The sequence below is a fragment of the Bradyrhizobium sp. Kon56 genome, from assembly GCF_055807635.1.
The window spans coordinates 1-57,671 of record NZ_JBVVOU010000006.1 but is presented as its reverse complement, the minus strand read 5'-3'; the positions used below and the strand labels follow the sequence as shown (position 1 = coordinate 57,671).

The following is a 57,671-nucleotide window of genomic DNA, read 5'->3' as shown; positions in this document are numbered from 1 at the left end:
ACGATTTGCCGCTGGCCAGCCGGCTGCTCGCGATCCATGAGGGGCTGGCCGCCGTCCTGTCCAGTCACAAGCCGATGGAAGCCGCGGTCGAGCAGACTTTCGTCAATAAGGACGGCGTCGCGACGCTGAAGCTCGGCCAGGCCCGCGGCGTCGCCATGCTCGCGCCTGCGATGTTCGGCATCAGTGTTGCCGAATACGCGCCGAACCAGGTGAAGAAGACGGTGGTCGGCGCCGGCCACGCCGACAAGCAGCAGATCGCGATGATGCTCAAGATTTTGCTGCCGAAGGCCGATCCGCCGTCCGCGGACGCCGCCGACGCGCTCGCCATCGCCATCACCCATGCCCATCATCGCCAGAGCACCGCGCTGCGGCTGAAGGTGGCAGGCTTATGATCGGCAAGCTCAAGGGCCTGATCGATTCCTACGGCGAGGATTTCGTCATCCTCGACGTCGGCGGGGTCGGTTATCAGGTGCATTGCTCGACGCGCACGCTGCAGCATCTGCCCTCGCCGGGCGAGGCCGCCGTGCTGTCGATCGAGACCTATGTTCGCGAGGATCAGATCAAGCTGTTCGGCTTCCGCAGCGACCAGGAGCGCGAATGGTTTCGCCTGCTTCAGACCGTGCAGGGCGTCGGCGCCAAGGTCGCGCTCGCTGTGCTCGGCACGCTTGGGCCGTCCGACCTCGCCAACGCGATCGCGTTGCGCGACAAGGCTGCAGTGGCGCGCACGCCGGGTGTCGGCCCCAAAGTCGCAGAGCGCATCGTCACCGAGTTGAAGGACAAGGCGCCGGCCTTTGCCAATGTCGATCCGGCGGTCGTGCACCTCGCCGGCGCCGTCGACGACCAGCGCGCGCCACGGCCCGTGGCGGACGCGATCTCCGCGCTGGTCAATCTCGGCTACGGCCAGCCGCAAGCTGCCGCGGCCATTGCATCTGCATCGCGCAGCGCGGGTGAGAATGCGGAGACCGCGCAGCTCATTCGCCTTGGCCTGAAGGAGCTCGCGAAGTGAGCGATCCTAAGGCCAACCGCATGGTCACGCCCGAGCGCCGCAGCGACGATGTCGGCGACACTGCGCTGCGTCCGCAATCGCTGTCCGACTTCGTCGGCCAGCAGCAGGCGCGCAAGAATCTGTCCATCTTCATCGAGGCGGCGCGCAAGCGCGGCGAGGCGCTGGATCACGTGCTGTTCGTCGGTCCCCCCGGCCTCGGCAAGACCACGCTGGCGCAGATCGTGGCCAAGGAACTCGGCGTCGGCTTTCGCGCGACATCAGGCCCGGTGATCGCCAAGGCCGGCGATCTCGCCGCGCTGCTCACCAATCTCGAAGAGCGCGATGTGCTGTTCATCGACGAGATCCATCGCCTGAGCCCGGCGGTGGAAGAAGTGCTCTATCCCGCGATGGAGGATTTCCAGCTCGACCTCATCATCGGCGAGGGTCCGGCGGCGCGCTCGGTGAAGATCGAGCTGTCGAAATTCACCCTCGTCGGCGCCACTACCCGCGCCGGCCTGCTCACCAATCCCTTGCGCGACCGCTTCGGCATTCCGGTCCGGTTGAATTTCTACACCATCGAGGAGCTGGAAAGCATTGTCACCCGTGGTGCCCGCGTGCTCAACGTCGGCATGAGCGCGGATGGCGCCAACGAGATCGCGCGACGCGCGCGTGGCACGCCGCGTATCGCCGGCCGGCTGCTGCGCCGCGTGCGCGATTTTGCTTCGGCGGCCGATGCCGACAGGATCGATCGCAAGATTGCCGACCACGCGCTGAGCGCGCTCGAGGTCGATGCCGCCGGCCTCGACGCGATGGACCGCCGTTACCTCACGACCATCGCGCAGAACTATGGCGGCGGCCCGGTCGGCGTCGAGACGATGGCCGCCGCTCTGTCGGAGCCGCGCGATGCGATCGAAGACATCATCGAGCCCTATCTGATCCAGTGCGGCTATCTGCAGCGCACTCCGCGCGGCCGCCTGCTCACCTCGCACGCCTTTCGCCATCTCGGCATCAGCGAGCCATCGCGCGATGCGGCGGCACAGTTCGGCCTGTTCGGCACCGACGAGAGCGACGACTGATCTGCGCAAGTACGGACGGTCGGGCCGTCATGAATTTCCGGTGATTTCGTGCAGAGGGTCTGCACAAAAGCACCCCATTTCCGCTTCAATAGGGTCGCATCAACAAGCTGCATCACGATCAGGCTGCCATGATCACGCGCCGTCACCTCATCCGTTCCATCGGCGGACTGTCCGCCCTCGGCGCATCGACCGCGGCCTATGGCGTCGGCGTCGAGCCGGTGCTGCGGCTTCGCGTCACCCGCTATCATCCAACCCCGCGGCAATGGCCGGCGGTTTCCCCGCTGAAGATCGCCGGGATCGCCGACATCCATGCCTGCGATCCCTGGATGTCGCTGGAGCGGATCGAAGCCATCGTCGATCGCACCAATGCGCTGAATGCGGATATCATCGTGCTGCTCGGCGACTATGTTGCCGGTCTGCACCAGGTCACGCGCATCATTCCGGCGAGCGAATGGGCCAAGGTGCTGGCCGGCCTGAAAGCGCCGCTCGGCGTCCATGCCGTCATGGGCAACCATGACTATTGGGCGGACAGGATCGTCCAGCAGGCTGGACACGGGCCGACGGTCGCGCATCGCGCGCTGGAGACGGCCGGCATTCCCGTCTACGAGAACGACGTCGTGCGGCTCGCCAAGGATGGCCGTGCATTCTGGCTCGCCGGCCTTGGCGATCAACTCGCCTTTCTGCCGGCGCGACGCTTCCGGAGCACGGGACGCTTCGGCGCCGACGATCTCGACGCGACGCTTGCCAAGGTCACCGACGACGCGCCGATCATCCTGCTCGCGCATGAGCCCAATATCGCGCCGCGCGTGCCCGCCCGCATCGCGCTGCAACTGTCCGGCCACACTCATGGCGGCCAGGTCCGCCTGCTCGGTTGGTCGCCGGCGGTTCCGCCACAGCACGGCCTCCGGCTCGCCTATGGCCATGTCCGGCTCAAATGCGACGTCATCATCTCCGGCGGCCTCGGTTGCAGCATCATGCCGCTCCGCGTCGGCGTGCCGCCGGAGATCGTCGAGGTGACGCTGGGGCGTGGGCCGGCGGTGGTCTAGCCGCGCTTGCGCAGCCGGCCGTTTTTGCGCAAAACGGGCTGGTTACCGAAAAGCGAAGAGGCTCGCGACGTGACAGCTCATCTCGACGGCGAGATCCGCGACGGCCGCCACCATATGCAGGTCCGCGTCTATTACGAGGACACGGATTTCCCTGACTTGCCATTGTCGTAGTATGCAAACGTGCTGATCTCTCGCTCCTTGCTGCGGTTTTCGCGAAAAAGGTTCCTTCCGTAAAGCGCGGAGCTGTTCAGGTAGGGCGTATATTCGTAGGGCATCCGCTTGCGAACCGGATGCACTACTATGCATTCAATCAAGTTGCGGAAGGCAATGCGAGTTTCGATCGCCTTCGGATTGGTTTTGAGCGCGGTGATAAGCCTTCTAACCTCCGAGGAGTATCGGTCACTGAATTTCGGGCGATCGAAGCCAACTATATTTTCGCCGCCACCGCCCAGCAGCCGCAAGCGCTCTTCAACGCTTTCCCGCTCCAGGTCGCACTCATCGATCCGCTTGAGCAATTCGTCCGGCTTGCGGCGGCTATTTGCGATGGCATAAGAGAGGCGTTCGATCTCGGTAGTCAATACGCGGCGTCGACGCTCTAGCTTATTGTGTTCGCTGCCATTGTTCCGATCGTTTTTGCGCTCCTCCTTCCAAGTACGCATCGCCTCTTCAATGGCTTTCGGCGAAAGCAATTTCACCTGGATTTTTTCGGAGGCATCCTCGAGCAGAACGTCCATATCAAAGCTACGGGTGTGCTCGCAGGTGCCCCGCTGATGCGCGCTCGCGCATGCCGCGCGCGGCGCACCGTTACGCGAGGATTGAGCGATTCGCATATGGCCATTGCAGACGCCACACCGGAGCACACCGGCAAGCGGGTGCTCATTGTTGCGCGGACTCACGGCGCGACGCCGCGGCTGGCCAGTCGGTCCGAACATAGATACCGCGCGCACCCTACGAACCTTCTGCGCCAGATCCCAGAGCCCTTGCGGAACGATCCGCAGCTCTGGCTTTTTGACGATAATGTGGCGTTCTGCTGGATTGCGGCGCTTCTGTTTCTTCTGCGTCTCTGGGTTAAGAATTGTCGAGCGAACGTTCCAATGTATCTCGCCGATGTATAGTTCGTTGCCGATAATGCCGCGACCATGCCGACCGCCTGTGATGCACTGATGGTTCCAGGTGGTGCGACCCGCCTTGTTCTTGTGACGAGTTGCCCCTGGTGAGGGCACGCCTTCGCGGGTGAGGTCAGCGGCGATAGTTCGGGTCGAGCGGCCCGCTGCATATTCTTTGAAGATGCGGAGCACAATCTTTGCTTCGTTCTCATCGATTACGCGCTCGCCGGGCGCGCCCGGCCTCGGCCGATAACCATAGGCGTATGAGCCCGGAATTCTTCCGTTCGCAACAGCGTTGTCATGGCCGCGCCGAACCTTTTCGGCGAGCTGCGGCTTGTAAATCGTGTTGTACAGACTTGCGATGCTAATGTCAGTGGCGGTCGCGTAGACTCCTTTCTGATCCATCAACTCAACGCCGTTGAACTCGAAAACCTGCTTGAGACGCTGGATGGTTGCGGGATCGCGCGACAAGCGGTCGAAATGCTCAACGACGACTACGTCAAACTGCTGGCTTCGCACACCGTTGAGCAAGCGCTGATAGCCGTCCCGCGCACCTTCGGTAAGACCAGATTTTGCGGCATCCACAAACTCGCCGACGACATCGAGGTTGTTGCGCAATGCGACCTTGCGGCAGAGTAACAGCTGACCGTCAATCGAGCTCGCCTTTTGCATGTCGCTCGAATAGCGCGCGTATATTACGGCCGTTTTCTTCGATGACGGTGTCGTCATGCCGGTCCTCTATCGGCTGCCCCGAGCCATGATTTTCATCCCGTGCGATCTGACGTCCGATGGCGCGCGCCAACTCAAACCAGATTTCCTCATTGTCCGGATTATCCCAGCTCTGAGGATGGGAGGGGGCAAGCGGTCGAATGGTCGCTCGTTGTCTTCGGAAAGATCGGATGCGGGTAGGCATTTGCAAACTCGCGAGCGGAAGCTAGCGTAAATTTCCGCGCTGCGCTACGGCCAAGCCGCAGCGATTACTCGCAACGCGTCCCTCATGCTGGCTTCGGCAGCGTCGAATGAAAATGAAATTCGTCAAGTGCCGCAGCGTGCGTGAGGGCATTCCTGGCGATGAGGCGCGTAGTCCAGAGCAGAAATGCTAAGCAAAGCAGAGTAAAAATACTTGCGGGTGGCGGCGGCGTAAGTTTGTTATCGGGTGCGGGTGCGGGTGCGGGTGCGGGTGCGGGTGCGGGTGCGGGTGCGGGTGCGGGTGCGGGTGCGGGTGCCCGGTGCGTAGGAGCCGTCCTCGGTTCCCCACAGATTGTAGTGGCTGCCGCAGAGCCCCGGCGAACTGTAACGTTCAGCCCAGACGCGGTGGTCCGAGCCCAAGGAGCCTTCGATGATTGGGTCTTTTCTTATTCCGCTTGTTCGATCGCTCTTGCGTCGAGGCTCCAAGAGCTAGCAATCGCGTCTTCGTGAGCTCCGCAGTAAGGCGCGAAAAGCACTGTCAGAAATACTCGTGTTCCTCAGCATGCTGTAACTGGCGCTCGGGCAACCGGTTCGCCGGCAAGAGGGCCGGGCCGCTCAGCTGGCGGCCGGAAGGCTGACGCTCGAATCATCGCTCAAAGGCGCGATGGTTTTCAGCGTCATGTAACGGGCGCGCTGGACGGCCCATTGTCGTTCTGTTCGAGCAGGACCGCTCCAATGAGGCGAACCATGGCCTTCTCCTTGGGGAACATGCCGACATATGTCCAAACCGGTTCACAGCCCTGCTGCACCACATCGAGAAAGACGCTCTGCTTCGGGCGTTTGGACGACAAAAGCCCGCAGGCCGGCGCGGAGGTCGATGGGATAAGGGAGGCAAAGTACGAAGAGGGGCTCACGGACCAATCCGCGATCTCTGCGCACGGGTCCACACTGTCCCTACCGGCTACAGCCGGTGCGGCGCGTCTACATCCCCAAGCCGACGGGGTAGGCGGCCTCTCGGTGTGCCGGCCGCTAGAGGACAAGATCGTCCAAAGCGCGGTGGCCGAGGTGTTGAGCGCCGCCTATGAGGTCGAATTCCTCGGGTTCTCCTACGGCTTCCGGCCGGGGCGGAATCCTCAGATGGAGCTTGATGCCCTGCATCCGGCTATCATGACATATCCAGTGTCTTCGATTCGGTCGACCACGAGTGGCTGCTGCGGATGGTGGCGCACAGGATTGCCGATCCTCGTATCCTGCAGCTCATCGAGCTGCGGCTGCGAGCTGGCGTTCTTGAGAGCGGCGAGAAGCAAGACACACACCGCAAAGGGCAGGATCAGTGCGCTCCTTTCCAACATCTTCCTGCATTACCTCCTCGATCGCTGGGTCGACCACTGGAGCGGTCGCCATGCACGCGGTCGCGTTGTGACCGTGCGCTTTGCGCACGACTTCGTCATCGGCTTCGAGAGCAAGGCAGATGCCCAGGAAATGCTCTTGGCCCTCAAGGCGCGACTGGCCGGCGCTCCATGCGGACAAAACCCGGTTGATCGAGTTTGGCGCGGTTCGCGGCCCTCCCGCGTCAGCCGCGCAGCGAGCGGTGGCCGAGACCTTCGCCTTCCTGGGGTTCACTTACTTTGCGGGCGGACCCGAGATGGCCGGTTCATCGTGAAGCACAAGACCGAAGGAAAACGCCTGTGCTCTCGAACAACATCACAAGTCTCGCGCGGCTCATGCGGGCGCCGCTCGTCGACAAACGTTGGTATAGGTTATGCAACCCGTTCTATATCCCCCGCTTACCTCTGTAGAGTTGAGCTGCCCGTCGGCTTGTCTGTAGTTTCAGCGTCGAAGCTGGATCGTCCGAAGGGTGGGGCGGCGCGAAATCCTAAGCTGAGTTGATAAGTGTTGGAGGTCCATCAGCACATTGTGTGCTTCCTCCAGAAGCAAGACCCAGTGATCTTGGACATCGGCTGCTACGACGGAGCTGACTCTTTACATTGTCTGCGGCTTTGCCCAGAGGCTCAGCTCTACTGGTTCGAGCCGGACCCCCCGGGGCGGTTGCTAGCTTAAGAGAAACATGGGGCTCTACCCTGAGAAGGTGCCCCCTAGCCACAGTCGCCGCGTTGATGACTGTTGCTGTAGCCTGGCTTACTGGCGAATTTCCGTCAGTCTATTGAATGCGAGCATCGCGATGGCATTTACCGAGCTCTTCATCAAACGTCCGATATTGTCTATCGTCGTCAGTCTCCTGATCCTGCTGACCGGCATTGGTGCGGCCACCGTTTTGCCAATCCGGCAGTATCCTAAGCTGACCAACACGGTCGTCAATATCACAACCTCTTATCCTGGCGCCTCCGCCGACATGATCCAGGGGTTCATCACCACGCCCCTTGAGCAAGCGCTCGCTTCGGCCGAAGGCGTTGATTACATTACGTCCTCCTCGGTGCTCGGTGCCTCGACGATCCAGGTCTATATCAAGCTCAATTTCGAGCCCAACGAGGCGCTCACTGAAGTGCTCTCCAAGGTCAACTCGGTCAAATATTTAATCCCTAAGGAATCGAACGATCCGGTCGTCACCAAATCTGCCGGTCAGACTACAGCTGTCATGTATATCGCCTTCTCCAGCGAAGAACTGACGGCCAGCGCGATCTCCGACTATCTCTCGCGCGTGGTGCAACCGATTATGTCAACTGTAGACGGCGTCGCAGCGGCAGACATCCTCGGCGGCCAGAGTTTTGCGATGCGGTTATGGCTCGATCCCGCGAGAATGGCGGGCCACGGCGTGTCGCCAGCTGATGTTTCGGCTGCAATCGCGGCCAACAACTTCCAGGCTGCGGCCGGCCAGACTAAGGGCTATTTCACTCTCTCCGACGTCACGGTCAACACTGATCTGCGGAGTGTTGATGACTTCAAGCGCATGATCGTCAAAGCCAACGACGGCGGCTTTGTGCGCATGGAGGACATCGCGACAGTCGAGCTTGCGGCGCAGAGCACAAACGCCAGCGTCGCGATGAACGGCGAACACGCGATCTTCGTCGCCGTGCAGGCGAGCCCAGAAGGTAATCCACTGAACATAGCGCGAGGCGTTCGGGCACTGCTTCCAGAAATGAAGCGCAGCCTGCCGCCATCGCTGAAGATGGAAGTGGCCTACGACTCCACCAAGTTCATCCAATCATCGGTAGACGAGGTGGAGAAGACGCTCCTTGAGGCGGTCGCGATCGTGGTGTTGGTGATCTTCCTGTTCCTGGCCTCCCTGCGGTCTGTCATCATTCCGGTCGTCACCATTCCGCTGTCCATTATTGGCGTCTGCGGTATGATGCTGGCGCTGGGGTTCTCATTCAATCTGCTGACCCTCCTTGCGATGGTGCTTGCGATCGGTCTTGTGGTTGATGACGCAATTGTCGTGGTGGAGAACGTTCATCGCCATATGGAAGAAGGTGCGTCGCCCGCGCAGGCCGCTACGAACGGCGCGGGCGAGATCGTCGGCCCCGTCCTCTCCATGACGATTACGTTGGCCGCCGTGTACGCGCCCATCGGCTTTCTCGGCGGCCTCACCGGCGCGCTGTTCCGCGAATTCGCGTTTACACTGGCGGGTTCGGTGATCGTGTCGGGCGTGATCGCGTTGACGCTGTCGCCCATGATGTGCGCGGTCTTCCTGAAGAGCGCTGAAGAGGGGCGGTTTGCAAAGTTTGTGAATCGTGTGTTCAGCGCTATGACGCGCTGGTACGGCCGCAAGCTCGACCGCTCGCTCGACTATCGCCCGATTACCGGGCTGTTTGCGCTGACCATGCTGGGCCTCGTCGCCTTTCTGTATATGCACACTTCCAAGGAACTCGCACCCGAGGAGGATCAGGGCATCGTATTCGCACTGACAAAAGCGCCGAAATACGCCAATATTGATTACCTGGATTATTACGGCGCCAAGCTCGACAAGGCACTCCAGAAGTTTCCCGAGACGGATTTTCGCTTCGTGCTCAACGGCATCAGCGGTCCGCAGGGCGGCATGGCCGGGATGTTGCTTAAGCCCTGGGCCGAGCGCAAGCGCTCATCGATCGCGCTGAAATCGCTGGTCCAGGCCGAGCTGTCCAAACTGGAAGGCATCAACGCATTTGCCTTTAGCTTGCCGCCGCTTCCGGGCGGTTCCGGCGGCTTACCAGTGCAGATGGTGATCAAGTCGACGCTCGGTTTCCAGTACATCTACGAGCAGATGTCGGAGCTGAAGGATGCCGCGCGCAAGAGCGGTCTGTTCATGGTCAGCGACTCTGACCTTGAGTTCAACCAGCCGGGGGTGCGAATCAAGGTCGATCGATCCAAGGCGAGCGACCTTGGCATCACCATGCAGAACGTCGGTAGCGCGCTCGCGACCCTCCTTGGCGGAAACTACGTCAATCGCTTCAACCTGCAGGGCCGCTCCTACGAAGTGATCCCGCAGGTGCCGCGCGAGAAACGCCTGACGCCGGAATCACTTGGGAGCTATTATGTCAAGACAGCGGCGGGCTCGATGCTGCCGCTATCGACCGTGGTCTCCATCGAGACTGCGACCAATCCGAACGCACTCACCCACTACAACCAGCTCAACTCCGCGACCTTCCAAGCCGTACCGATGCCCGGAGTCACGATCGGTCAGGCTGTGGACTTCCTCGACGTCGAGGCAATGAAACTGCCCGCAGAGTTCAGCCACGACTTCCTCGGGGACGCCCGTCAATATGTGCAGGAGGGTAACAAACTAGTCATCACCTTTGCGTTTGCACTCATCGTCATTTTCTTGGTGCTCGCGGCGCAGTTCGAAAGTCTGCGCGATCCCCTCATCATCATGTTCAGCGTTCCCATGGCAATCGCCGGCGCCTTAATCCCGCTATTCTTTGGCTTGGCGACGATGAACATCTACACCCAAATCGGACTGTTGACATTGGCTGGGCTGATATCCAAGCACGGTATTCTGATGGTCCAGTTCGCCAATCAGCTGCAGCTCAAGGAGAGACTCGATTCCCGCTCGGCCATCGAGATGGCGGCGCGCGTCCGCCTCCGCCCAATCTTGATGACCACCGCGGCGATGGTCACGGGCCTCTTACCTTTGTTGACCGCAACGGGTGCTGGCGCCGCGAGCCGCTTCTCGATCGGGCTCGTGGTCGTCGCGGGCATGTCCATCGGCACGCTGTTCACGCTTTTCGTGCTGCCGGCGCTCTATGTCGCGATCGCGTCGGATCACCGCGCCGACGCGAGTTCCGATCACGTCCAGAACGCCGCCGAGCTCACCTTCATCGGAGCATCCGATGCCCACCTGGCCAAGCGATGATCCTAACGATCAACTCGGGTTTGCTCGATCGCGCCGCTAGCGTAGCGGCGCTGCTCGCCGACCGCGGTAACTTGATCGCACTGGGTGCCTGCAATTCATGGCGGCGGACAGGAAGGATGATCCGCGGCTGCTGCGCTTCGTCTCGATCTACTGCTTGCCCGAGGTGAAGGACTACATCGCGACCAAATACGGCCGCTTCATTGTGCAGATGTGGTGAGCGACGGATGCCTGGGAGGGTTTCACGGTCCCTTGCGCGTCCGGAGCTTCAAGCCGGTGGTGCGAAGCTTGGGGGGAATCATGTGTTCGGCGAAGAGCGCGTCACGGATCCGTTTCTGCTCCGACAGGCGGATGCTGTTGTTACCTGACCGAGCAGGCCACCGCCACGTGATTTGCCGGACATCACGGCAGCATAACTCGCAAGATTGACGTCGCCCGGGACAGGGACAGAATCCATGTTCCCCGAATGGGTGGTGTACCCATTTTTCAATTGGTTCTTGGTGGAGAATTATTCACTTCCTGACCGCGCTGCAATTGCTGTCTGAAAAGAGACCGCTGATGTGCTGCAGGCTTAGATAGTTGCCAAGAAATTCAGTCCCCGCCAATTTTGGGCGCGAAACGAGCCGGCCAAGACGCGATAGTCCGGCGATTACGCGAGCGCGGCCGCCATTTCGGCTAAGGTTTGGGGATCGGAGGTTCCCGGGATGAACCCCCGGTCGGTGCGGGCCTGACTGCACTCTATCGGATGCGGCGGGGCGAGGCATCGGTTCCTGTGGACAGCTGTTCGCCCGGTTTACGTCCGCAGCTATTGGTTGGGTGGAAATAACCAGTCGGCCAAGGGATGCATCCGTGACCAGTCAGCGCGGACGCTCGAGTCCGGCACCTCGCCAGCGTCAATTGAGGCTTCGCCCGTCGAAGCGTCGAACGGGGGGTATTGACGGCGATGTCTATGGCACGCTCGCGCACATGCGGGCTTGCGCGATCTTGCATCCACCCGTGCTCCTCGCATTGGCGGCTAGCGCCGACCTGCTGCAGCACCAAGTCGCCCAGCCGCAGCGTCCTGGATGGCGGGTCGTCTCGCCGGTACAATCAGCATCGAATTCGCTCCTGAGGACGAATCCCTCAGATCGTTCCGCGGTTAGCACAACGCGGGATTCCGAATCGTTTGGCCGGAAGCCTTTCGAATGCGGTCACGTGATGGGTGTCCTCATAGCCAAACCGGGCGCTCCGGTCGGATCCAAGGGCTCTTCTGTGAGCGCGGAAATCTGGCCGCGGGCGTGGCGGATGAAGAGCCGAATCGCAGATCGAGCAAGTCCGCTTCTGAGCCGAAGAACGACAGGCGCGCCGCATCGACACAGTCCCAAATGAGCGCCGAATTCAGCGATCGGGCCCGTCATATTCCGCCCAACTATCCGTCGTCTCGTACACCCTCACGCTCGAGAGTTGGGCGAGGCGCGGTTTCGCGTGCTCCCAGATCCAGATGGCGATATTTTCCGCCGTCGGATTTCCAGTCCCGGGACGTCGTTCAGGCAATGGTGATCGAGCTTCTTTATAAGAAGGCCAAACGCTTCCTCCAAGTTCAAGAAATCCATTACGAATCCGGTGTGCGGATCGACGGCCCCGTTCAGCACGACCTCGACGCGATAGGAATGACCATGCACCCGATGACAGCGATGTGTCTGCGGGACGTTTGGAAGTCGGTGCGCTGCCTCGAACTTAAATGCTTGGGATATCTTCATGTGATGCCGAGTGTTTGTGGGACTGCACGCTAAGCCGCCATTTCGGCTGAGCCAGACAGTACGCGATAGCCCGCCGCTCGACGGCGTCAGGGTGGTCTTTCGATCGAAGCAGAAATTGTCCAAGCCACGCTCATCGAACCGGTCTGGCAGGCTGCCGGTTGCGGCCATACGAATTTTCAGTTCGTGTCCGCGAGTGACGGCCAGCGCGGCGCGATTTACTGACGCAAATCAAGTCACCACGCTGGCCGGGGCCGGCAGCCTGCCGTTCGTCTCGATCGCGCTGAGGAACCCGATATCGTGTACAGATTGCAGGACATCATCGAACCACCACAGTGGTTCTGAGCACGTTCATTGCTTGTGCCATGCAGATGATGGAGCGTCTACTACAAGATCCGGTAGATGCCAAAACCAACTTGAGGCTCTAGGGTCTGGCCGCGTTTCCCCGCCGATCATCATCCCGAGAAGTGAACGCAACCGGCACGATGCTCAACCAAAGGGCGGAACGGCACAATATGACTAGCAGAACCTGGGGGCGACCCTTGAACACCTCAGTCAGTATTCGCTACAACTGACGGGAGGCGTATGCCCAGGCAAAAATCAGCTTTGAAAACGTCAACCTATCCAGGCGATCACGGCTTGCCAGAGCAGATCCGGAGAGGATTGCGCTGAGTACGCCATCGTCGAATTTGGAAAAGTTCACTTGTCCGTGAATGGACCGAATACAGAATTCGCCCTCGACAGCAAGCGCAATGTGATGCCAAAGAAAAAACAGCACGTCGATCTATCGGACCAGAATCTCTTGAGTCTTATCCTGCGGCTCGCCATTCCGTCTGTTGTTGGATTATCGATCCATGCGCTGCAGCAGGTCGTCAATGCGATCTTTGTTGGCGCCCTAGGCGCGCAGGCGATCGCAGCTGTTAGCATGACCTTGCCGATCGTGGTCCTGCTCGCCGCAGCCGGACAGGGGATCGGTGTTGGAGCAGCGTCGTTCATATCTCGTCATCTGGGCGCTCGTGAGTACCTAGAAGCGAGTCGAGGCGCAAGCACGGCACTCGCGCTGGCCGCTCCGATCGGTATCATAGTCACCCTCACTCTGCTTCCAAATCTGCCAGGGATATTTGCAACGCTCGGAGCAACCCCAACCATCATGCCCGTGGCGCTCGACTACGCGGGAACGGTTTTGTTGGGGTACACCCCGATGCTACTAAATACCGTCAGCGGGTTCATTGTAAGAGCCGAAGGCTATACACGATTTAGCATGTGGGTGATGATGACCGCGTTTATCCTGAACGCTGTGCTTGATCCCGTCTTCATATTTTCACTTGACCTTGGCGTGCGAGGCGCAGCCCTCGCAACGCTGGTGTCTCAGATCTCTGCTGTCGGACTGTATATCGTGTATTTTACGAAGCTTGGCGGGACGGTTCTCGTCAGGATATCTCACATATCATTGCGAGCAGATCGCATCAGACAGCTCGCGTTGGTAGGCGCGCCGGCGACAATGACGAGTATCTTATCTGCTCTTGCCGTTATGCTCTTGTACGGAGCTGCTGCGCCGTTCGGCGACGATTCCATCGCCGCGGTTGGAATAGCTGTGCGCATCTTGATAGTCGGCGCACTGCCTATCACCGGGTTCTGTATTGGCGCTCAAGCTATCCTGGGTTTCGGTTGGGGCGCACGCGACTATGCTCATATATTGAGGGCTGCGAAGTTCATGCTCTTCGTGACGATCGCATTCTCGGTGCTGTATTCTGCTGCCTTGCGGAGCAGATGCTTGAGTTTGGCACGACTTGTTCGATGGGGTTCAGGTCGGGTGAGTATTTTGGCAGGAAGAGGAGCTTTGCTCCGGCGAAGCGGATGAGCTGACGCACGGCTTTGCTTTTGTGGCTGCCGAGATTGTCCGGGACGACGATGTCGCCGGGCCGAAGGGTCGGCAGGAGAACCTTCTCCACATAGATCCGGAAGCTCACGCCATGATTAGTCCCTCGATGAACCATCGCGCATCGATCCGGTCATGGCGCAGGGCCGCCAGAAAGGTAATGGTTTTCCAACCCATCTGGCCCCGAGCAACGCTGCCGGTCTCATCGACCCGCTTCATCCAGCCGATCGCCGTGCTGATCGCCACTCCAAAACTGCTTGGCGGCCCGATTGCGCGCCCTAACGGCCAAATTAAGGGCGTCAGCTCTTACGGCATTGATATCGGCCAGAGGCTGGAAGTCGAAGCGCCCCAAGGCAGTGGCAATGTGGTCGGCCGTGAAGCGGGGGTGATCTCAATCGAGAACTGACTGTCACACCAGTAACATGCGGCGTTTCCGAATTGGTGAATGGAAATGCGAACCCCTTTGCGCTTTGCCACTCTATGGCAAGCAGCTAAATGCAATGGCGCCAATACAAAAGGTGATGCTAACTTTTGCTACAAACCAGGTAAACACTGGCACGGTCATCGACAAGGCCTACAGCCAGAGCATCTTGATTGATCTTACCTTATACTCAAACCGAATGTCGCATACGACATAAACAACGGCTGGGAGTGGGGAAACTTCAGCTGGGCCCAGTCGAGACGACGGATGAGATTCTGACGCGCGCAGCTGCCTCTCGGCATCGGATGGATTTCGCGTGCCTCAGTGCCGTCTTGAGTACGGCAGCGAACGAAAAAATGTTGGGCCCGTGTTCGAACCTGCGGGACTCGATCACGCATCGTGAATGTACCATCAGGTGAATCAGGCCGTAACCAGCTATCGGAGAACTTGCACATCTTGATCGGGCTACCGGCGGAACAGGATGTGAAGATTGGCGGAGGCCGGGACGGCCCCACGCGAATGGTTAGAATACGTTATCGACAATGTCTTACGTGTTTGCTGACTTTGCCGATCACTGCCCCTGGCGCTTCGGCCAGGCGCGTCCGTATAAGCACGACTTGAAGAGAGGCCGGAGCACTGACCTATGAACAAGCGGCCTCTCGATCGCGGCGCATCGTCTCATCCGCCGCATCGGGTTGGAGACAGGGCGATGGCGAGTTGGCTGTGGCATGACCTTCGTAGGTTGATCCTCTGGCCTTGTGCATCGACTCGCGGCATGCTCGTGAGCCCTTCGCGTACAAGGGCAAGTGCAGAATCGCGGCTCATGCGGCATTCTCGCGATAACGGGTGCTCTCGTGCAGCATCTGCAAAACCGCGCTACGGTTCAGAAGCCCGCGGTCGATCGCGATTTCGATGAACGGCCGCGTTTGCTCAGCGGCTGTAAGCACAAGTGTCGATACCTGTTCATAACCAAGGCGCGGTACGAACACGGTCGCAAGAGCCGAAGATTGCATCAAATTGCTGAGCGACCGTTCCCGGTCTGCCCGGATCCCCGAGATGCATTGGTCGGCAAATATTCTGGCCGATCGCGTCAAAAGCTCGATCGAATCGAACAGGCGCGAGGCGATGACTGGCTCGAAGTGATTGATTTCGAGTTGGCCGCTCAACGCTGAGAGAGATACTGCGGCGTCGTTGCCCACGATAGCGAACGCAACTTGCTGGATCATCATTGGTAGGACTGGATTGAGTTTACCTGGCATGATCGAAGAACCGGGCTGGAGAGCGGGCAACCGCAATTCGCCAAGCCCCGTATTTGGCCCAGAGGAAAGGATGATCAGGTCAGAGGCGATTTTCGCCATTACCTCTGCTGCGATGCGGATTTCCGACGACACGCGTGCGAAGGCGTCGGCGTTCTGCATGGCATCGAACATGTCGTCGCCTGGGCGTACCGCGTGGCCCAAGATTGCCGCAAGATGTCCATAGACGGCACGGCGATAGCCCGGCACTGCTCCGAGCCCGGTGCCAATCGCAGTGCCTCCGAGGGGAAGCACCATCAATTCCTGGCGCGCTACGGACAGCTTCAAGGAGAGCCGCTTGATCGCCGATGCGTAACCGCCGAACGCCTGACCGAGCGTCATCGGCTGGGCGGCCTGCATGCATGTGCGGCCGACGCGCAATACGTCAGCGAATACAATGGCCCGCTCCGAAAGAGCGGCCGCCACCTGTTCCAGCGCACCCACCAGATCGCCGGACTTTTCGTGCGCCGCCAACTTGAGCGCCGAGGGCAGCACGTCGTTCGTCGACTGGCAAAGGTTCACGTGATCATTTGGGTGGATCACGTCGTACCGGCCGGGCTTTTCACCGACAATTTGCAGGGCCCGGTTCGCCAGAACCTCGTTCATGTTCATGTTGATCGATGTGCCGCCGGAGCCTTCGAGCAAATCGATGATAAACTGCCCATCGTGTTTACCAGCAATGACCTCGTCCGCAGCCGCGATTAGTGCTCCTGCTACTTTGGCGTCGAGGGCTCCGAGCTCACGGTTCGCCGCCGCGGCGGCGCGCTTGATGCGCGCTAGTGCCCGAAGAAGTGCCGGCTGATCACCGAGCTTCTGGAGTGAGATGTCGAAATTCTCGCTCCCACGTAGGGAGGCCAATCCGTACAGGGCGCGCAGCGGCAGCTCGCGCGTTCCTAGACTGTCTATTTCGGTGCGAGTCGCTGACATCTCTGATCCCGGGTTCCGGACGCTACGCAAACAACTTTCTCCGAACACGGGCGAGAGTTAAAGCTAAAATCGGAGATGTTATGGAGGCTAATAAGTATGATTAATTAGGGTTATGTGTTCGTCGAGAGTCTCCGGGTGGGCCACCCGCAACGCACCGGCAGGCGGCGTCCTCGTGAGCGAGCGGATCCAACACGATGCTGCCGACGGAACGAGCCATCCAAGGAATTTGAGCCGCGATCTGGGGCAAGGTCCAGTTCCGCAGGAGCACACGAGCATCATCCGCTATTCGCGCAGCCAACGTGTCTAATCCGCCTTGCTTAGTCACCAACGCGATCGTGCGCGAGAGGCCGGTCGCCGGCAATGGCATGACTTCGAGCGCCGGCCGATGGACGGCAGCCTGCAATATGCACAGGGGTGTTGTAATCGCCACGCCCATGCCATTGGCGACCATCGAGAGTAGCGAGTCCGACGTGTCGAACGACATCGTCTGCGGATGCTCTATCCTTAGACGCCGGAGATGACGTTCAATTTGCGTTCCCATGTGCGAACGCGCGGTGTAGCGGATAAGTCGGTGCTCGAGTAGTAGGTCGTCCAGTGGACGATCGCGAAGAGTATCCGCCCAAGCAATCGGTGCTACCAGGAGGAATGGCTCGCGCAATAGGGGTAAGTGGGTAACTTCGTCAACGCCCTCCATTGGATCCGATGTGACAGCTGCATCGATCTCGTTGCGCATCAATGCCTCTGCGTGCGCGGGTACCAGCCCCGAATACGCGCTCACGCGAAGCGCGATTGAACCCGCCATGAGGCTGCGGACCAACAGTGGTCCCACTGTGGACGCGAACGTGTCGATCATCCCGAGCCGAAGGTCCTCGCGTTCGGGACGCGCTGCGGCGGCCCGCATTTCCTCGACAGCTCGTCCGACGCGCAGGGTTATCTCGCGCATGTGGGTGAGCAGAGCTTGCCCCGCCTCCGTGGGCTCAAGGGGACGACGATCGCGACGGACGAGGGACGCGCCAATATGCGCCTCCGCGCGCTTCATCGCTTGTGAAACGGCCGATTGAGTGATGCCAAGTCTGAGGCCGGCCGCGCTCATGCTGCCCTCTTCGATGACGACGGCCGCGACTTCCAGTACACGCAAATCAGGCAAACTAAACATAGGAAGCCTACGCTAATGGATTTTTATCGGGTGAGCCACTAGTCCGTTTTCTCAGTTGCGGCGAGTCAATCTACTCGACAGGTTGGTGCACCGGAAACTCGCGCTTACTGCGCAAACAGCCGATTCCAAAGCCGCAGCGGTGGAACTGTTCGACGACACTTCATTTATCCACATTTCCAACCGCTCCAATTTCGGCGCAGAGTTCGATCCGGTGTGTCTGGAGAGTCCGCGCCAGATGACAACATTTCCGGGTGGCGGATCGGCGGCCCTGGCCAGGTCGCCACCCAATAGTGCAAGTTCGGTCAAGTAGAATGCGGGGGCTCCAAGGCGACCTCGTCGAATGCCGACGTCCTTGATGAGTTCATCGAGCAATACGATCTCGGTGTCTGTGAAGGCGATCTTCGGTGATGCGTCCGGGCCGTACGATTGAGCATGATGAGCCAGAGGACGCGCCAGCTGAGAGGGCAGACGACCGCCATCAAACTAGCGAGCCGCTCCGCGGTCCGCAGTTTTGAGTCCTCCGCACTGCAGCCCGATTTTAGGAGCTTCTGGAACAGCTCGATTTTCGTGCACGCACCTATTGGATCATGGACGTAGCCGCGCCTTCTCTCTTATCAACGATGAGTGCGCCGCCTTTGTGCATGAGGTCAGAAGTTGACGCGATGGCCGCCGCGCATGAGCTCCCTCTTGAGCCTGTGGTTTTGGCCGACGCGGGCATCGATGTGTAGGTGCCTGCGAGTTCGCGGATATGGGTATCCGCAGACACGTCCGACCACCGGCCGATGATCCAATGCGACGGCCATCCCGAAACGAGTGAAGCGACCTGCCACAATGCGCTCAAGAGCGTAATCTTGATCTAGAGGCCGCGCCGATCTTGAGTCTCGTCTTCGGCACCATCATGCGAGTTCATTGACAGTAAGCCCAGTTCTAGACCATGGCTTTGAGATCCCAGTGGGTCTAAGGACGCAATTGATCGAGTCGCTGGTTGGAATGCCATTGTGATGCTGGTGAGCGCTCAATCAGGAAAGCACGCAAGTAGACGTCATCAGCTTGCTCATTTCGCGCAGGAAGGCGATGATGGCTCAGCTGCTCGGCAGCGCCTCGGAAGAGCCAGCAAAGAGCGCCTTCGGTTGAGCGCGATAGGACCGATCATCGAGAAGCGCGTCACACGCCAGCGTGAGGACGCTCACGGGATGAAGAAGGCGAGCTTGCCCGTCTGTCCGGTAGCGTCAATTATGATGCTAGAATGCGGGGTAATCTCAGGACAGAGACATTGTTGTGGAAAGAATGCAAAAGTGTCCCGCAGTGCGGTAGACCGCTCGACCGAATGCTCCTCGCAATGCCGCAACGGCGCAATCCCCCGAGATGTTCGCGTACATAGCCAAAAACTTCGATGCCGAGTTCCTCAACGAGTTCTCGGGCAAGGCCTGGCGTGGTGTTTCACCCCCTTCGGCCGGTCCGCCGGGCTGCACGAACATTTTGGTCCAACGCTCGCGCACCAGCGGAAGGTTCGTGCGACATTCGTGGTAGGGCACGCGGCGATCCGCGCCGTGCGCACGGCTGCGGCGTTATCCATCAAGCAACGCCCCCTTTTTTAGGTCACCCTCTGGGGCCGCTTGCGGGAGAACTATCAGCAGAGGGATGATGATGACCATACCAGCTGCCAGCATCACTCCTGATGGGCCGGCTACAGTCAACACCTGGGCGCCAAGGACGGCTCCGAAGCCGATGGCCGAATTGATGACCGCCGAGTGCATCGCGGCAGCAGTCATCACTGTCGAACCGGCGGCGCGCAGGATCCAGGTCTGGAGTCCCGCGAACAGCGCCGCGACGGCCGCGCCCCAGATGACCAGCAAGACAAGGACCCGGCCTGTCCCCAACTGGGGACCAAACCATCCAAGGCCAACGAGCGCCAGACACAGAGCAAGCAGCCCCGCAGTGATGATGGGCTTCATGAAGCGGTCGATGAGGACGCCCGCCAGGATGTTCCCCAGGAATCCTGCTCCGCCAAAGCCGAACAACAGCGCGCCAATCATGACTTGGGCAACATTTGGAATCTCGTTGAGGAATGGTTCTATAAATGTGTACGCCCCGAAATGCGCCGCCGCCATGAATGTCGTTACGGCATAGATCCCCAACAGGTCATGCCTGCGGCAGACTGATCCAAGCTCTCTCCATCCCGCTGGCGTCCCGGCCTGCATTTTCGGAAGAACTGCCACCATCAGGGCTGAGGTGATCAGTCCGATGGCGCCAATTAATCTGAACGCTGCACGCCATCCGCTCACCTGACCGACGAAGTTCGCGAGCGGCACGCCAACAACGGTCGCCATCGAGATCCCGCCGAATACGATTGCCGTCGCAACACCCATACTGCGGGACGGCGCAATCTTAGACGCAACCACAGCCGCCATGGCCCAATAGAAACCGTGAACGACAGCGCCCACCGTGCGTGCCAGCAACAACCCTTCGAAAGTGTGAGACATCGTCGCCGCAAACGTTGTTGCGGAAAGGATAAGAGTCAAGGCGATGAGTAGCGGCTTGCGAGGAAACTTCTGAAGCAGAACGGGTGACAACAGACCGCTGGCAGCACCGATCCAGGCATAGAGGGCCACCGTGAGCCCGACCGCTGCCTGATCTCGTCCGAGGTCGCGAGCAATCTGAGACAACAGCCCGATAGGTGCTATCTCTGCCAAGACGATGTGAAACGAGGCGATGCCTAGCACGATGACGGCGAGCCAGATGCGGAGCGAAGATTCTGTGCCGTCACTCGTCATTATTAAACATCACTGTACGAAGGATCCGCCCGTTTGATTTGTCGATGATCAGCCGCTGCTTGTACGCATTTTTCATCCATGGACGTGGCGCCGCATGGCACGGGCGTCTCTCCGGATGTTAATCGACCTGCATCGGTGGTATCCGATCGTTACGGTTGCATGGGTCGTTCTCTCCATCAACTGCGAGAGTTGATAGTTGACACACGACAAACGGCACTCGGTGTCCTCGACTGGCGTCCTGAGTGGGACTGTCGTTCCGGCCGGGGTCGTGAAAGAGGGCCTGACCTTACTCGAAGAGCTGCGTCGCTCGCCACCAGGCGCTGCGCTTCGCCAACCCCGCCAAACGAACGGTGCAATAGCATCGTGATGCCTTTCGTGCGTTCGGACGGCCTGCAGATTGCCGAGCTGCCAACACCGAGGAGGAGGTCTCACTCACGATGTCCCGGCACTGCTTCGGCAGCTTTAGCAGGGCGCTCGCGGATCATGATCTCCGGGAAGCCGCGATTGCCTCGCCTGCGTACGCGCGCGCTGGGTGTCAATCGGCCCTTTAATTGCGGTTTGTTGTCAAACTTACATTTCTGAACTCGCCCACGGCACGGTGGTAGTGCTCGCGCCGTCGGAGCTGGTCCGGATTGCGGAGACGGCGCGGGCCGGCTGATACGTGCATTGGATCGCCGGGGCTGGTTGAGGTCTTCGCTGGGATCATGGTCCTTTCCAAGTCGCGCAGCGCCTCATGATGATGTCGGGGTCGGGCGCCTCAACGTTTGCAGCGGAGTGCGGACGAGCCGCCACCGCCTGATTGACCGAGGCCGCCACAACACCGTCCCAGCGAGACATCGCCAGTCCGGCAGACCGGACCAGGAACTCTACAAGATCGGATCAGGCTTCCTTCCCCTGGCCCCAGTCGAACGATGTGCCGTAGACCCAGATACAGTGAAGAAGGATGGCGAGTTTGCGCGCGATGGCGACCTTTGCCTTTCGCATGCCAATCCGCTTAGCGAGCTTCATGCCCCAAGCCCTAAGAGAGGACCATTTCTTCGTTCGATGAAGCAGGACGATCGCCGCCTCGTACAGGCAGGTTGGGAGAAGACGGTCGCCCCATCGTGATATCTTGCCCAGTTTCGCCAGAGTGGTTGCGTCGAGGCGTAAGACCCAGATAGGCGCCGACGCTTGGTGCCGATCGGAAGCGCGATGTTTCAAGGTGCCGTCGCATGCGCTGGTTCATTAGGAGGACGGATCGAGCTTTAGCATTGATGCTAGCAGCCGCTCCGGCTTTGAATCCTCAAGTGGGCTTCAACGCGCGATGCCAACGGGCCGTATGTTGGTCCGTGCGAAGCCCGAATGATGGACGGAAGCGTTCCGCGGTTAAATAAATTAGACTACGAGGGGCGCGGATCGGTGGTGGACGCCCGAAATGTCCCGGCTCAGCAAAATCCCCTTGGAATTCCGATAGGTGAGTTCGGCATTGCCTTCGCGCATCTCAAAATTCGATTTTCAGTTCTAGCCGGTTCGCTGCCAAGAGGATTGCCAACCTCCACGACGAGAGGCTCTAGGGCGGAGAGCGATCCCATAATGGCGTGGCGACTGGACGAGCACTCACCAAAGATGGCCCCGCCCAATTAAGGTAAATTCAATCCAGCCCTGCCCCGACACTTATTGATGTGAAGGTAAACGATCATCGCCGCTGCGTATCATTTCTCGGCGAGATCATCCAGCACTTGAAGGGCGACTACGCGGTTTCAGCTTCAGCGTACGCGCCAGGCGTGTGGCTGAGCAAAGAACGCGGCGACCGCATGCACAACCGCGGCCGCAGGTGCGGCGTCGTGATCCCCGAAGGCTCCTGATGGAGGGCGTTGAGGAGCCTGCCCACAATCTACGAATTGCCTGCTTGTGAGCCCTCGAGGCTGGCGACCTTGACCGGATCCAACGTCCGGCGAAGGGAGCTCGCGCAGCAATAGCCTTATGTCGTAGCCCTCTCGAACCGCTCGAGAGTCCTTGCTTAGCTTTCCCATCCCTTCGTTGGTCCACACTGTTGAACTCGCGCCGCAGCATGGTATCGGGTTTGATCAGCGCCGGCGCCACCACCTCCAGTCCAGGATGATCGGCGAGGATGACCTTCCGACCAATAAGCCGCTCGCGAGCGCCTTCAAATCGCGCTATGACGAGCGGGCGGACTGACTGTTACCCGTCTACCAAACGGGACAAAGAGGCGTTGCGCTAGCGAGCATCGCTAGCTACGTTCTCTTGTATTCGGACCCGCGAAACGTCGAAAATTGGCGAGAAATGAAACGACCCCAGTGCTTAAAGCGGCTGGGGTCGTTCCGAGGTAAGCGCCAGACTTGGGAGGGGGGCTGAGGCCAGACGCCTACGACATGAAATCAGACACGCAGATCTTCCGCACTGCTTTTACCGCGCCTCGGGTCGACTTTAAGCTCGTAAGAGACTGCCTGCCCTTCCCGCAGGTCAGAGACGCCAGCGCGCTCCAGGGCGCTTATGTGTACAAAAATGTCTTGGCCGCCCCCATCCGGCTGAATGAAGCCGAAACCCTTCGTCGCGTTAAACCATTTCACAACACCCCTCGCCACTCCCATCTCCTATTTGAGCAATACTGTAGGGTAGTTCTGGTCGGACCATTCGGGCGATTCGCGCATTGACGCACAATCTCCGCTGCTTCGGCGTCAGCGTAGTTCGCTTGAGGAGTTCGAGTATGGCGAGCCTGGGCGATCATGCTTTCATGCCAGAGACCAGGCACAGCCGACGGGTTTGACCCAGGTCGCATCTTTCTGATCTTCCATCCTGTTGCGTCACTTGGGTGACGAAGGTTACGTGGGAAGTTCTCCTAGCAGGGAAGCCGCGAATTTCATCGGCCCAGATGGCTCATCGGCCACTATTTTGAGGACAAGCAGCGGCCTCGCAACTACCAAAAGGGGTAGCTGGACGAGCGTACCGCACCAAATTAGCATGCTCCCATGACTGTTCGGAGAACATGGAAGATGAACTGGAAGAACGAACTGGAGGCGCTGGTTCAACAATCCGCGGCACTCGTAGAACGCGCACGGAGCGTAGCGCCTATTCCAAAGCTGGTAGCACCCATCGCGCCAATCGCAAAAGCTTCCCCGCCCGATTCTGCCCGGCGGTTGAGCTGGAACACCTCCGAGCGAGAGCACATCAGCAAACGAGTTGCGAATTTCAGGGCGCATCAAGAGCGCGTGCGCCGCGAGCGCGACGAATATTTTTCCCGCACGATGCAACGGACACGAGATCTCGCGAGAGGCCACGGCTCCGACGAACAGATGTAGGCGGTCGGACAGTCGCGCAACTTTGCTAACAATCCGCCAAATCGCGCCAGAAGAGTCGACTGCGGCCGACCACCGGCTGGGAACGGCGAGTAGCCGTGAGAGTCGTACGAGGCTCCAAAAGACGCCCGTCACAGCCCATCTGAGGATTGCCGCGCGCTGAGGATTGCCGCGTCGTGTCCTCACGCCATAGGTTGCTCTCGTACTGGATGCGCTGGGGGCAACCACGCGATCGTTGTAGTGGCGCCGCCGACGCCCACACGAATCTGGCGCATGGATTTTGCACCGCCGAGGAAGGCGTGGGTGTTGACCCTGCCCCTCGGGCTTAATCCAGTTTGACGTTCGTTCTGGCCGAAGACGAGGACCAGAGCATGCAGCACGTTCGAGATCGGAAGGCCCGATCTGCTGGCTCGGCGCGTGAGGCAGAGACACGAGATGTGCGCGTCGGGGAAGAGTTGAGATCAGACGCGCTTCACTGGAGATCGCGATAGGCATTTTGCTGCATCGGACCGTTGTTGTCGCGGAGTGTGAAAGCACGGAGTCGACATCGTCCGCGATGATCGAGACGCCGGGAGCGAAATGACGAATGATGATCGTCGTGCACGGCATGACTTGGCTCACGATGTGTCGCATCGGAACGGTGATGTTCGAGGGCTGGAGCATCTGAAGCTGTGTCGAAAGCGCTCAATGATGCGCATCACGCCACCACAATCGGGCCAGGCAGGAACTTCGGCCCAGGTTTGAGCTTCCAAATCCACAGGCGGCGGCTCGCTGTCGTTTGGGGCTGTCTCATGATCGAGAAGTTCGCGGCAAAAGGCGAGCTTGGCAGCGCGATGGCGTTTGGCCATGAAGCCGAAGTGGCGGATGCGATGGAAACCGTCGGGCAGCGTATGAAGCAGGAAGCGGCGAATGAACTCGTCGGGCTTGAGCTTCATAATCTTTGTCGCGCCGTCCTGGCGGTAATCCTTCCATGTGAAGGCAACATGATCGTTGTCGGGTGCGACGAGCCGGCTGTTGGCGATCGCGACGCGATGGGTATAGCGGCCGAGATAGGCCAGCACCTGTGCGGGTCCGCCGAAGGGCCGCTTGGCGCAAGCGACCCAGTTGACGCGCTGCATGGCTTTGATGCGACCAGCGAAAGCGTCGAGTTCGGCAAGAGAAGCAAGATCGCCGAAGAAGCGCAAGGCGCCGGCGTTGAAGACCCCGATCAGGCGTTTGAGAAAAAGCCAGCGAAAGAGCCGGGACAGCGGTTTGACGGCCAGGAAGAAGTTCGGTCGGCTGGCGATCCAGCGTGTTCCATCAGGTGACGGGCCGCCGCCCGGCACGACACAGTGAATGTGGGGATGATGCGTTAGCGCTTGTCCACAGGTGTGCAGGACCGCGACGCCGCCGATCTCCGCGCCGAGCCGGCGCGGATTGGCAGCAAGCGTCGGTCATCGCCTCGGCGGCGGCCTTAAACAGGATGGCATAGACGACCGCCTTGTTTTGGAAAGCAATCGCGGCGATCGGTGCAGGAAGCGTAAAGACGACGTGGAAGTAGGGAACCGGCAGCAGGTCGGCTTCTCGCGCGGCACGGCACGCGGCTCGGGCTGGCCCCTGACACTTCGGACAATGCCGATTCCGGCAGGAATTATAGGCGATCCGCGTCATGCCGCAGTCATTGCAGGCCTCGACATGGCCGCCGAGCGCCTTGGTTCATCACCCGCCGCTCGACGCGACCGAGATGACCGGCATGGTCACGACGATAGGCGTCGCCATGCCGGCGCAAGATATCGGCAATCTCGATGGCGGGTCGGTGCGGGCGGACGTCGGGGCGGGTCATAAGCCGGATCCCGGAGCCGTTGTCATGCCGGTGGCGTCACCTCCAGCGACACGCGGTCGAGCGGGCTCTGCGTCGCCCGGATCGTATGGGTGGCGACCTGCGTGTAGCGCGCCGTCGACGACGGTTTATTGTGCCCGAGCAGTACCTGGATGATCCGGATGTCGATTCCGTTCTCCAGAAGATGTGTCGCGAAGCTGTGGCGCAGCGTGTGCAGCGTGACGCGCTTGGTCAGGCCCGCAGCCTTGACCGCCGAGCGGCAGGCGGCATGCAACACGGTCGGATCAATCGGGTGACCTTCGTCACGCCCAGGGAACAGATAAAGCCGCGGCCGGGCGAGCCGCCAGTAGGTGCGCAGGATGCCGAGCAGTTGGGACGACAGCATCACGTTGCGATCCTTCGCGCCTTTGCCGTGGCGCACCTGGATGACACCGCGGGTGCTGTCGATGTCTTCGATCCGCAGTCCCGCGACCTCGGAGGCCCTGGGGCCGGCCGCATAGGCGGTGGTGAGCGCGGCGCGGCTCTTCAGGCTCGACACCGCCTCGAGGAACTGCACCACTTCGTCGGCGCTGAGAACGACCGGCAGCTTGCGGGGCTCTCGCGCATAGGGAATGCGCTCGGGGATGAGCGCCTCGCCGAGCGTGACGCCGTAGAAAAACCGTAGCGCACAGACGATGATCTGGTTCAGCGCCGGCCATGAGATGTCGGTCGAGACCAGATGCACCTGGAAGGCCCGGACGTCTTCCAGCTCCAACCGCTCAGGCGATCGGCCGAAATAGCGGCTGAACTTCGAAACCGCGCTGATGTAGGATCGCTGCGTCGCCGGCGACAGATTGCGGACTGTCATATCCTCGATCATGCGGCGGCGAAGAGGGCTCAAATCGGCCATCTCAATACCCTGTCTGAGGGGGGCTCCAACACCCACATCCTCTCCGCCAGGAGGCGATCTACGCCACCTCGCCACGCACGCTGAGACAGCGGCTTCGTTCAATCCCAAATCGATTCGGTCTAACCCCATCCGGCTTTAGGCCGCACAATCCGCGAAACGTCCTAACCGCGCTTGCATCGATGTCGGCGCGCCGCAGCTTGGCCGTCAGGCCATGACGGCTCCAGAACACGCGCACCAGCACACATCACACGAGCAGCGTAATAGCCTTGAAGAAGCCTCCCTCCTGATGTCCGTGTAGGGATGGGTGGCGTCGAGATCGAGGATGATCTGCAGGCCTCAACAATGCGAGAAATGCGCGCTACGCTCAGGAGAGGCCATTGCGGCACCCGCTGAGCTGTGCGTTATAAACAGAACGCTGCCATTGTAGCTCAGCGCTCAGTTGCAGGCAGCAAACCAATCAGCGCTTTAGCCTCGGACTTCAGCACTTCAACGGCAGATTTCCGAGCATCTGCATCAAAGCGAGTGCGAATGGCGGAGACTGAGAGCGCGCCCCGCAATTTGCCATAGACATCGATGACGGGCACCGCTGCGGCCGCAACCTCAGGATCACGCTCGCCGATCGAGACGTAGAAGCCACGATCTCTGATCTTCTTTCCACCAGCTAATGCAAAATCGCGGTAAGCGGTAAGAACGCGGCCCGCAGCGCCACGATCAATCGGCAATCGTTGTCCTTCTTCGAGGTGATGCCGGACGGAACGCGGAGAATTAACGCGATAAAGGCAAATGCGCTCGTCGCCCTCCGCGATGTAGAAGGATGCGGTCTCTCCGGTTGCTTCGACCAGACGATGGAGCGAGGGTCTGATCAGGTCACCGAGGTCCAGCCCACGCTGATAGAGCGCCCCAAGGCGCCATAGCTCCGGTCCGGGTCGAAATAGGCGGTCGGTCCCCCGCACCAGGAATCCGTCCGCTTCCAGGGATGCGGCAAGGCGAAGGACCGTGCTCTTGTAGAAGTCCGTCGCCTCGGCAATCTCGGTCAGCGTCATAGCTGCGCGCTCAGGACCGAAGGCCTTGAGGATCGCCAGGGCGCGCCCGACCGCATCAACCCCTGTCTTTGCCATTGATACAGCCTCGTGTTCTGTTCTGCAGAACAGATATCCAGAATGGATAGAAAGTCCAGTGTCCCATGCTCATCTGCGTTCTGTGTTGCAGAATGCAATTGACTCCGGATAGAGCAAAAGTTACCTGTTTTGAGGCTTAGAACAGGTTCTGCGGAGCGAAACAATGGAAGGGCAGCCGGCACTTGCCGTCGACCTGCGCGACGTAATGATTCGCTTCGGCGACTTCACCGCCGTGAAAAGCATGAACCTCCAGGTCGGCGAAACCGAATTCGTTGCAGTGGTCGGGCCGACCGGCTGCGGAAAATCGACCATTCTCAATACTGTCACCGGACTGCTGAAGCCGGCCGCCGGCGAGGTTCGCATTTTCGGCAAATCGCTTAGGGGCCTGAACGGTCAGTCCGGCTACATGCTGCAACAGGAAGGGCTGCTGCCCTGGAAAACAGCCCAGGACAATGTCGGCCTCGGGCTGGTGTTTCAGGGAAGCTCGATCGCGAAAGCGCGCGAGCAGGCGCGGCCCTGGCTCGCCAAGGTTGGCTTGAAAGGGTTCGAGGAGCGCTATCCGCACCAATTGTCCGGCGGCCAGCGCAAGCGGGTCGCCATGACGCAGACCCTGATCATGGAGCCGAAGATCGTCCTGATGGATGAGCCTTTCTCCGCGCTGGACGTTCACACGCGCCGCCTCATGCATCGCATCCTGCTCGAGCTATGGCAGGCGGACCGGCGCTCACTCGTTTTCATCACCCATGACCTCGATGAGGCGATCACGCTGGCGGACCGCGTCGTTGTGATGTCTGCCGGTCCCGCGAGCCGCATGGTTGGCGATGTCAGGATCACGCTGCCTCGTCCCCGCGACGTCTCGGCGCTACAGACCACCGACGAGTTCGTCGCGCTTTACCGTGAAATCTGGTCGCTGCTCGGCGCCGAAGTGGAGAAAAGCTATGCCACGCAGGGGTAAGGTCGCTCTCACGCAGTTCGCCATCGTGCTTGGGCTGATCCTGATCTGGGAATTGGGCGTGCGGGCCGGGTTGATCGACCCGTTCTTCTTTCCGGCCCCGTCGACACTCATCGCAAGGATCGGAGAGTGGATGTCAACGGCCGACTTCTGGACCGATGTCAGCATAACACTGCTGGAGACGGTCCTGTCTTTCCTGGCTGGTATCGGGATCGGCACGGCGCTTGGTATCTGGTTGGGCTTAAGCCCGTTTGCGGCCGAGGTCGTTCAGCCCTTCATCAAGATGTTCAATGCGATCCCGCGCATCTTGCTGGGGCCCATTTTTGTCATCTGGTTCGGATTGGGCCTCACCTCCAAGGTCGCGCTGGGCGTGACGCTGGTTCTCTTCGTCGCTTTTTTCAACACCTTTCAGGGCGTTCGCGAGGTCAATCCGGTCGTGCTCGCGAATGCGCGCCTGCTACGTGCATCGAAGTCCTCCCTGCTGCGCCATGTCTACCTGCCGTCCGCCACCACGTGGATCCTGTCGAGTCTGCGGGTATCTGTCGGCATGGCCGTGATGGGAGCGGTGGTCGCCGAATATCTCGGTTCGTCCGCAGGATTGGGGCACCTGATTGCGCAGGCCGAGGGCGTCCTTGATGCCGCCGGTGTCTTCGCAGGGATCATCGTCCTCTCCGCTTTCGTCATCGCGCTCGATGCCATCGTCGACCGGGTGGAAAAGCGGCTGCTGGTCTGGCGGCCGGCACCTGCCCACGAAGTTTGATCGTAGCGCTCCCATTCTCACGGAGGTTCCCATGCACGCTTTTCCGAGACTGATGGTGGTTATCGCGGCAGCTGTATTGCCGCTCATTTCAGCGCATGCCGCCGAGCCGGAGAAGACAAAATTGAAGATCGCAGTGGGATCACAGATCCTCAACTATATGCCTCTCGAGCTTGGTGTGAAGCTCGGTTCGTTTAAGGACCAGGGCCTTGAGGTGAGCGTCGAAAACTTCCAGGCCGGTGGTTCGAAGGCTTTGCAGGCGCTGGTCGGCGGTTCGGTGGACGGGACAGTCGGCTTTTACGATCACACCATTCAGATGCAGGCGCAGGGCAAACAGATTTCCTGCGTGTTCCTGCTCAATGACATTCCCGGCGTGTTGCTCGGTGTCCGCAGCGGCCTCGCTGACAAGGTCAAGTCCGGTGCCGACCTGAAGGGCCTCAAGCTCGGGATCACGGCGCCGGGGTCATCGACCGACACCATGGCGCGCTACTACATCAAGAAATCTGGGTTGGGTCCGCGCGACGTGAACATTATCGCGGTCGGCAGCGGGGCACCCGGCATGGTGGCGCTCGAGGCCAGGAATATCGACGCGCTCGTCTATTTCGACCCGATTGCGACCCTTCTCGCGCGCAAAAAGAGTGCGACGCCGCTGTTCGACGCGCGCACACTCGAAGGCTCAAAACAGGCCTTTGGCGGAATCTATCCGACCGCCTGTCTCTACCTGCAGCAGACCTTCATCGACAAAAATCCAGAAACGGTCCAGCGCCTCGTCAACGCCTTGCTCAAAACCCACCGCTGGATCAACACGGCGTCGACGGAACAACTCGTCGACGCGATGCCTCCTGCATACAAGACCGACAATCGCGAGGTGAACATCGAGATCATGAACGCGTCGAAAGCGCTGTTCTCGCCAACCGGTCAGATGGACATCGACGCGGCCAAGGTCCCGCTCGCTGTCCTAGGCGACTTTGATCCGAAGATCGCAGCCGCAAAGATCGACCTCATCAAGACCTTCACGAATCGATTCGCGGAACGTGCTGCGCAGCAACTGAAATAAGTTGCGTACTAAGCGCTCGCTATCGGATCACCTACAAGAAGGCTCTTCAGATGTCTCTGCCGCTAACCGGTATACGCGTTCTCGACCTGTCAAACGTGTTGGCGGGTCCGTTCTGTGGTTACCATCTTGCGCGCCTTGGCGCGGAGGTCATTAAGGTGGAAAATCCGAACGGCGGCGACCTGGCGCGGCGCCTCGGCGCGGATCCGCAAAGAGCGGAGCGCCTGCAGGGACTCTCGTTTGTCGCCGTGAACGCCGGCAAGCAATCGATTGCACTGGACCTGAAATCGGAAGCGGGCCGCGAGGTGTTCTTGCGACTGGTCAAGGAAGCCGACGTGGTGCTCGAAAACTTCCGGCCGAAGGTGATGGAACGCCTTGGCCTCGGCTTTGATGTGCTTGTCGGGCTGAACCCGCGTCTGGTCTACTGCGCGATCTCCGGCTTTGGGCAGAGCGGACCGTGGTCCGCCCGTCCGGCCTATGACCAGATCGTCCAGGGTCTTTCCGGAGCGATGAGCGTCACCGGCGATATAACCTCGGCTCCCCTGCGCACGGGCTTTCCGATCTCGGACACGATTGCGGGACTGACTGCTGCGTTTGCCATCGCCGCGGCTCTGGTCGACCAGCGGCATAGGCAACGGGGTCGGTTCATCGACGTGTCCCTGCTCGAGGCCACCGTTGCGGCGATGGGATGGGTCGTCTCCAACCACCTGAACGCCGGGGTCGAGCCGCAGCCCATCGGCAACGAGAACTTTACCGCGGCTCCCTCCGGCACGTTTCGCACCGCGACGGGCCCGCTGAACATTTCCGCCAACGAGCAGAAGCAGTACCAAGCCCTATGCGACCTGATCGACCGACCGGACCTGAAGGCGGATCCACGCTTTGCTGGACGCGAGATGCGCAAGGTCAACCGCGCTGCGCTGAGCGCGGAGTTGAACAAGGCATTGAGTTGCAAGCCCGCTGAGGAATGGGAGGCCCAAATGAATCTGGCTGGTGTCCCTGCCGGCCGTGTGCTGACGGTCTCGCAAGTGTTGCAGCAGCCACAGGTCCTTGAGCGCGGATTCGTCGAGACTTTGGCGCCAGAACAAGACGGTGCGCAGCCGTTACGAATCACGCGGCCGGGGTTCCGGCTGGATGAGGAGTTTTCGGTGCCTTCACCACCTGCGACGCTCGGAGCAGACACTGAGCGATGGCTGCAGCGGCTCGGCTATTCGTATGCGGAGGTTGAGCAACTGGTCTCAAGCCGAGCCGTCGGGACGCCAAAGCAAGGAGAGGCTGATTTCCTGCCCGTCCGCGTAGCCACGGACGGACCGATATCATGACATCGGACGGCTTGCGTCGGTTGGCAATCGGCAGGTTGAAAGGACGGAACTGGAAATGAGCGAAGAAGAACTGAGACAGCAAGCGGCCAGTTGGTGGCGAACCTCCATTTGCGATATCGCGCCAGGTCGCATCGCCTATCGGGGTTATCCAATTGAAGATTTGATAGGCCGCGTTTCCTTTCCCGCCATGATCTGGCTGATGTTGCGTGGCAATCTGCCGACGCCAGCACAGGAGCAGCTGCTGCAAGCTGCGCTGGTTGGATCCGTTGACCACGGTCCGCACGCGCCCTCCATTGCAATTGCCCAAATGGCGGTGAGCTGCGGCCTGCCCCTGAATGGCGCAATGGCCTCGGCAATCAACACGCTCGATGACGTGCATGGCGGAGCAGGGGAGCAGGCTATCGAACTCTACGAGGATGTGCTGCGACGGCGCCAAGGGCGAGAGATCGAGCAGGCCGCTGGCGCTGCAATCGACCATTTCACCGCAACCCGCAGCAAATATCTGCCGGGCTTCGGCCACCGGTTTCATCCAGTCGACCCGCGCGCGGCCCCGCTATTGGCGCTGGTGGATGCCGCAGCTGACGAGGGCAGTGTCGGCGGCGATTATGCCAAGGCCGCTCGCGCGATCGAGCGGGTGATGCAACAGCGCAAGAGCATGCTCATTCCGATGAACATCGATGGCGCGACGGCGGTCATTTACGGCGAACTGGGCTTCGCCTCTCCGCTCGCGCGGGGGATCTTCTGCTTGTCGCGCGCGGTCGGAATCCTGGCTCACGCCTGGGAGCAAACTGGGCGCAACGATCGCAACAAGGGCCCAATGCCCAAGCAGTTCGGCTACAAATACGAGGGCCAGCCGCGTCGCAGGCTGGAAGGCGCATCATAAGCATCTCGAAAACCCGCCCAAGCTGATGGAGACCAGCGTGTTCTCGTCGATGCCGGCGGAGTTTCGTCGCCCGGGTGTTTCTTCGGAATGGGCAGACGCGAACCGCGGGGCATATCCAGTAGATTGTTTCATCGAGGGACCGTCGTTCGACCAGTCCGGGAATCTCTATGTCGTCGAGATCCCCTTCGGCCGCATTTCCGGATTTCACCGGAGGGCGTCTGGTCTTTGATCATCGAATACGACGGCTGGCCGAACGTCTGAAGGTTGCTCCGGACGGCCGGGTGCTCGTGTCCGACTATATCAACGGTCTCCTGGAGCTCGATCGACAGAGAGGGACCATCCGGCCGTTGCTGGGCCACCGCAATTCCGAGTCCTTCAGAGGCTGCAACGACCTGCATATCGCGACCAAACGCGACATCTATTTCACCGATCAGGGCCAGACTGGATTGCACGATCGTACCGGCCGGGCATTTCGACTGTGCCCTGACGGCCGGATCGACTGCTTGATTTCTAATGGCCCGGGCCCGAATGGCCTGGTGCTCAGTCCGGACGAGACCGTAATGTACGTTGCAATGACGCGCGACAATTGCATCTGGCGCGTACCGCTGATGCGTGATGGCGTGGGGAAAGTCGGACGATTCAGCTGGTTCTTCGCGACGAGCGGTCCTGACGGACTGACGGTCGATCAAAAAGGGAGGCTCTTTGTCGCGCATGATTCCCTCGGCCACGTCTTCGGTGGGGCCAAACGGCGAAAGCGGTCCGCTTGCATCCAGTCCTGCGCAGGGTGGAAGCTGCACGAATGTCGTATTGGACGCGGCACTCGGCGCATTGCTCATTACGGAATCTTCTACCGGATCAGTGTGATGGCTGATCTCGCTCACCTTCCTCGAAATTCGCCAGCAGGAGTGGCAAGGTGGTGCGGAATCTTTTCACGCGCCGGTCCGCCGCACCAAGCTGCAGGAATGAGTGTGGTAGACGACTGGCTAGCCAGTCGCCGAGAGAATGTAATTGGTGACGAATGGATGGCGTTTGTGTGCGGTGATCTCAAACCAGAGCCGGTAATCGCACTGCATGGGAAGCACAAAAGAAGGATTCGTAATGCTGGGTCGGGCTCCGCCCGGAACGGGCCGCCGCCGACCTGTCGCCTTTTGGTCGGGCGGGTCGCGGTATCGCTTCCCACAACGCAGAATGATTGATCGCCGATATTTTCGAACGTTCTCGCCAAGAAGGCCGAAGAGGTAACCGCTCGCGGTGGGAGTCAGCACCGCATCAGCGTCAAGGTTCTCGATCATGCTTGGCCGCGACGCACGCGTGAAGCGTTCGTTTTGAGAAGGAACAAGCCCAGGATTTACTGCTTGAAGGACTTTACCGATAGCACGCTAGCCCAGAGCGCTTCAAGTGTGTGGCGCAGAGGTCGTACTACTGTCAGAGCCTCTTGCGCGCGCGCAATCCTCCAACCCGATATCCCCTCTCCTCGTAGAAGTGGCGTACCCGTTCTAGGGCCGGATAACCATCCGGAGGCAACGCAACCTCAATCATCTGCCAGCCGCGTCGCTTCGCCTCCGAATCTACCGCCTCGAGCAGATGCCGACCGCAGTCAGAGCTCCGGAAGTCACGAGAAATCCATAGCTCCTGAAGCACGCCGTACGCTCCGGATGCTCTCACGGCCTGTACGGCCGAGATGCTAGCTACCCCTACAATCTACCCGGTGCCTTGTTCCTCAACGACAAAAATGAAGCCCTGTTCGGGATCCTGAATCAGGCGCAACGCCGCCTGCTTCGCGCCTTGAAGGCTGAACTCCGGTCCGGGGCCACCTAACTCGGAAAGTAGCTCTTCGACCGCTTTTGCAACCGCGTTCTCATCTCCTGGCACGCTCTTGCGCAAAGCCGTGCCCGCGCTGGACGTGCCTTGCCCTTCAGCGCCAACACGAACACCTGACTTAGCCCTCTGGAGGAAATTCATGCTCAGGAGGATACAGAAAACGCAATTGAGAGCAACTATCTGGCTCGGTAGGAAGCAGCACGTCCACACTCGCTATAGGCAACAGAGCTGAGGTAATTGCAAGCCATTGCCGTTCTCAGAATCGACTGCGGCTTGAGCAGCTGCGAACTCATGATGGGCTGCCTTCGATTGGAAAACAATCACCAAACGGCACACGCCGGTCATGTCGATCAAACGTTCGTAAGAGTGATTGCCGATCGTCGCTCACGAACTACTCTATTCAATAAATCGTGCGCCACGATGATCGCAGCGCCATAGAGCGTCAGCTCGGTCCGTCCGAAGGAGAGATTCCCACCTCGCGTACGACATCGTACAAAGTTGCGCGAAGCGCGACAGGTATCATACGCGTGCGCCCGACAAAATCGTCTGAGCAAGATCGCGAAAGATTTTGCACACTAATGCACTATCTTAAGCTTATCTCGAACAATCGAAAGATATCGGGAAGCACAGCTTGTTTGGACCTTCGCTCCTCGTTTAAGGCACCGTCACGGAACGGGAGTGGTTGCGATGGAACATGGGCAGGCCGAACTGGTCGGACGGAAACCTGTAATCTTCGGGCAACGTAAGGTGCGGCCGCGGGCATGCCTGGCCGTCGGCAAGCGGCATCTGCGCGCCTTTCTACGGGATGTGCTGGAGGATATGGGATTTGTTATCAGCGAATGCAGGACTGCTGACGAGTTGCCGCATGTACTCCGCACGGAGTTCCCTGATCTGATCCTGCTCGGCATTGGCTCGGACCGCATCGAGCCTGGACGATTGCTCGAGATACTGGTGCGCGAAGAATTTGCAGGCCGAGTGCTGGCGTTCGGAGCGCGCGAGTCGATCATCATGGCGGCAGTGCAGCAGGTCGGCAGTGAATATGGACTTGCTATGCTGCCGCCGCTCCGGGCGCCGTTTGCAGCCGAGACGTTGCGCGATCGGATCGGCATGCTCTTGCCAAGAGAGCCGGCGCCCCGTCCCGCGGTCCATGTCGGAGAAGCCTTACACGCTGGCTGGCTTGAGCTCTGGTATGAGCCGAAGTTTGACGCGTGTACCCTTAGCCGCCGCGGCGCCGAGGCGCATGTGCGAATGCGGCACCCGACCTGGGGCGTTGTTCCACCGGCCTATTTCATCACGGAACCTCACGATCCGCATTTTAGGAACTTGTCGCAGTTCGTGATCGACCGCGCGATCAAGGATTGGCAGTATCTTCTGGAGCAGCAAACTTCGATCGATCTCTCCATCAATCTTCCGGCAGCATTCCTGATTGACCCGCAGGCGGTACGCGATCTCTGTCGGCGCATGCCGTCGCACGCCGCTTTCGGCGGTTTGACGATTGAAATCGAGAGCGTGGAAGCGATCCAGAACCTAGATCTCCTGGTCGAGGTTGCGCGTGAGGTTCGCTTTCACAACATTGGCCTTGCAATCGACAATGTCGGTGCCAATTGGCCGCAGCTGATGGGGATGACAAAATTCCCGTTCCTGAAATTGAAAGTGGATCGTCAGTTCGTCGGCGGCTGCGCGAATGGGCCCCTCAAGCGAACGGTGTGCCGCCATATCGTCGATCTAGCCAAAGAGTACAATGTGCGCACCGTCGCCGAAGGTGTGGAGAGCCAGGCTGACCTAATCGCTGTGGCCGAACTCGGCTTCGACCTTGCGCAGGGCCATCTGTTCGGAAAAGCCATGCCACTGAAGCAATTTGCACAGTCATCTTTCAACCCTGCTGCAGCTCGTCTAAAATAGTTGCGAGTGGCTGAGTGCGGCCAAGCGACGCTCACGAGCACCGCCATGCCTACTCGGCACCAGGCATGAGGCTGAGTGCAATTCGGTCTGCAAGGCCAGTGTCGCTCGTCCCGCCGCCACTTCATTTCCCTCCGAAGCTTGTTATACCACAAGCCCGTTTTGGCAAGCCTCCAGCGAGTCCTCCGCGCAGCTCGCGTTACAGCCATGAGCGAGGCTTGCACAAACCTCCAGTCGGGGTGTGTGACCGGAGGTTTGCCGAGATCCAACGTAGACCTGCGTCCGTTGGCGGTTTTTGCCGCCGCCGGTTGAGGAAGCGTCAGCCTCGCTTGCCCCCGCGCTGACGTGCCAAACAAACCGACGGACGCTTCCAGCGTCAAGTCGCGACTGACTCTCGCAAGAGGGCCCGAGGGCTCGTAGCCTGAAATTGAAGCGACCTGTTGCTGTCGCAGATGCAACATGGTCTCAGACCCGGGACAGCCGAATTGGGCAAATTGCCCAACATTGAGCGCGTCTGCGTTTGGCACGGCATTTGAAAGGGATCGCCCATGACATCGCTCGCCTAAGGAGTCGGAAGGCATGGCTTACAAGATCGTCGCTTCGCAATGCACCGTTTGTGGCGCATGTGAGTTCGAGTGTCCCAACGCGGCGATCAGTCTGAAGCGCGACATTTACGTTATCGATGCCAAAAAATGTACGGAGTGCGAGGGCCATTGCGACACGCCGCAATGCGCGGTGGTCTGTCCGGTCCCTGACACCTGTGTCCCGTCCAAGACAGGATAGGCAGCCCGCGACCAAAAGGCCTCATCGCTCGATTTCGCGAACGAAGTTGTAGATGTGGGACCTTGAGGAGACCACGACCGCATGGGGCGCATCGGGGTCGATTAACATCGTTATGAGCTTAAGACGCTGAGCGACTCCGAGGACCCCCTCAAAGGGCTCTGTCGGAGGACACCGTCGAATTTGTCACGAACAAGGACAAGGCCCTCGATGCTCAGTGGCAGCGTTAAGGCCTATCGTCGCTGGCCGCGAGTCGAGGCGAGGCAGACCGGCGTCGAGCGGCCACGGACGCATCGAAGCCGGCGCAAAAGTCGCTCAGCACGTGAACACCTAGTGCACCGAGAAGATCATCTTGGCCAACCTCACGGAGGCGGACGACCTCGTGCCTGGTCGCGGGCCCGCCGAACACCAAGGAGCCGACCTGATCATCCGTGCGGTCCTGGAGCAGTCCGGCTTTCGAAATGTCTAGGGAGCCTCGTGGGCTGTGACCGAAACGGATGCCGGCCGAGGATGATCGCACCTTCCTGACGCGCAGGTTCGAAAAGCTGCTGACGGAAAAGGCCGCCTCCTCGCGATCACACAGATACCGAAAGCGGCCGGGGTTCGTTCCGGTCGTGGAGCTCAACCGTTACACGAGCAGGGTGTTGAAAGCGAATGCATTTCACAAGCGGAGCCTCCACAGATGCCGGCGTGTTCACCAGGCCGCGAGCAAGACCGTCGTACCCGCCTAGTGCGCTCGTAATCGCTTGGGCAATATCGCAGCGAGAATCGGTAGGTTGACGCATCGGTCCTCGTGCGCATAATTCAAGCCGTCGCGGTCTCCGGATGTCGTTTCATCCGGAGCTAAGAGGGAAGCCGGTGCAATGCCGGCGCTGCCCCCGCAACTGTAAGCGGCGAGCCGCTGTCCAACGAAGTCACTGAAGCCATGCGGCTTCGGGAAGGCCGGACAGCAGCGACGACCCGTGAGCCAGGAGACCTGCCTCGACAAGATATCGTCCACGGGCGGGGCGTCCCGGTGTGCGCCAAGCAGTTGTCGCTCACGCGATGTTCGCTGTCTGCGTCCGCCATGGCCTTTGCCCCAACATGGGGTCTAAGCTATGTCAATCCTTTCGCTTCCCGTTGCCACACTGGGGACGTCACGCATCGGCCCACGACGCGAACTCAAATTCGCGCTCGAGAGCTACTGGGCGGGAAATTCCAGCGAAGCCGAGCTCCTCGAGGCGGGGAGTGGACTTCGTGCCGCTAATTGGGCACGGCAGAAATCCCGCGGTGCGACCGTCATTCCTTCGAATGACTTCTCGCTCTACGACCATGTGCTCGATACCAGCCTAATGGTCGGCGCCATTCCCGACGTTTACGGCTGGAACGAAGGTCCTGTGTCGCTCAAAACCTACTTCACCATGGCGCGTGGCGCTCAGGACGGTGGTCACGCCCAGCATGGGCCCGGCGTAGCCGCACAGGAGATGACGAAGTGGTTCGATACGAACTACCACTACATGGTGCCGGAATTTCACCAGGATCAGATCTTTACGTATGCCTCTCGGAAGCCGATCGAGGAATATGAGGAGGCAAGAAGCCTCGGCTATCAGACGCGGCCCGTCCTAGTGGGCCCAGTCACTTTCCTGAAGCTCGGCAAAAGCGTAAATCCCGCATTCAATCCGCTGTCGCTGCTTGATCGCCTCCTCCCCGTCTATGTCGATGTTCTCCGCGAACTAGCCTCGCGCGGCGCTGAATGGGTCCAGCTCGACGAGCCATGCCTAGTGATGGACGTCGACGAAGCATCTCGGGCGGCTGTCCGCCGGGCCTATGCTCATTTCGCTAAGGCCGTGCCGGCCCTTAAAATCATGCTGGCCACATACTTCGGGGCTGTCGGCGACAATCTTGAAACAGTCTTGGCCTTGCCCGTTGCCGGGCTTCATGTCGACCTGGTTCGTGCACCTGACCAGTTGGACGCGATTGTCGCCAGAGCCCGTAGAGATCTCGTGGTCTCGCTCGGTGTCGTTGATGGTCGCAACGTGTGGCGTTCTAATCTGCCGGCGCTACTCGACCAACTTGCTCCCATGGTCAAAAAACTGGGCAGGGACCGTGTTCAGATTGCCCCCTCCTGCTCGCTGCTTCATGTTCCGACCGACATTGAGCTAGAGATCGATCTCGATCCCAATCTGAAGACGTGGTTGGCGTTCTCAGTGCAGAAGATCAAGGAACTTTCGATACTGGGCAAAGCGCTGGCTGGCTATGCTGCCGACGTGGCCGATGAACTCACGCTCTCAGAGGATGCATCCGTCACTCGCGAAACATCGCCGAAGATCCACAGTGCGAACGTCGCCGGACGAATGGCCGCGATCGACGATAGCATGCGTCGCCGTCGCAGTGCGTTCACCCAGCGCGCCGACGTCCAGCGCGTCGCCTTCGCATTGCCAATGTTTCCAACCACAACCATCGGATCCTTCCCGCAAACGGCGGACGTCCGCAATGCGCGTGCAGCTCATGCGCGGGGAGCGCTGAATGACACGCAGTACGAGCAGCTTCTGAAAGCGGAGACAGCCCATACCGTGCATTGGCAGGAAGATATCGGCCTGGACGTGCTCGTACACGGCGAGTTCGAGCGCAATGACATGGTTCAATACTTTGGCGAGCAGCTGTTGGGTTTCGCATTCACCAAGCACGGCTGGGTTCAGTCTTATGGCTCGCGGTGCGTTCGTCCTCCTATCCTGTTTGGAGATGTCTCCCGCCCGAAGCCCATGACCGTTAAATGGTGGCGACATGCGCAGTCTCTGACCAAAAAACCCGTCAAGGCTATGCTGACCGGACCGGTGACGATCCTGAACTGGTCGTTTGTCCGTGACGACATCCCGCGGAGCGAGACATGCCGACAGATCGCTCTCGCGATCCGAGACGAGGTCATCGACCTTGAGGCAGCTGGAGCGACCATGATCCAGATCGACGAGGCTGCGTTGCGGGAGGGATTGCCGCTGCGCAAATCGCAGTGGAAGGACTATCTCGATTGGGCAGTGGACAGTTTCCGCGTTTGCTCCTCCGCTGTCGCTGACGGAACTCAGATCCATACGCACATGTGCTATTCCGAGTTCAACGAAATCATCGATGCGATCGCAGCAATGGATGCCGACGTCATTTCAATCGAGGCGTCGCGCTCCAAAATGGAATTGCTCGACGCTTTCAAGAGCTACAAATATCCTAGTGAAATTGGGCCGGGCGTCTATGACATTCATTCACCGCGCATTCCCGCAGCAGCCGAGATCAAGCAGCTGATTGTGTTGGCGCGGCAGCGGGTTTCCGATCGGCAGCTCTGGATCAATCCCGACTGCGGACTGAAAACGCGAAGATGGGAGGAGGTGCGTCCCGCGCTCGTCAATATGGTGGCCGCCGCACGCGAGTTGCGGGCCGAGGCATGATCGTACGGAGCGTGTCGCCAACGTATCTGTGAATAAGATGAACGCGCTTTGGGAGCTCGCGATATCCTTGCGAGCTTCCAAAGTGTCCAGCGCCTACGAATGCCGGTTTGCCCCGGCGGAGGCGATCGCATACAGCGGCGACAAGCTCGAATCCGGCGGACGACCGCATGCCGGCCATACCGATTAGGTGACATATTCCAAGTCACTTACGCTCGACGCGAACCGCAGTCCTATCGCTTCATTTATCCATCCCATGGATGCGTCCCATCACAACAATCTATTTTACCGCCCTTGCGGAGTTTCATACCTAATTTGCGCCTTCGCGCGGTCTTCGGGAAGATTTGCTGGTATCGGCGGTGCCAAATACTGGCGCGTGACGGCAAACTGACGGTTGAGTTTCAGGGCTCGGCAGTCAAACCGCCTGCGCGATGGATCCCAGCTCCATCAAGGGGCTGCCCGTGCCAACCGGACAGCTGGCAAGTGGTGAGCAAGTCCTGAAGTTTACGACAGGAGCGGAAGGCAAGCGGCTCGATAAGTTGTGCAGAGCGATATCCGCTTCTCCCTGTTTGACGGCGAATGCCCTCGTCGTAAGTCGATCGCCGGTAGTCCTCCCTACCGACGAAAGCTGGAACGATGCGGAAAGCAGCGTCGCTCCCGCGTGACTTTCGCCCGGCCTCGCATTGAGGCCGGGCGGCTTTTTATGTGCCTGCTTATCAGTGACAGCAGGGGATCATTCATTTTGGCGTCATTGCGGGACCCCGGGCTCTTGGAGCGCATCTGTTGCTGTTCGGCAGGGAATGAGGCCGGTGCTGCTAAGGCTATCTGTCTATTGAAGGCTTTGGTGTCGTGTTGGTGCGCGTCGGCAGTATCGGATACTCGATCTTAGGCAGCCGACCGGTCAGCGAATTCAGAAATGCGACAATGTCGTTTTCCTCCCTATCGCTAAGCTTGGCGCCGAGCTGGATGTCATTCATTAGGGCAACAGCTTGCTTCAGGCTCCAAACCTGGCCCGAATGGAAGTAAGGGGCTCGCAACGCGACGTTCCGCAATGGCGCCGCGCGGAAGACATATTCGTCGCCAGCCGCCCAGGTAACCGCGAATCGGCCCTTATCGGCGTCCGGAAGCACGCTTGCATCCGGCTTTTTCATCACGCCGAACGGGAAGTAGGCCTGTCCACCGAGATTGATTCCATTGTGGCAAGAGGAACATCCCTTCGCCATAAACAGTGCCAACCCTGACTTCTGCTGATCATCGAGAGCACGTGTATTGCCCTCCAGATACTGGTCGAACGGAGCCGCAGGTGTAATGAGAGTCGCTTCAAAAGCCTCGATCGCCTTCGCAAAATTTTCAAAGGTGACCGGTCTCGCTTCGTTCGGAAAGGCGTTGTTGAACAGGGCGACGTAGCTGGGCATTGAGTTCAAGATACCGAGCACATGATCCGGAGTCGCATTCATTTCGGCACTCGCCTGCACCGGGCCGGTGGCTTGCGCCTTGAGGTCCGCGGCGCGTCCGTCCCAGAATTGCGCCGCATTGAACACTGCGTTGTAGACGGTTGGCGCCCGACGTAGGCCGACCTTCCAGCCGTGACCAACGGAGGTCGGACCGGCATCGACTCCGCCGGTGCCGAGATTGTGGCACGTATTGCAGCTAATGATCCCGCTCGCCGATAGACGCGGATCGAAGAACAGCATCTTGCCAAGCTCGACCTTTCCATGCGTCACCGGATTGTTTTTTACCGCAGGAATGACCGAGGGGATCGGATGGAAGATCTGCTTGGCGTTTCTCATCAGATCATCGTCGGCGTTAGCTCCTGACGACATCAACAGCCCAATAGCGAAAATAGATGCTTCAGCGACAAGCCGAAGCTCCGGGATCGACATGTTCATACACCGCCTCATTAGTTCTGATTGTTAAACAAGGAAACAGTCGAAAGCGATGCCACGCGTTCCTCGACGGTCCGGCGCAGCATGCAGCGGATCCTCAAGCGAGGCTGCATCAAAATGTACGACTTTGAGGAGCCCGCCGCGGCGTTCACGCAAGGGCTTGAGGGGCTCATGTGATTCGCGAGTTCGCTTTGAGCTTAGATCGAGGCCTCTGTTGGTCGATCAGACTAGCGGCTCAAGCGGCCTGATGGTCGGTCTGACAACAACAAGTGTGCCGCAAGCAGTAAGCTGTCCGGTGGCCGCATCGGTGCTCCATCGAGCGATTGGGTGGCCAATACGCTCCGCAAAGTTGATGTATCCGTCTTACACCCATGGCCGCGCTCAGCGCTCACGGTGTCATTGGACAATTAGCAACTGCGGTGCCAGTTGCGTCCGAGATGCAAGTTGCTGATTTAGTTGTAGAACGGGTCCGGACGAACAAACAAACTAGGATGTCTTGGTTTGATCACTACATTCAGTGTCACAGATGCCACAAGTGCCAGGCCGGGCTAGAGTGATCGCAGATACCTTTGTGGTGAGGTTCGCTTGCCAGCCGCACGCGGGAACGGCGGTAACAAGACCTACGCAGCTGGGCGAGACACTGAGCCGAGGCGCCTGGCGGTGCGCATCGTTCACGATTTCGCCGAGCCCTGCCGACTGAAGCCTCTCCGACTCATATCCGGGCCGCTCTGGCGCGCCGCGGCCGCGAAGCCCGGCTCGTTCGTAAAGGACGAGCCTCCGAACCGAACATGGATTGATTCAATTCCACCTGAGGTTCGCTGGCATGGCAATTGCCGTGCTCAAGTCTGAAAGGCGCGGCTGCCCAGAGTTTGACGGCGCGACCGTCCGATTGATCGCTACTCCAATTCGACAGGTGACCAGCCTGACCCCTGTCCGGCGGGTGTTGGTTGGATTACCAAGTCGGCCCACTCACGGGCTGCTGCTCGGTTTTGAAATCCTGCGCGCTGGGGCAAAATAAGCTGAACTTCTGCAGGAGCAACCGCTACTTCGTGCTCTTGCGTTGAATGATGCCGATACAAGAGGACACGCTGGGAGGAGATCGTGACATCAGTCCGCAGATGGCCCAAGTCCTAAGAGTTATCGGCGTGTTAGCGAGGAAGAACGTGATTGAGCTCTTGTCCATGGCTGGTTCAAGTTGGATACGGTATCCGTGATGACTTCGATTGACGAGCGCTTGAATGAGATCAGATCCGTACGGAATGACATTTGGCGTTGTCGCAGAAGGCTTCAAAGCGAGCTAGATGATCTCCAGCGTAAGATGCTCGAAGAGCGTCTGCTTGAGCGGCAGTCTGCCTTTGAACGGCTTGTCTCGGCCACGTTTCCTTTTACATTGAGATTGTGAAGCAAAATTTCGGGACCTGTGCCGCGGGAGCATTCCGCGTTGAATAGCCTCCGCTCACAGAGCGCCTGCGCCTGGGTCAGGAATGTAGCGCTCCGGCGCCGCGGGCCGTCGCGCCCCTCATGGCCGCCGCCGACCTGAAAAGCGCGGCCGATAGCCTTGGTTCACCGACGTGCTGCCCGCTGCGCACCGATAATGAAATCGTTCCGGCCCCATCCAAGGGCACTGCCGGGGGATACCGCTCGCCTCGCTTCTGCGACACCGCAGTCACCTGAGTAACGTTGATCCGGCAGAGCGATCGAAGGCGCTTGAATCGCCCGTAGCGTCAGATTGTACAGAGCAGGGAACGTTATTTCAGATCAGGTGCAGTCGAATGATAAGACCCGCTCTCGCTTTTGTACTATGTTCCGCTCTCGAGTGGATCGGGCTAGGCATGGGGGCGGTTGCGGAAACAAGGCGGTACGCGTGCACGATCACTGCCGCCGATCGAGAGCCGGCCGGAGTTCGGAATGAGCGGGTTATTCTCACCGTTCAATATGGCTGCCGGATCGCAGGTGGTCTCTTGACCGACGCGGGGATCACAGCAGTGTCGGTCAGCGAGTGGGCTGCTGACAAAAGGACATACTTGGCGTCCATGGAATTTCACCACGCGCTGGAGGGAGTTGCACTTGGGCAACTCTCCGAGGCGTCCGACTTCTCTAGCATGGAAGGCGAGCAAGACATTGGGGTCGCAACTTCCGGCACGACAGTTTTCACATTCGCATCTGGTTCATTGGCCGACCTTTCAGGGAAGACCCTTAAATTCACGACAAAACCCACCGGCCTACGTAGCTTCGAGTTGGAGTTCACAGACTGGCCAGAATCTCTTCTATGGAAGTGACGCGTGTCTTACGCTGAATTCCGCAGGCGCGCGCACACGAATACTGTCCATACTCTTACGCACACACATATGTGCTCCCCGGCCTGTATATGCCGTCCCCCAAGACGAGCACAGCCGCAACAGGTTAAGCCAAAACTCCGAAGGCACTCGAGCGCGGTAGAGCGTTGAAATTCACCTTCACGCGGTCCGATCAGCAGCTCTTTTGGCCGCCGATCCGCATATGGGACGATCTGGCCTCGCATGGCAGCGCCTGCGCGACACGGAAGCAGTCAACACGGAATAAACGCAGCTCGATCACGAGCACGAAGAAGAAGTTGCCGGCCAACCGCCTCCCGAACGCCGACGAGTACCAACTCAAGGCAGCCCTCATTGTACAACTGAAGCGGTTGATGGCGGAGCGGGACATCACTCAGACCGAAGCCGCGAAGCTCGTCGGCGTGAAGCAACCCAACATCTCCAAGCTGCTTCGAGGGCAGTTCAAGTTGGTTTCCGTGGAAAGCTGCTGCGCATGCTGGCGGCGTTCGATCAGGATGTCGAAATAAAGGTAAAGCCACATCGGAAGCGTGGCGAAGGGGCCGCATCACGCTTATTCGGGCCTAAGAGCTGCCGAAACGGAGGGTTCATGACATCTAACCCGACGGCGGCATAAGCGCTCATGAACTCACCCTCCAGTGCCCGATCTGCAATCGAGATTCGGCTGACTGAATCCTTCGCCCCCGCTGTTCTCGCCGAGACCCGCCAGCGTTTTCAGGAACAACTGGGCGAAGGATGCGAGGTCGCCCGAGAGACCGAAGCGCTTCAGCAGGAGCTCGAGAAGCTCAAAAGGGAAGATTAACGCGTCGAGCGCTAGGTCGTGAACCGACGCGGCGGCTTAGTGCAGCAGCCAAGTCGTCCCTACAGAAGCGAAAGGCGCGCGAGGCAGAGCGATCGATTCGGAGGAGATGATCTCCGCTTGCACGACGGGCATCTTCCATCCAGAGGGCAGACATCGTTAGAGCGGGATCCCGGCTGGAGTCTTCGCCAGCCCAAGTACCGAATGCCGTGACATGGCGTCCAATGCGGATTTCGAGGAAAATCGGGACTGTCACGGAGAATCAATTTAGCTGAGCGCGGTCAAGCCAAAGACGACGTTCAGGATGGCCCCAGGCGCAGTGATGCCGAACCTAGAAGGCGATGATGGTTGGCAGAAGGTACCAAGTGGGATCATTCCAACCAGTCCAACGGACATGCTGATCAAAGCGGAAAGCGCGACGATGGCAGCGATGAGTCCGATCCCGAACTGCCGGTGCTCGGTGATGTTCAAGGCGATACTTTCTTCGTCCCTCCCTCGAGCTTCAATGCCGCAAGTAACCGATCTTTGGCGGCGTCCATTTTCGAAGTGGAGCCGTTCATACTCCTCGCGAAGCGCGGCATCGACGAACAGGGTCCGTCACGGAAGCCGAAGCTGATCATCTTGAAGAACGCCGGCGCCGACCCCTGGGCTTTCGGGACCGCTCACGCCCGATGGCCGGTTCTAACGTGAACTTCTCCTCCATCTCATTCTGGACGCAAAATGACTGAAACAACCGCGAGAAAGGCGAGAGCAGCAATTGATCCGGTCCGGACACGTCCTCCCTGTGGGGCGTCCGCATAGCTTCCACCCTGGATTTTCTTGTCGATGCTGGTCCCGTAAGCCCAGCACGAAATATAAACGCTCAGAATGGCAACCTGGATAATTGGATTTGCATTCGACAGCGCCGTGATGGGTATGTCCTTGAGCGCAAGTCCCACGAACCCAAGCGCTATTATCCCGTAACAGTGGTGATGCACCAATTTACAAGCGTTGCAATGCGTGAAATCCGCACCTGAGCACTTCGGTCGGAGGTCTTGGCCTTTTTACCATAAATTACCTGGGCAAGAAAAATACCGTTCAAGTGGACCATCGGCGCGCTGCTCTGCAAAAATGCTGGCGGAGCGCGTTAGCAAAACTGGTTTCAATGGCGATTGATATACCACGCAACGGAGGTAAGCGTAAGGAAGTTCGATCCTGTCCTGGAACGAGAAAGGATAAATCGACCAGTGGTCCGCATTCGACCTGCCTTATCTCGACTGCCGACACTTGCGAAGCTGCCGGCCTTTCCGTGAATCCGCTCAAACTGTCTGACGCGTCAGAATCCGATCTTCCCCTTCGTCGAACTACGCCGAACGCAAAAACCTGCAGATTGTTTGATGCGGAAGCGCCCTGTGTCAAAGCCGGCAAATTCGAATCCGGGCAAGCCCGAGGTGACCGTTTGCGGAGTTTAAGCTACCGCGCTGCTTGGGAATTGATCAGCTTACGTGCTCTCCACGGCGTCAGGTGTTCGCCCCTCCGAGCGCGCCTCTCCGCAGTATCAAATAAAAGAACGCCGGAGCGAGAGACCACACGGAAATGGAAGAGGACTGCTGCTGGGCAACTGAGTTCTTGTGGAGACATCTGCAGCAGGTGGTGGAGCGTCGATGCGATTCTTGCTCGGGGTAGGATCGCGAGCACGATGGGCACATTCTAACCCCGCTGAAACCGCTTCGAACGGATGGTGTTTGCGATCGCTGGATCGGCGCGTACGAAGCAGGCTGCGCATCGGAGTGACGTCGGCGCGGCCAGACTCCAGCCACGCCGCTGGTGGAGAGCGTAACCGATTGTTTTGTTTCAGACAGGGCGTTGCGGCTACGCTTCTCGGTGGCAGACAGGGTCAGGTTTATAACAATCCGCATCCGGCAGCTATCTAGCTCTATAAACGTTGCTTTTTCTATTCGACCGGCGCTGGCACACTCGTTGCAGACCCCTGCGCAGGAGGCGGCTGTTAGTCCTTTGCATCCCGTGCACAGGGACATGCCCCGTGATCGCACGCGAGTGAATAAAGAACCCGATATGACCAACCGCTGGAGAGCAGGCATGACTTTCACCGAGAAGCGTCATGGTCGTCGATAGACAGCGTCACACATGGGCGCTCCTAACCGCTCAGCCGAGATGAGCTACCGCTGCGGCATGAACGTCGCGAAGTTGCGATCGGTAGGACCGCCCACGCAGATTGCACGCTTACCTGAACGCCGGATCGGATAATCCGTCGGTCTACCGCAAAAGCGTCGCTTCTTGTTGAGACCACAATCGAAAAGGAAACCTGTATGAGCCGAGCACCTACCCAAAGCGTTGCAGAGATCAAGGCGCGCAACAAGCAGCTAATCGATGAGGTGTTGACGGTCTACCCCGAGAAGACCGCCAAAAGGCGCGCCAAGCATCTCAGTGTTCACGAGGCGGGGAAGTCGGATTGTGGCGTCAAGTCGAATATCAAGTCCATTCCCGGCGTGATGACCATCCGCGGCTGCGCCTATGCGGGCTCCAAGGGCGTGGTCTGGGGACCCATCAAGGACATGATCCACATCAGCCACGGTCCGGTCGGCTGCGGTCAGTACTCGTGGGGCTCGCGGCGCAACTACTACGTCGGAACGACCGGCATCGACACGTTCGTGACACTGCAGTTCACCTCCGATTTTCAGGAGAAGGACATCGTGTTCGGCGGCGATAAAAAGGTCACGAAACTCATCGATGAGCTCCAGGAGCTATTTCCTCTCAACAGGGGCATCACCATTCAGTCCGAATGTCCGATTGGCTTGATCGGTGACGATATCGAGGCGGTCTCCCGAGAAAAATCGAAGGAATATGGCGGCAAAACCATCGTGCCTGTGCGGTGCGAGGGCTTCCGTGGCGTGTCGCAGTCGCTCGGCCATCACATCGCGAACGACGCCGTTCGGGATTGGATCTTTGACAAGAGCGCCCCAGAGACCAGCCCTAAATTTGAACCGACGCCATATGATGTTGCGATCATCGGCGACTACAACATCGGCGGCGACGCATGGTCGTCACGAATCCTGCTAGAAGAAATGGGCCTACGCGTCATCGCCCAGTGGTCCGGGGATGGATCTCTCGCTGAATTGGAGGCGACGCCGAAGGCAAAGCTCAACATACTGCATTGCTATCGCTCGATGAACTACATCTCACGGCACATGGAGGAAAAATTCGGGATTCCCTGGTGCGAGTACAACTTCTTCGGTCCTTCCAAAATCGCGGAGTCGCTGCGAAAAATTGCAAGCTTCTTCGATGACAAGATCAAGCAAGGCGCCGAACGCGTCATCGCGAAATATCAACCGCTTGTCGATGCTGTGACCGCGAAATACCGGCCGCGGCTTGAAGGCAAGACGGTAATGCTGTTCGTCGGCGGCTTGCGTCCTCGCCACGTCATCGGCGCCTATGAGGACCTCGGCATGGATGTTGTCGGCACGGGCTATGAGTTCGGGCATAACGACGACTACCAACGCACCGCCCAGCACTACGTCAAAGATGGCACGCTGATCTACGACGATGTCACCGGCTACGAATTCGAGCGCTTCGTCGAAAAGATCCGGCCAGACCTGGTCGGCTCCGGTATCAAGGAAAAATACGTCTTCCAAAAAATGGGTGTGCCGTTCCGCCAAATGCATTCCTGGGACTACTCGGGTCCTTACCACGGCTATGACGGCTTCGCGATCTTCGCCCGCGACATGGACATGGCGATTAACTCCCCGATTTGGGGGAAGACCACGGCACCTTGGAAGGACGCTCCGCAGCCGAGCCTCATGGCCGCGGAATAGGAAGCCGACCCCGGGCCGTTTCTTTCCGCAGAGGAGGGGAAGGGCAGGAGAACGAACGCAAGAACCCAAAGAGTGCTATGATGACACAGAACGCCGAACACATACTCGACCACTCCGAGCTTTTCCGGGGAGACGAATACCAGCAGATGCTGGCCAAGAAGAAGGCGCTATTTGAGAATCCGCATGATCCCGCCGAAGTCGATCGCATCAAAGAATGGTCCAAGACGTCCGAGTACCGCGAGAAGAACTTCGCCCGCGAGGCGCTAACCGTTAATCCGGCGAAGGCTTGCCAGCCGCTGGGTGCGGTGTTCGCCGCCCTCGGGTTCGAGCGCACACTGCCGTTCGTCCACGGCTCACAGGGCTGCGTCGCGTATTATCGCAGCCATCTGTCACGGCACTTCAAGGAGCCGACCTCGTGCGTCTCCTCGTCCATGACGGAAGACGCGGCCGTGTTCGGGGGGCTTAACAATCTTACGGACGGGCTTGCCAACAGCTATAGCATGTACAAGCCGAAGATGATCGCGGTCGCCACGACCTGCATGGCGGAAGTCATCGGCGACGACCTCAATGCCTTCATCAAAACATCAAAGGAAAAAGGTTCAGTCCCAGCGGACTACGACGTACCATTCGCTCACACTCCTGCGTTCGTCGGCAGCCACGTTACTGGCTACGACAATACGCTCAAGGGCATCCTCGAGCATTTCTGGGATGGCAAAGCCGGCACGGCCCCAAAACTCGAGCGTAAAGCGAACAACACGATCAACTTCATCGGTGGCTTCGACGGCTACACTGTCGGAAACATCCGTGAGATAAAGCGTATCTTCGAGCTGATGGGGATCGGCTACACCATCCTCGCGGATAACAGTGACGTGTTCGATACCCCCACGGACGGCGAGTTCCGCATGTATGATGGGGGCACTACACTAAAGGATGCCGCGAACGCTGTCCACGCCAAGGCAACCATTTCCATGCAGCAATATTGCACGGAGAAGACGTTGTCCTTCATCAAAGGGCACGATCAGGAGGTCGTCGCTTTCAATCACCCGCTGGGCATCAGCGCCACGGACGATTTCCTGATGACACTGTCGCGTATCACCAACAAGGCAATTCCAAATGCGCTGGAGCAGGAGCGCGGGCGCCTGGTAGACGCAATGGCTGATTCTAGCGCGCATGTTCACGGCAAGAAGTTCGCGATCTACGGCGATCCAGACCTCTGCTATGGTTTGGCCGCATTCCTGCTGGAGCTCGGCGCTGAGCCGACCCACGTGCTGTCGACGAACGCGAGTAAGGCCTGGGAGCAGAGGATGCAGGCGCTGTTCGCGAGCTCGCCCTTCGGTAAAAACTGCCGCGCCTTCCCGGGCAAGGATCTCTGGCATATGCGCTCGCTCCTGTTCACAGAGCCAGTCGATTTCCTGATCGGTAACACCTACGGCAAGTATCTCGAGCGTGACACCGGAACGCCGCTAATCCGCATCGGCTTTCCCATCTTCGATCGCCATCATCACCATCGTTATCCAGTGTGGGGCTATCAGGGGAGCATGAATGTGCTGGTCAAGATTCTCGACAAGATCTTTGATGAGATCGATCGAAAGACCAGCTCGGTTGGCAAGACAGACTACAGCTTCGACATCATACGCTAAGGCGAGCTCCCCGCCTCATCGTCCGCAGGAACAGCGGCGCTGCGGCGGGGATCACAGGTTGTCCGCCGTCCCTCCTTGTGGTCTGCGGTGTGTTGACATCCCCGAGAGAGACACCATGACTTCGCTTCCCACGACCATACAGGACGTTTTTAACGAACCGGGCTGCGCCAGGAACGCGAGCAAGTCGAAGGTCGAGCGCAAGAATGGTTGCACCAAGCAGCTCAAGCCGGGCGGCGCCGCGGGCGGATGTGCCTTCGATGGCGCCAAAGTCGCGCTGCAGCCCTTCACCGATGTCGCCCATCTTGTGCATGGTCCAATCGCCTGTGAGGGCAATTCCTGGGACAATCGTGGTTCGGTCTCCTCCGGCTCCGATCTATGGCGCAGAAGCTTCACCACAGACATGAGCGAGACCGATATCGTCTTCGGCGGCGAGAAGCGGCTGTACAGGGCAGTCAAGGAGATCACAGAGAAATACGACCCGCAGGCCATCTTCGTCTACCAGACATGCGTGCCCGCAATGATCGGGGACGACATCGATATGGTCTGCAAGGCGGCCTCCGCCAAATTCGGCAAACCGGTCATTCCCATCAATTCACCGGGATTTGTCGGGTCGAAGAATCTTGGTAACAAGCTTGCTGGCGAAGCACTGCTGGAGCATGTCATCGGTACCGGAGAGCCCGATTACACGACGCCGTATGATGTCAACATCATCGGCGAATACAATCTGTCCGGCGAGCTCTGGCAGGTCAAGCCCCTGCTCGATGAGCTCGGAATTCGGATCCTGTCGTGCATCTCGGGGGACGGCAAGTATCGCGAGGTCGCTTATTCGCACCGAGCCAAAGCCGCGATGATGGTTTGCTCAAGGGCAATGATCAACGTCGCACGCAAGATGAGGCAGCGCTACGGCATCCCGTTTTTTGAAGGCTCCTTCTACGGTATTGAGGATACCAGCGATTCACTCCGCCAGATCGCGCGCATGCTGATCGAGAGTGGTGCGCCGGCTGAGCTGATGGAACGCACGCAAGCCCTGATCGCACGCGAAGAGACCAAGGCCTGGGCTGCGATTGAACGTTTCAAGCCGCGCTTTGCCGGCAAGAGGGTTGTTCTCATCACCGGCGGTGTGAAATCCTGGTCGATGGTGGCCGCCTTGCAGGAGGCCGGGCTCGAGATCGTCGGCACGTCCGTGAAGAAATCGACCAAGAAGGACAAGGAACGTATCAAGGAATTAATGGGCCAGGACGCCCATATGATCGAGGACATGTCGCCTCGCGAAATCTACAAGATGCTCAAGGACGCAAAAGCCGATATCATGCTCTCGGGCGGCAAGTCGCAATTCGTCGCACTAAAGGCGGCGATGCCGTGGCTCGATATCAACCAGGAGCGCTGCCACGCCTATATGGGCTATGTCGGGATTCTCAAGCTCATGGAGGAGATCGAGAAGGCGCTCTACAATCCGATATGGGATCAGCTCCGCCAAGCCGCGCCATGGGATGAGTTCGACCGGAAGCTTCAGGCAAGGACGGCTGCGCAGATGCATGCGCAAGCCGCGGATCCAGTTCGGGACCCGAGCAGGAACAGCGTCAGGACGATAAGTTTTTCCAATCAAGCTGAGGCCAGCGAGGGTGAGAGCGCGATTGCGCCGCATGGCCCGAAGCTCGGCGAGCCCACCAAGCCGTTCACCAGTTCCAGCGGGCGTTGCATTGCTTGTAAGGACATTCCTTCCGATCTCCAGCCGGCGGCACTGCAGGCGGCGGAGTAGGGGACATGGCGATCGTCACTACCTCGAAGAAAGCCTGTTCGGTCAATCCGCTCAAGATGAGCCAGCCGATCGGCGGCTCATTCGCCTTCATGGGGTTGCGCGGCGCGATGCCGCTTTTGCACGGCCCGCAAGGTTGCGCCTCTTTTGGGCTGACGCTGTTCGTGCGCCATTTCAATGAAGCCGTGCCGATGCAGACAACTGCTATGAGCGAGGTTGCGACCGTGCTCGGCGGCCACGAGAATCTCGAACAGGCAATCCTCAACATCTACAATCGCGTCGCGCCCGAGATCATTGGCATCAATTCGACTGGGGTCACCGAAACCAACGGCGATGACGTCGAAGCCTTCATCCGGCTGATCCGACAGAAGCACCCGCAGCTCGAAAAGCTCCCTCTTGTCTACGTCTCGACTCCGGATTTCAAGGATGCCTTTCAGGATGGCTGGGGCAAGACGGTGGCGCGGATGATCGAGGTGCTTGTGACTCCGTTCGACCCAGCGAGACCGCGCGATGCGTCCCGCGTTAACGTGCTACCTGGTTGCCACCTCACGCCCGGCGACATCGACGAGCTTCGCACGATCTTTGAGGATTTCGGTCTCAAGCCCTCCTTCCTGCCGGACCTTGCAGGTTCGCTGGACGGCCACATCCCCGACGAATTCACGCCGACTACGATCGGGGGGATTGGAGTGGACGAAATTGCGACCATGGGGCAGGTGGCTTGGACGATCGCGATCGGCGCGCAAATGCGCCGTGCGGCCGAGACCATACAGGTGCGGACAGGCGCGCCGTTCCGTCTATTCGAGCGGCTCTGTGGCCTTATCCCAAACGACGAATTGATGGCGTTCCTGAGCCAGATCACCGGCCGGTCGGTACCCTCGAAGTATCGCCGGCAGCGTGGACAGCTGGCAGACGCCATGCTGGATGCCCATTTCCATATCGGCGGCCGCAAGCTCGCGATTGGCGCCGAGCCGGACCTATTATTTGACCTCTCCAGCTTGCTCCACGAGATGGGGGCGCAGGTCACTGCTGCGGTGACCACGACGAACTCACCGGTGCTCCAGCGGGTCAGGACAGAGGACGTCCTGATCGGCGATCTTGAGGACCTTGAAGAGCTTGCCAGGTCGTGTGACTGCGACCTTTTGATGTCGCATTCACATGGTCGCCAGGCCGCTTCGCGACTCAATGTCCCGTTCTTCCGGGTGGGCTTTCCGATGTTCGATCGCCTTGGCGCCGCGCACCTCACAGCAGTCGGCTATCGCGGCACGCGCGATCTGATCTTTGACATCGCCAATCTCATCATCACCGACCGCGAAACCAACCATCGGCCGACGCCTGACACCTGGCGATCTAACACCGACCCGCAGGTCGATCGGCCTCGGTCGCATTGAGCAGGGAGAGAAAACAACACCGATGAAAGTTGCATTCGCCACTCAAGACTTGAAGCATGTCGATGCGCACTTCGGCTGGGCCAAGAACATCGCGATCTACGAGGTCGGCCCGGAGGGGCATCGGTTTATTGAGGCGATCCAGTTCGGCGGCGACCTCACCGAAGACGGCAATGAGGATAAGCTCGCGCCCAAGATCGAGGCGATCAGGGACTGCGCAATCCTCTATGTTGCGGCCATTGGCGGCTCGGGTGCTGCGCGAGTCGTCGCGAGCAAGATCCATCCAATGAAGGTGCTGCAACCAGAGCCCATCGACGACCTTTGCGTCAAACTCGAAACCGTGCTGAAGGGCTCGCCGCCGCCCTGGCTGCGGAAGCTGCTCGCGAAAAACCCGGAACGCACAGTGGATTTCGAAGTCTGAAGGAACGAGGATGCCTGATCCGTCCGAAATCACTCCAGCCGCCGCGGCGGCGGAGGGTCCATTTCTGAAAGAGCTCATCAAGATCTGGCGAGCCCAGGACACCCACGGCGCCTGGGAGGGCAAGAAAGATCTCGAGCTGCTCGAACCCTACGTTCTGGATAAGCGCAAGCGCCGTGCGCTGCCGATCGTCGGCAATCCCGACGCCGACACGACATGGCGGCTGGAGCTGTTTTTTGACGCCGTTGCGCTCTCGATCGAGAAGGCGACCGGCGTGATGATCTCGCCAATGCTGAAGATGCATCAGGAAGGGTTCGGTCGGATCGTGCTGATCGGAGGCCGGCTCGTTGTGGTGAGCAAGCAGCTGCGCGACGTGCATCGCTTTGGTTTCGGCCATCTCTCTGATCTCGCTGATCAAGGCGACAAATTCGTCAACAGTGGCGTTGAGATAATCCGTAAGTTTCCGGAAGTGGCAAATTATTGAGGCAAGCATGAGCGATGTTGAAAGCCTGAAAGCGGAAATAAAGAAACTGTCGGCCAAGGCGACCCAAGCCAAGATGGACCTCCACGACCTCTCCGAGGAGCTGCCGGTCAACTGGCCCTCGATCCTGAGCGTGGCCCACAACGCCCACGCTGCCTTCAGCGAGCTCGAAAGCAAGCGTCAACATCTCCAAGCGCTTGAAAAAGCATAACGGACCCAAAGCCAATGTCATTCAGGACCCGCGACGGTCGCAATTGGAGGCCGGACTACCTGGTTTCTATCGATCCCAAGAAGTGCATCGGCTGCGGCCGCTGCTACAAGGTTTGCGGCCGCGAGGTTATGACGCTGAAGGGGCTATGCGAGGATGGCGAAATCATCGATCTCGATGAGGAGGACGATGAGCTCGAAAAAAAAGTCATGGTGTTGAAGGACGAAGGCGCTTGCATCGGCTGCAGCGCCTGCGCCCGGGTGTGTCCAACAAACTGTCAGACCCACACACTACCTGCTTGAATTAGCTTTCTTCCGCGATGTCGACGAGTCAGTGGTCAGATACAAGCTGGTAGGGAACGCCAACATTCAACCTGTCCTACTTGCGTGAAGCCGGCAGTTGCCAACTCGGGCGTGACCTCGCATGGTCCAGCTGACCGTTCGTCCGTTCCATGGGTATGGGGAGATATCGCAATACGAGCGCGCTCGACGCGCTCACGCGGGCTGTAGTCGCCGGCCGGCGAATGCAGTTGATGAGCTGGGGCAGCTTCGGTTGCGGCATTTCGTCCGTCGACTAGTACGGAAACCCTCGAGGTCAAGCTTCAGTCTGCGGTCGCTCCTCAGCCCGCCGATCGACGCGGTCAGCCGGACCTTACGGGCCCGCCACCCCTCAGCGTAATCGAAGACAGTGCTCCTTAGCGATGAGGTGTTCAGGCGACAACTCGCCATATTCGCGCGGGCAAACTATACGCACCTAAGAAGGTTTCGGCGCTGTGAGTCCATTACACTCGGGAGTCCACTGTCGCAGCAAGTCCATAGCGCGCCGCTTTCGAGAGCGTCGTTGAAGCGCCCCTTCTTCCCGGGGACTATCGCTCCCTTCTGAAGCATCCAAACGAGACCGTTCTTGCGGAGGACCTCTCAATCGCCTTCCCGGCGAGGCACTCGTTCGCCATTCACAAACCCTTAGAAAATGCACGTTCTTTAATAGATCAGGACCTCTGGTAGTGAAGCGGACCCATCCGGGGCTACGGCCATGTGATCAGCTATCTTGAAGACGGCGACTGGGCCGTGCTTACTCGCTTGATGGCCATCAATCTACGTTTCAAAGACGCCGTTGCCCACCGCAGACTATGCCGCCGCTGGGTCGCGGGCACTGCGTCCATATCGTCTATGATGCGGATCGACTGTGGACAGGGTCGCACCCCGTCTAAAGCACGCGCGGCTGACGCGGCTTAAACCCGAAACTCTGATTCCTGAGCTGGTGCGCACGCTCCAATTCTCTTGTGGTGTAGCCGCTGAGCTGCTCGACGATCCCTCTCAGCTAGATCGTCAGTTGCTCGACATGTTCGGGCTCGTGTCCTGACGCGCGAAAGAGCCGTGTGTGTAAAGAGGCATGGAAATCGTTTCCTAATAGCCTTGGTTCGGCACACTGCGACCAGCCGTTCGAGGCCCTTCGAAACGAGGTCGTGCAGGGGTGCTCAGAAAAGTGGGGCAACGGCGAGGCAGCGAGTTGTCGTGTGTGCAACGTCGTGTTCGCAACATGTTTCGCGGATACCAAACAGAGTGCGGGTTGGCTTTCGAAGAGAAGACACGCTTTGCGCCGCGCTTGCGCCCAGCTGACTGCGCCGGTCGGTGCGCAGAAGAGTCACGAGATTGGCCCGACATTTGCTCCGCTGCTTACCACGGCGTGCGGCTCACCTGCTTTGTCGCGATGTCCGCTGCAGAACGTGGATCTCCACTGACCAAAGGCCATCACATGAAAAATTCCAGGTCCCTGACATTGATTGGCGCGGCCACTTTTGCCCTGGCCTCGATGACCCCTACCGCGCCGGCGGTCGAATATAGAGCGGAAAATAGTCAGGATCCTAGTTCCGGCGGCGTTCCTGCGAACAGGAGCGTTCTTGCCCAGATCACACACAGCTGGGAACGACCAGCGAGCTTCACGCTTCAGAATGGCCTGCAAGTCGTGGTGATCGTCGATCACCGCACACCGGTGGTGACGGAGATGATCTGGTACAAGGTTGGCTCCGCCGACGAGAAGTCGGGCAAGTCCGGGCTCGCGCACTTCCTCGAGCACCTGATGTTCAAGGGAACGGCCAACCATCCGGCCGGCGAATTCTCGCAGACCGTGGGGCGGATCGGCGGCAACGAGAACGCCTTCACCTCCCTCGATTACACCGCCTATTTCCAGCGCGTGCCGCGCGAGCAGCTCGCGCGGATGATGGACTTCGAAGCCGACCGCATGACCGGCCTGATCCTGAAGGATGAGAACGTGCGGCCCGAGCGCGAGGTCGTGCTGGAAGAATTCAACATGCGCGTCGCCAACAATCCGGACGCGCGGCTGAACGAGCAGATCATGGCCGCGCTCTATCTCAACCATCCCT

General features: G+C 59.4%; 39 protein-coding genes, 7 pseudogenes and 1 riboswitch (1 of these 47 running past the window's edge). Of the genes and pseudogenes, 31 read left to right on the top strand and 15 right to left on the bottom strand.

The annotated features are described in order from the left end of the window. From ruvC to AC0L3B_RS11825, 5 genes and pseudogenes are all read left to right on the top strand, one after another. On the top strand, positions 1–392 hold the 3' portion of the coding sequence (gene ruvC / locus AC0L3B_RS11845) for a crossover junction endodeoxyribonuclease RuvC (protein WP_018454591.1). It extends 136 nt beyond the left edge of the window; the window shows 392 of its 528 coding nt (coding positions 137–528); the start codon falls outside the window, past its left edge; the stop codon is at positions 390–392. Beyond that, a complete protein-coding gene (gene ruvA, locus AC0L3B_RS11840; RefSeq protein WP_018454590.1) occupies positions 389–1,006 on the top strand; it encodes a Holliday junction branch migration protein RuvA in 618 nt (205 codons plus the stop codon). Before ruvC ends, ruvA begins: the two co-directional genes overlap by 4 nt. A gap of 20 nt (positions 1,007–1,026) precedes the next feature. Beyond that, positions 1,027–2,061: a Holliday junction branch migration DNA helicase RuvB gene (ruvB, locus tag AC0L3B_RS11835; RefSeq protein ID WP_018454589.1), complete on the top strand. Its 1,035-nt coding sequence runs from the start codon at positions 1,027–1,029 to the stop codon at positions 2,059–2,061. Between the two features lie 128 nt (positions 2,062–2,189). Then, positions 2,190–3,107 carry a metallophosphoesterase gene (locus AC0L3B_RS11830; protein WP_473380413.1) on the top strand — a complete coding sequence of 306 codons (918 nt, stop codon included), beginning with the start codon at positions 2,190–2,192 and terminating at the stop codon, positions 3,105–3,107. A gap of 69 nt (positions 3,108–3,176) precedes the next feature. Further along, a pseudogene (locus tag AC0L3B_RS11825) lies at positions 3,177–3,257 on the top strand (acyl-CoA thioester hydrolase); the annotation flags it as partial. Here AC0L3B_RS11825 and AC0L3B_RS11820 read toward each other — a convergent pair. Then, complete coding sequence (locus AC0L3B_RS11820) at positions 3,239–4,942, bottom strand: recombinase family protein (protein ID WP_085385089.1); 1,704 nt, start codon at positions 4,940–4,942, stop codon at positions 3,239–3,241. The pseudogene AC0L3B_RS11825 and the gene AC0L3B_RS11820 overlap by 19 nt on opposite strands. A 795-nt stretch (positions 4,943–5,737) precedes the next feature. Beyond that, a pseudogene (locus tag AC0L3B_RS11815) lies at positions 5,738–5,898 on the bottom strand (IS256 family transposase); the annotation flags it as partial. A 1,406-nt stretch (positions 5,899–7,304) separates the two neighbouring features. On the opposite strand from AC0L3B_RS11815, the gene AC0L3B_RS11810 reads away from it, so the two are divergent. Continuing rightward, complete coding sequence (locus AC0L3B_RS11810; RefSeq protein ID WP_007605558.1) at positions 7,305–10,409, top strand: efflux RND transporter permease subunit; 3,105 nt, start codon at positions 7,305–7,307, stop codon at positions 10,407–10,409. 1,374 nt (positions 10,410–11,783) lie between these two features. Here AC0L3B_RS11810 and queD read toward each other — a convergent pair. Further along, a pseudogene (queD, locus tag AC0L3B_RS11805) lies at positions 11,784–12,145 on the bottom strand (6-carboxytetrahydropterin synthase QueD). 754 nt (positions 12,146–12,899) lie between these two features. Here queD and AC0L3B_RS11800 point away from each other — a divergent pair. Then, positions 12,900–13,841, top strand: a pseudogene (locus AC0L3B_RS11800) (MATE family efflux transporter); the annotation flags it as partial. Positions 13,842–13,879: 38 nt separating this feature from the next. On the opposite strand, the pseudogene AC0L3B_RS11795 reads toward AC0L3B_RS11800, so the two are convergent. Beyond that, positions 13,880–14,192, bottom strand: a pseudogene (locus AC0L3B_RS11795) (transposase); the annotation flags it as partial. A 61-nt stretch (positions 14,193–14,253) separates the two neighbouring features. Between AC0L3B_RS11795 and AC0L3B_RS11790 the strand changes: the two are divergent. Beyond that, entirely contained in the window at positions 14,254–14,427 is a 174-nt protein-coding gene (locus AC0L3B_RS11790; protein ID WP_204513318.1) for a hypothetical protein, read from the top strand. Positions 14,428–15,263: 836 nt separating this feature from the next. Here the strand turns inward: AC0L3B_RS11790 and AC0L3B_RS11785 are convergent. Both AC0L3B_RS11785 and AC0L3B_RS11780 read right to left on the bottom strand, forming a co-directional pair. Then, a complete protein-coding gene (locus AC0L3B_RS11785) occupies positions 15,264–16,664 on the bottom strand; it encodes an aspartate ammonia-lyase (protein WP_204513319.1) in 1,401 nt (466 codons plus the stop codon). A gap of 100 nt (positions 16,665–16,764) precedes the next feature. After that, on the bottom strand, positions 16,765–17,820 hold the full coding sequence (locus AC0L3B_RS11780) for a LysR family transcriptional regulator (RefSeq protein ID WP_204513320.1): 1,056 nt from the start codon (positions 17,818–17,820) through the stop codon (positions 16,765–16,767). A gap of 85 nt (positions 17,821–17,905) precedes the next feature. Between AC0L3B_RS11780 and AC0L3B_RS11775 the strand changes: the two genes are divergently transcribed. Then, positions 17,906–18,130 carry a hypothetical protein gene (locus AC0L3B_RS11775; RefSeq protein WP_143273817.1) on the top strand — a complete coding sequence of 75 codons (225 nt, stop codon included), beginning with the start codon at positions 17,906–17,908 and terminating at the stop codon, positions 18,128–18,130. Between the two features lie 1,258 nt (positions 18,131–19,388). Here AC0L3B_RS11775 and AC0L3B_RS11770 read toward each other — a convergent pair. The 3 genes and pseudogenes from AC0L3B_RS11770 to AC0L3B_RS11760 form a co-directional block, all read right to left on the bottom strand. Next, positions 19,389–20,594 (bottom strand): MFS transporter, encoded by a 1,206-nt coding sequence (locus AC0L3B_RS11770; protein ID WP_007605568.1) that lies wholly within the window; start codon positions 20,592–20,594, stop codon positions 19,389–19,391. An 879-nt stretch (positions 20,595–21,473) separates the two neighbouring features. Then, positions 21,474–21,783: pseudogene (locus AC0L3B_RS11765) on the bottom strand (transposase); the annotation flags it as partial. Positions 21,784–22,972: 1,189 nt separating this feature from the next. Next, positions 22,973–23,179, bottom strand: coding sequence for a cold-shock protein (locus AC0L3B_RS11760; protein ID WP_204513325.1), 207 nt, complete (start codon positions 23,177–23,179; stop codon positions 22,973–22,975). A 408-nt stretch (positions 23,180–23,587) separates the two neighbouring features. On the opposite strand from AC0L3B_RS11760, the gene AC0L3B_RS11755 reads away from it, so the two are divergent. Next, on the top strand, positions 23,588–23,893 hold the full coding sequence (locus AC0L3B_RS11755) for a hypothetical protein (protein WP_007605576.1): 306 nt from the start codon (positions 23,588–23,590) through the stop codon (positions 23,891–23,893). Between the two features lie 614 nt (positions 23,894–24,507). On the opposite strand, the pseudogene AC0L3B_RS11750 reads toward AC0L3B_RS11755, so the two are convergent. The 3 genes and pseudogenes from AC0L3B_RS11750 to AC0L3B_RS11740 all read right to left on the bottom strand — a co-directional run bounded on the left by AC0L3B_RS11750 (position 24,508) and on the right by AC0L3B_RS11740 (position 27,716). Further along, positions 24,508–25,712: pseudogene (locus AC0L3B_RS11750) on the bottom strand (IS91 family transposase). A 22-nt stretch (positions 25,713–25,734) separates the two neighbouring features. Continuing rightward, a complete protein-coding gene (locus AC0L3B_RS11745) occupies positions 25,735–26,598 on the bottom strand; it encodes a tyrosine-type recombinase/integrase (protein ID WP_204513326.1) in 864 nt (287 codons plus the stop codon). A gap of 428 nt (positions 26,599–27,026) precedes the next feature. Then, positions 27,027–27,716, bottom strand: a complete 690-nt coding sequence (locus tag AC0L3B_RS11740; RefSeq protein WP_085383736.1) for an IclR family transcriptional regulator — start codon at positions 27,714–27,716, stop codon at positions 27,027–27,029. Positions 27,717–27,879: 163 nt separating this feature from the next. On the opposite strand from AC0L3B_RS11740, the gene AC0L3B_RS11735 reads away from it, so the two are divergent. The 6 genes from AC0L3B_RS11735 (at position 27,880) to AC0L3B_RS11710 (ending at position 33,877) form a co-directional block, all read left to right on the top strand. Continuing rightward, positions 27,880–28,671: an ABC transporter ATP-binding protein gene (locus AC0L3B_RS11735; RefSeq protein ID WP_007605580.1), complete on the top strand. Its 792-nt coding sequence runs from the start codon at positions 27,880–27,882 to the stop codon at positions 28,669–28,671. Beyond that, positions 28,655–29,428: an ABC transporter permease gene (locus AC0L3B_RS11730; protein WP_007605581.1), complete on the top strand. Its 774-nt coding sequence runs from the start codon at positions 28,655–28,657 to the stop codon at positions 29,426–29,428. Before AC0L3B_RS11735 ends, AC0L3B_RS11730 begins: the two co-directional genes overlap by 17 nt. Continuing rightward, positions 29,361–30,482: an ABC transporter substrate-binding protein gene (locus AC0L3B_RS11725; protein WP_231189483.1), complete on the top strand. Its 1,122-nt coding sequence runs from the start codon at positions 29,361–29,363 to the stop codon at positions 30,480–30,482. The genes AC0L3B_RS11730 and AC0L3B_RS11725 overlap by 68 nt, the downstream gene beginning before the upstream one ends. 50 nt (positions 30,483–30,532) lie before the next feature. Then, a complete protein-coding gene (locus AC0L3B_RS11720) occupies positions 30,533–31,798 on the top strand; it encodes a CaiB/BaiF CoA transferase family protein (RefSeq protein ID WP_085383734.1) in 1,266 nt (421 codons plus the stop codon). 55 nt (positions 31,799–31,853) lie between these two features. Then, positions 31,854–32,681, top strand: coding sequence for a citryl-CoA lyase (locus tag AC0L3B_RS11715; RefSeq protein ID WP_007605586.1), 828 nt, complete (start codon positions 31,854–31,856; stop codon positions 32,679–32,681). 167 nt (positions 32,682–32,848) lie between these two features. Continuing rightward, a complete protein-coding gene (locus AC0L3B_RS11710) occupies positions 32,849–33,877 on the top strand; it encodes an SMP-30/gluconolactonase/LRE family protein (protein WP_473380412.1) in 1,029 nt (342 codons plus the stop codon). A gap of 229 nt (positions 33,878–34,106) precedes the next feature. Here AC0L3B_RS11710 and AC0L3B_RS11705 read toward each other — a convergent pair whose 3' ends face one another. Further along, positions 34,107–34,382, bottom strand: coding sequence for a GNAT family N-acetyltransferase (locus AC0L3B_RS11705; protein WP_473380491.1), 276 nt, complete (start codon positions 34,380–34,382; stop codon positions 34,107–34,109). Beyond that, positions 34,383–34,643, bottom strand: coding sequence for a hypothetical protein (locus AC0L3B_RS11700; RefSeq protein WP_231189480.1), 261 nt, complete (start codon positions 34,641–34,643; stop codon positions 34,383–34,385). A 546-nt stretch (positions 34,644–35,189) separates the two neighbouring features. On the opposite strand from AC0L3B_RS11700, the gene AC0L3B_RS11695 reads away from it, so the two are divergent. The 3 genes from AC0L3B_RS11695 (at position 35,190) to metE (ending at position 40,594) form a co-directional block, all read left to right on the top strand. Further along, positions 35,190–36,404 carry an EAL domain-containing response regulator gene (locus AC0L3B_RS11695; protein WP_085383733.1) on the top strand — a complete coding sequence of 405 codons (1,215 nt, stop codon included), beginning with the start codon at positions 35,190–35,192 and terminating at the stop codon, positions 36,402–36,404. A gap of 576 nt (positions 36,405–36,980) precedes the next feature. Beyond that, a complete protein-coding gene (locus tag AC0L3B_RS11690; protein ID WP_007600001.1) occupies positions 36,981–37,184 on the top strand; it encodes a 4Fe-4S binding protein in 204 nt (67 codons plus the stop codon). Positions 37,185–37,979: 795 nt separating this feature from the next. After that, positions 37,980–38,179: riboswitch (cobalamin riboswitch) on the top strand. Positions 38,180–38,278: 99 nt separating this feature from the next. Next, a complete protein-coding gene (gene metE / locus AC0L3B_RS11685) occupies positions 38,279–40,594 on the top strand; it encodes a 5-methyltetrahydropteroyltriglutamate--homocysteine S-methyltransferase (protein ID WP_085383731.1) in 2,316 nt (771 codons plus the stop codon). A gap of 818 nt (positions 40,595–41,412) precedes the next feature. On the opposite strand, the gene AC0L3B_RS11680 is transcribed toward metE, so the two are convergent. Beyond that, entirely contained in the window at positions 41,413–42,480 is a 1,068-nt protein-coding gene (locus tag AC0L3B_RS11680; RefSeq protein WP_473380411.1) for a cytochrome-c peroxidase, read from the bottom strand. 2,440 nt (positions 42,481–44,920) lie between these two features. On the opposite strand from AC0L3B_RS11680, the gene AC0L3B_RS11675 reads away from it, so the two are divergent. The 12 genes from AC0L3B_RS11675 to AC0L3B_RS11620 form a co-directional block, all read left to right on the top strand. Then, positions 44,921–45,298, top strand: a complete 378-nt coding sequence (locus AC0L3B_RS11675) for a helix-turn-helix domain-containing protein (RefSeq protein WP_311979624.1) — start codon at positions 44,921–44,923, stop codon at positions 45,296–45,298. Between the two features lie 113 nt (positions 45,299–45,411). Then, a complete protein-coding gene (locus AC0L3B_RS11670; protein WP_204513330.1) occupies positions 45,412–45,591 on the top strand; it encodes a hypothetical protein in 180 nt (59 codons plus the stop codon). 345 nt (positions 45,592–45,936) lie between these two features. Further along, the gene (locus AC0L3B_RS11665; protein ID WP_204513331.1) at positions 45,937–46,278 is read left to right on the top strand and encodes a hypothetical protein; all 342 of its coding nucleotides are present in this window, start codon (positions 45,937–45,939) and stop codon (positions 46,276–46,278) included. A 1,619-nt stretch (positions 46,279–47,897) separates the two neighbouring features. Beyond that, on the top strand, positions 47,898–49,400 hold the full coding sequence (nifD, locus tag AC0L3B_RS11660; RefSeq protein WP_007600010.1) for a nitrogenase molybdenum-iron protein alpha chain: 1,503 nt from the start codon (positions 47,898–47,900) through the stop codon (positions 49,398–49,400). 80 nt (positions 49,401–49,480) lie between these two features. Further along, positions 49,481–51,040, top strand: a complete 1,560-nt coding sequence (nifK, locus tag AC0L3B_RS11655) for a nitrogenase molybdenum-iron protein subunit beta (protein WP_204513332.1) — start codon at positions 49,481–49,483, stop codon at positions 51,038–51,040. A gap of 115 nt (positions 51,041–51,155) precedes the next feature. After that, positions 51,156–52,799, top strand: a complete 1,644-nt coding sequence (gene nifE, locus AC0L3B_RS11650; protein ID WP_204514053.1) for a nitrogenase iron-molybdenum cofactor biosynthesis protein NifE — start codon at positions 51,156–51,158, stop codon at positions 52,797–52,799. A gap of 5 nt (positions 52,800–52,804) precedes the next feature. After that, the gene (gene nifN, locus AC0L3B_RS11645) at positions 52,805–54,184 is read left to right on the top strand and encodes a nitrogenase iron-molybdenum cofactor biosynthesis protein NifN (RefSeq protein ID WP_473380410.1); all 1,380 of its coding nucleotides are present in this window, start codon (positions 52,805–52,807) and stop codon (positions 54,182–54,184) included. A 22-nt stretch (positions 54,185–54,206) separates the two neighbouring features. Beyond that, entirely contained in the window at positions 54,207–54,602 is a 396-nt protein-coding gene (nifX, locus tag AC0L3B_RS11640) for a nitrogen fixation protein NifX (RefSeq protein WP_204513335.1), read from the top strand. A 10-nt stretch (positions 54,603–54,612) separates the two neighbouring features. Beyond that, complete coding sequence (locus AC0L3B_RS11635; RefSeq protein ID WP_204513336.1) at positions 54,613–55,083, top strand: NifX-associated nitrogen fixation protein; 471 nt, start codon at positions 54,613–54,615, stop codon at positions 55,081–55,083. A 7-nt stretch (positions 55,084–55,090) separates the two neighbouring features. Then, positions 55,091–55,291, top strand: a complete 201-nt coding sequence (locus AC0L3B_RS11630; protein WP_085383723.1) for a CCE_0567 family metalloprotein — start codon at positions 55,091–55,093, stop codon at positions 55,289–55,291. A gap of 14 nt (positions 55,292–55,305) precedes the next feature. Beyond that, positions 55,306–55,590 carry a ferredoxin III, nif-specific gene (gene fdxB, locus AC0L3B_RS11625; protein ID WP_204513337.1) on the top strand — a complete coding sequence of 95 codons (285 nt, stop codon included), beginning with the start codon at positions 55,306–55,308 and terminating at the stop codon, positions 55,588–55,590. 1,453 nt (positions 55,591–57,043) lie between these two features. After that, positions 57,044–57,671 (top strand): M16 family metallopeptidase (locus AC0L3B_RS11620; RefSeq protein WP_473380409.1); only part of this gene is annotated, 628 nt, incomplete at its 3' end.

Excerpts from the sequence above, each read along its gene's own strand:
- AC0L3B_RS11740 (WP_085383736.1), bottom strand. The coding sequence starts at position 27,716 with ATGGCAAAGACAGGGGTTGATGCGGTCGGGCGCGCCCTGGCGATCCTC.
- AC0L3B_RS11700 (WP_231189480.1), bottom strand. The coding sequence starts at position 34,643 with ATGAATTTCCTCCAGAGGGCTAAGTCAGGTGTTCGTGTTGGCGCTGAA.
- AC0L3B_RS11770 (WP_007605568.1), bottom strand. The coding sequence starts at position 20,594 with ATGACGAGTGACGGCACAGAATCTTCGCTCCGCATCTGGCTCGCCGTC.
- AC0L3B_RS11710 (WP_473380412.1), top strand. The coding sequence starts at position 32,849 with ATGTCGTCGAGATCCCCTTCGGCCGCATTTCCGGATTTCACCGGAGGG.
- nifN (WP_473380410.1), top strand. The coding sequence starts at position 52,805 with ATGGCGATCGTCACTACCTCGAAGAAAGCCTGTTCGGTCAATCCGCTC.
- AC0L3B_RS11680 (WP_473380411.1), bottom strand. The coding sequence starts at position 42,480 with ATGAACATGTCGATCCCGGAGCTTCGGCTTGTCGCTGAAGCATCTATT.
- AC0L3B_RS11670 (WP_204513330.1), top strand. The coding sequence starts at position 45,412 with ATGAACTCACCCTCCAGTGCCCGATCTGCAATCGAGATTCGGCTGACT.
- nifD (WP_007600010.1), top strand. The coding sequence starts at position 47,898 with ATGAGCCGAGCACCTACCCAAAGCGTTGCAGAGATCAAGGCGCGCAAC.
- AC0L3B_RS11630 (WP_085383723.1), top strand. The coding sequence starts at position 55,091 with ATGAGCGATGTTGAAAGCCTGAAAGCGGAAATAAAGAAACTGTCGGCC.
- AC0L3B_RS11635 (WP_204513336.1), top strand. The coding sequence starts at position 54,613 with ATGCCTGATCCGTCCGAAATCACTCCAGCCGCCGCGGCGGCGGAGGGT.
- AC0L3B_RS11755 (WP_007605576.1), top strand. The coding sequence starts at position 23,588 with ATGAACTGGAAGAACGAACTGGAGGCGCTGGTTCAACAATCCGCGGCA.
- AC0L3B_RS11785 (WP_204513319.1), bottom strand. The coding sequence starts at position 16,664 with ATGTCAGCGACTCGCACCGAAATAGACAGTCTAGGAACGCGCGAGCTG.
- AC0L3B_RS11725 (WP_231189483.1), top strand. The coding sequence starts at position 29,361 with ATGCCATCGTCGACCGGGTGGAAAAGCGGCTGCTGGTCTGGCGGCCGG.
- ruvB (WP_018454589.1), top strand. The coding sequence starts at position 1,027 with ATGGTCACGCCCGAGCGCCGCAGCGACGATGTCGGCGACACTGCGCTG.
- AC0L3B_RS11730 (WP_007605581.1), top strand. The coding sequence starts at position 28,655 with ATGCCACGCAGGGGTAAGGTCGCTCTCACGCAGTTCGCCATCGTGCTT.
- AC0L3B_RS11735 (WP_007605580.1), top strand. The coding sequence starts at position 27,880 with ATGGAAGGGCAGCCGGCACTTGCCGTCGACCTGCGCGACGTAATGATT.
- AC0L3B_RS11690 (WP_007600001.1), top strand. The coding sequence starts at position 36,981 with ATGGCTTACAAGATCGTCGCTTCGCAATGCACCGTTTGTGGCGCATGT.
- nifK (WP_204513332.1), top strand. The coding sequence starts at position 49,481 with ATGACACAGAACGCCGAACACATACTCGACCACTCCGAGCTTTTCCGG.
- AC0L3B_RS11695 (WP_085383733.1), top strand. The coding sequence starts at position 35,190 with ATGGAACATGGGCAGGCCGAACTGGTCGGACGGAAACCTGTAATCTTC.
- nifX (WP_204513335.1), top strand. The coding sequence starts at position 54,207 with ATGAAAGTTGCATTCGCCACTCAAGACTTGAAGCATGTCGATGCGCAC.
- AC0L3B_RS11820 (WP_085385089.1), bottom strand. The coding sequence starts at position 4,942 with ATGACGACACCGTCATCGAAGAAAACGGCCGTAATATACGCGCGCTAT.
- ruvA (WP_018454590.1), top strand. The coding sequence starts at position 389 with ATGATCGGCAAGCTCAAGGGCCTGATCGATTCCTACGGCGAGGATTTC.
- AC0L3B_RS11715 (WP_007605586.1), top strand. The coding sequence starts at position 31,854 with ATGAGCGAAGAAGAACTGAGACAGCAAGCGGCCAGTTGGTGGCGAACC.
- fdxB (WP_204513337.1), top strand. The coding sequence starts at position 55,306 with ATGTCATTCAGGACCCGCGACGGTCGCAATTGGAGGCCGGACTACCTG.
- AC0L3B_RS11830 (WP_473380413.1), top strand. The coding sequence starts at position 2,190 with ATGATCACGCGCCGTCACCTCATCCGTTCCATCGGCGGACTGTCCGCC.
- AC0L3B_RS11810 (WP_007605558.1), top strand. The coding sequence starts at position 7,305 with ATGGCATTTACCGAGCTCTTCATCAAACGTCCGATATTGTCTATCGTC.
- AC0L3B_RS11745 (WP_204513326.1), bottom strand. The coding sequence starts at position 26,598 with ATGGCCGATTTGAGCCCTCTTCGCCGCCGCATGATCGAGGATATGACA.
- metE (WP_085383731.1), top strand. The coding sequence starts at position 38,279 with ATGTCAATCCTTTCGCTTCCCGTTGCCACACTGGGGACGTCACGCATC.
- AC0L3B_RS11720 (WP_085383734.1), top strand. The coding sequence starts at position 30,533 with ATGTCTCTGCCGCTAACCGGTATACGCGTTCTCGACCTGTCAAACGTG.
- AC0L3B_RS11780 (WP_204513320.1), bottom strand. The coding sequence starts at position 17,820 with ATGTTTAGTTTGCCTGATTTGCGTGTACTGGAAGTCGCGGCCGTCGTC.
- nifE (WP_204514053.1), top strand. The coding sequence starts at position 51,156 with ATGACTTCGCTTCCCACGACCATACAGGACGTTTTTAACGAACCGGGC.